Raw genomic sequence first — 57,024 nt, forward strand, 5'->3', positions numbered from 1 at the left:
TACAAGTTCGTCGTGGACTTGCATCGGGGGGCCGCCAATGCCGAAATCCGCTTGCCGTTTCAGAACAAGGTCCCAGACCATCCCGAGTGCGCCGACGTGCAATCGCAGGCTGACAGTCGGGAATTGAGTCTGAAACGCCTTTAGTACGCATGTCAGTACCGGCGATGGCAGCGAAACGTCAACAGCCACAGCCACTTCGGCCTCCAGTCCATGCTTGAGACCTTCTGCCCGGGATCTCATGCCCTGCAAGACGGAAACCATCCGCCGTGCATCTTCCAGCATCGCCTTTCCCGCTTCGGTCAGGCGCGGCTCGCGTGTCCCGCCGCGCTCGAAGAGCTGCAGCTCAAGCTGGGCTTCCAGATTGGCAATCGTGTAGCTGACAACTGATTGCGAACGGTTGAGACGTCGCGCCGCCGCCGAGAAGCTTCCCGTCTCCGCTACAGCAACAAAGACCTGAAGTTGGTCAAGAGTAGGGTTGGGTTGCATCGCCACACCTATCGATCGTTTAGATGGATTTGATCGATATTTTCCCAGTTTTCTAAATGGATGTCGAGAACCAAATTACAGCAATGAGATTGTTCTCACCGAGACAAATCAACTGAAGGAACTTAGGCTATGTCTTCCATACTTCTCGTTACATCCAGCCCACGTGGCGCTGCCTCCCATTCGACACGCGTCGCAACGGAACTCGCCAACAAGCTGCAGGCGAAAACGCCTGGTGCGAAGATCGTTACCCGCGACCTCGCGAACAACCCGCTTCCCCATATTGATGCTGACTACGCTTCGGGCATCTACACACCCGTCGAGTCCCGTTCTGTCCAACAACAAAATGTTGTCGGCGTATCCGACGCGGTTGTAGACGAACTCTTCGCTGCTGATGCCGTCGTCATCTCTACTGGCATGATCAACTTCAACATCTCGTCGACGCTCAAGGCCTGGATTGACCATATTGCCCGTGCCGGCAGGACGTTCAGCTATGGCGCCGAGGGCCCGAAAGGTCTTGTAACTGGTAAGAAAGTATATGTAGTGATCGCATCTGGTGGTGTTTATTCGGATGGTCCAGCCGCTGCCTTCGATCATGCGACCCCTTATCTGAAGACAGCACTCGGTTTTCTCGGCATGACCGATGTCGAGGTAATTCGCATCGAAGGTGTAGCAATGGGTCCAGAAGCCGAAGAGAAAGCTATTTCGTCGGCCCTCGATCACACCAATGATCTGGCGCTCGCCGCCTAAGGGTTTGCGCCGGACGTGAAAGAGGCGGGCTTCGGCCCGCCTCTTTTCGTTTGTCAACTTGGTGGCTGCGATTAACCGTGCCTGTTCCTTTCGGCTTCATCAAGCCGTCTGAGCTGATCAAGAAGGCTTTCAGGAACTGTCTCGTCGACCTTATATATCCCTGCAGCACGAATTGCCGATCTGTAGGACGACTGGGATATTTGTCGTCGCAAAATTCTTGAAAGTTCTTTTTCGTTGGGCCGGTTAATGCCGTCCATCGTTGCTTAAACTCCAACTTCCTTCGTAGACTAAACCCATTCACTACGAACAAGGTTCCCTTTTTCGGGCCTAGAGCCGTCTAAAGCAATGTGTCGCTGCGACGCAGTCTTTAGTCTTAGACAGTCTTCCGATCCGCACAGCCGCTGAAAGAAGAAATCAAGGAAAGTAGCGTTCAGCGCCTGGTATTGCGATGCTGAAGAGATTTTTCCCACCGAAGCGCAGATTCGACGATTTTGTCGAGATCATCAAGCTTGGGCTCCCAGCCAAGATTGGCCCGGGCCTTGCTGCTATCGGCGACAATGGAAGCCGCGTCGCCGGGCCGGCGACCGGTCAGACGTGCGTCAATGGGTGAACCATGCACGCGCTCCACGCTCTCGATCACTTCCTTCACCGAATATCCGCGACCGTACCCGCAATTGGCGACCATGCTGCTGCCACCTTCCCGCAACCGCTCAAGAGCCAGACGATGCGCCGCAACGAGGTCGCTGACGTGGATGTAATCGCGGACGCACGTGCCGTCAGGCGTCGGAAAATCATGACCGAAGATTTCCATGTAGCGCCTCTTTCCCAGGGCTGTCTCGCAGGCAACCTTGATCAGATGCGTTGCGCCTTTGGTCGATTGGCCGGTCCGGCCCTTTGGATCGGCGCCAGCAACGTTAAAATAACGTAGCGCAGTATAATGAAAATCATGCGCGGCTGCGGTGTCGCGGAGCATCCATTCGGACATTAGCTTCGACACACCATAAGGGGATTGCGGCTCAGTCGGAACATCCTCGGTGACCGGTGTCATCCCGCCATCGCCATAGACCGCTGCTGTCGACGAAAAGATGAAATTCTTCACGTCGGATTTTACGACTGATTCGATCAGTGACCGAGTTTTTGATGTATTGTTCTCATAATAGGCAAGCGGGTCGCGAACCGAATCCGGGACAACGACGGAACCCGCAAAATGAATGACCGCATCGACGTAGTTGCGTTCGATCGTCTCACGGACCAGGCTTTGGTCGCCAATATCACCGACAACGAGCTTTGCCTCGCTAGGTATCGCCCAATCGAATCCTGTGGAGAGCCGATCAAGAACGACCACAGACTCACCAGCATCCAGCAACTCCCAGACCATATGGCTGCCGATATATCCGGCGCCTCCGGTCACCAACACTGTCATAGCCAAAGCCCCTTAATCTCCATTTATGCCGCCTTGCGCTCATCTTGCCGCATTTAAGCAGGTGTGCAAAGCTCGTTACTCACGTAATCGAGATACAGTAGCTTTTTAGGACGAATTGCAACAATGGTGTCTTCCCACGAAATACTGCCCGAGTTTGCAACGAACCGTATAAATCTTGCCTCTGCCGGGCTAGGTGCCCAAGCCATTTTTGCCACAGACGATTTTTTCGCTCCAGTAGAACGGATGCTTTTCGATGCACCGGCTGTGTTCATTCCGGACAAATACGATGATCACGGCAAATGGATGGATGGTTGGGAGTCCCGTCGCAAGCGGGGGCCCGGCCATGATTTTGCTGTCATCAAGCTGGCTGCCCCCGGGATCATCCATGGTTTTGATGTCGATACCAGCCATTTTACCGGCAATTATCCGCCCTCGTGTTCAATCGAAGCCTGCACCTCCGAGAATGAGCCGACCGACGCTACCGTTTGGTCCGAACTCTTGCCGCAAAGCCCACTCGGACCATCGAGCAACCATTTTTTTGTGTGCACAAACACAGGCGTCTGGACACATCTCCGCCTGTGTATCTACCCCGATGGCGGCATTGCGCGCCTGCGGGTCTATGGCGAGCCATGGCGAGACTGGTCGCGAATTCCTGTTAGTGAGGAAGTAGACCTGGCCTCCGCTTTAAATGGCGGACGTGTCGTTGCTTATTCCGATGCGCATTACGGCGAGTTGCACCGGCTGTTATCTCCAGGCCGAGGCATCAACATGGGCGACGGATGGGAAACTCGCCGACGCCGCGAGCCTGGCAATGATTGGATCATCGTTCAACTCGGTCATCGCGGCCAGATAAGCCGTGTTGTCGTTGACACGGCGCACTATAAGGGGAATTATCCAGATCGCTGCTCTATCCATGGAGCCGATATTGGACCGGTAGCCGGCGGACTCTCCCAGTCGATCGTCACATCCTCCATGTTCTGGCAGGAAATCTTGCCCGAGCGGAAACTTTCCATGGACGCCGTTCATGACTTCAGCTCAAACGATCTAGTATCAGCAAGCCGTGTCAGCCACATACGTCTCAATATATTCCCTGATGGCGGCGTCAGCCGGTTGCGAATTTTCGGCACTATTTGACTGTTTGCCTGCGCTTTATACAATTGGTGAAGAGAGTTTCGCTTTAACCGTGGCAAATTGCCCATAATCTCATCATGGATTTTGGCTGGCAAAAACGCTAGTAAGTCCATGATACAGGAGCAATTCATGGACTATCGTCGGTTTTTCGAAGACGCGATTGACCAGTTGCACGCTGAAAAGCGCTACCGGGTCTTTGCTAATCTGGAACGGATCGTGGGGAGATTCCCGCGTGCACTTTGGCGTGACGCCGGCAAGACCCGTGAAATTACGGTCTGGTGCTCCAACGATTATCTCGGTATGGGCCAGCATCCTGAAGTCATCAAGGCAATGCATGATGCATCCAGCCGCATGGGCTCGGGTGCAGGCGGCACGCGCAACATCTCCGGCAACAACCACCCGCTGGTCGAACTCGAAATAGAGCTGGCTGATCTCCACCAAAAGGAAGCCGGTCTGGTTTTCACCTCCGGTTTCGTCTCCAATGAAGCCTCGATTTCGACGATTGCACGGCTTTTGCCAAATTGCCTCATTCTTTCCGACGAGCTGAACCACGCCTCGATGATCGAGGGTGTGCGACGTTCAGGTGCGGAAAAGAAGATTTTTCGCCACAATGACCTCGCCCATCTCGAAGAGCTTTTGAAGGCCGCAGGCAGGGAACGGGCGAAGTTGATTGTGTTCAGAATCGGTCTATTCGATGGACGGAGACATTGCTCCTATCGCTGCCATTGCCGATTTAGCGGAAGAATATAATGCCATGACCTACATCGACGAGGTTCATGCAGTGGGTATGTATGGCAATCGGGGCGGAGGCATCACCGATCGCGAAGGTTTGTCACATCGTATTGATATTATCGAAGGTACGCTGGCCAAGGCTTTCGGCACATTGGGCGGTTATATCGCCGGCCCCAAAAGCGTGATCGACGCCGTACGCTCCTACGCGCCTGGTTTCATCTTCACGACAGCACTTCCCCCGGTTATCGCAGCGGCAGCGACGCAATCCATCCGGCACCTTAAAGTATCTCAGGAAGAGCGTCGCAGACATCAATGTCAGGCACAACTTACCAAAGATGTGCTGGCGCAGGCCAATCTTCCGGTTATGAAATCTGAGACACACATCATCCCGATCCATGTCGGCGACCCTGAATTATGCAAGAAGGCCAGCGACCGGTTGCTGGACCTGCATGGCATTTACATACAGCCGATCAACTATCCGACTGTACCACGCGGCACCGAGCGGTTGCGCATCACGCCGACACCGTTCCACTCGAACGAACTCGTCGTTGAGTTGAAGGATGCACTGGTTGAGGTCTGGACGGCGCTGGGCATTCCTTTCTCAAAGGACAGCGCACCAGCTATAGAGACCAGTGACCGTGTGGTAACGCTCGCGATTTCCAAGGCCGGCGGTTAGCACCAGCTTCAGCGTTTCGATACCCATTCCGCAAGTCGGACGGCGGCCTCTTCGACCTGATCTATCCGTCTGGCAAAGCAGAGCCGCAGAAGCGCTGCACCTCCATTGCCAAACGCTGTTCCTGGCGCAAGCCCAACTTTTGCCTGGTCGACGATATCGAAGGCCGCACGGTAGGAATCCGTAATTCCGTCGATGCCGAACAGCAGATAGAACGCACCAGCCGGCGGCGCCAGGCGCACTCTGCCCGTTGCCGCAAGCTTCGCGCAAAGAATGTCCCGTGCCTGATGCGCTCGTTCCACCTGCATGCGGATAAAATCGTCGCCTTGTTCAAGCGCCACAACGCCGCCACGCTGCATAAATTGGGCGACGCCGGAGGTCGAATATTGAATGAGGTTTTCCATCGTTTTGCCCAGCGAGGGGTGTATCATTAGCCAACCCATGCGCCAGCCAGTCATTGCCCAGTTCTTCGAAAAGCTATTGACGAAGATGATGCGCTCATCCGGGTCCATCACATCAAGGAAAGATGGCGCACGACGCGCGCCATAGTAGAAATGTGCGTAGATTTCGTCTGCGATGATCCACAATCCATGGTGACGGGCAATAGCCAGGATTTCCTTTAGTGTTTCGATGTCGGCCGTCCAGCCCGTTGGATTGGACGGGGTGTTTATGAATAGAGCCTTGGTCCGCGGGGTGATCGCATCACGGATCTTCTGGGTATCGAGCGTCCAGCCATTGCTCGTGAAATCCTGTGTGACGGGGACTGGAGTAGCACCGGCAACGCCTGCGGCCGCGGCAAAATTCGGCCACGCCGGGGAAAGGTAGACAACTTCATCTCCCGCACCTGCCGTAGCCTGAATGGCGAGCTGTATTGATTGCATGCCTGAGCCGGTTACATAAAAATGCTCAGCAGGAAGCTCTGCACTGAAATGCCGTTTGTAGTAGTCGGAAAGAGCCCGGCGCAGTTCGGGAATGCCAGCCTGCCACGTATAGAATGTCTCACCATTGGCGAGACCATTACTGGCAGAGTTCCGGATAAAGTCGGGCGTTGGTAGATCGCCCTCCCCAGCCCACAGTGGAATGACACCTTCTTGACGACGGCCGTAATTCATTACAGCAACGATGCCGCTCGCGGGCGCCACCGCTGCCTCATGACGCAAATGTTCGACAAGACCCATTCGGCTGCTCCACTGATCCGGTGGCAGACGTAGCGCAATGGGGTGCTTTTGGCACGCGTATATTTGTGATGTTTCCATCAGTTCGAATGATGGGCCGGTGACGTATCCCGGCGTTACGACTTCAATCTGTCTTTGGCGAGCAGATCACGTATTTCCGTAAGGAGGATTGTCTCCTTCGCAGGAGCAGGATCAGCCGCCACTTCCTTTTTCTTGAAGCGGTTCATGGCCTTGACGACAATAAACAGAACCCAGGCAATGATCAGGAAGTTGATAAGGAGGGTGATGAAATTGCCATAAGCAATGGTGGCCCCAGCTTGTCGGGCAGCTGCCAACGTTGGAGCAGGTGCACCTGAAAGCTGGAGGTAGAGATTGGAAAAATCAATACCGCCGGTCATGAGACCAATAATCGGCATCATGAGATCAGCTACAATCGACTCGACCAGCCTGCCGAAAGCCCCGCCAATGATCACACCGATGGCGAGATCAACCATATTTCCCTTCAACGCAAATTCTTTGAATTCCTGCAGCATGATATACCACTCTCCAGTATTGTGTGTTAATGCAAACCATCAATGCCAGTGATGCTGTTTAAGCACTCGGACAGTAACAGAAGTTTTTAGATTATTAACAGGCCGTTTGGTCTTTCTACAAGTATTAAGGTCGCCGCAACTTAAGCGGGATAACTGACCGCGATTTATTTGGACGAAAGCCGTTGACGTTTGGGGGCGGAAGGTTGGAGCCATGATGGGCTTGACTGCATTGCTGGTCGTTATCGTTTATTTCTCGGTACAGTATTTTGTGATCAAACAGGTGAATAGCCATAGTGGTTCACAAGGTAAGGTACGCCGAGTGATCTACTCTTTGAGCGTGGCAGCAAGTGGTTGTTCGTGGGTATATTTTGGATCCGGGGGCTATGCCGCCAAGCATGGTATAGAATTTGTCGGGCTATACGTTGGTCTCCTTCTCGCCTTCACGCTCGGTTTTCCATTGCTCGAAAAGATCGTCGAACTATCCAAGGCAGAGGGAATCAAGTCAATTTCCGATTTTATCGGTGCGCGCTACGGGAAAAGTTTTTCGGTTGCCGCGGTCGTGACAATAATTACAACGATTGGCCTCATTCCATATATCTCGCTCCAAATGACGGCCATTCACTATTTGGTCGAAGTTTTTTGCGGTTCTTTTGGTTCTCATATATCTGACGAGGCGGTGAACGAACATTTCCTTATCGACTCGGTGGAAATAGGCATCGCGCTGTTCACGATCTTTTACAGCGCTTACGGCCCCCATTTTAAAGAACAGTATGATGGTTTGGTTCATACCTTGGCATTTGCTACCTTGGCGAAGTTTGCCGGATTCGTTGTCGTTGGCATCGCTGCAACAACGTTTCTATTTGGATCCCCAGCTGAGATATACACGCGCGTCATGGCTGAACGAGAGCACCTCGTCGCATTTCAGTCGCCAGTGTCCATAAGTAACAGCCTAGGGTTCGTTTTGATTGGGGCGGCATCGGTATTGTTACTTCCTAATCAGTTTTATATAACCATAGTACAGAATCGGGACCTTTCTGAACTTCGCACAGCGCGGTGGTTTGTTCCGCTGCTCCTTCTGGGCTTTTGCATATTCATTATGCCCTTAGCTTTGATCGGTTCTACTGTTCTCCCGCAGTCTGCATCCGCCGATTTTTACTTCCTGTCATTACCACTTGCTGCGGGACATAGCTGGCTCGCCACAATCGCGTTTGCTGGCGGTTTGGCGGCAGCAACGACAATGATCATCGCGCCGTCGATATTGTTGTCGATCATGATATCCAATGATTTGATCTTACCGGGGATTCTCAGAAGAACGAAACTATCGTCATCCGACGGCCCAAAAGACTTCACAAGGATCATTCCTAATATACGGCGCGCAGCGCTTATCGGGATTCTGGTTGCAGCTTTCGCCTATCAATTCGTTATATCCGTGCAGATTGATTTTGCTGCAATGGCGTTAGTATCGGCTGTCGCGGTCATTCAGCTCCTTCCACCGCTACTCGGCGGGCTGTTTTGGCGTCGAGCCACGGCAAGGGGCGCGCTTTGGGGGATGGCCGCTGGTTTCTGCGTCTGGACCTACACAATGGTGCTGCCAAGCGTGCTCGGCACCGCGTCGTCAATTTCCGTGGACGGCCTCTTCGGCCTGGCTGCACTCCGACCCCATGCCTTGTTCGGCCTAGAGGCCAGCAATTATATCAACGCCCTGTTCTGGAGCTTATCGGTCAACATCACGCTCTTTATCGCTGGCTCGCTTTCCAGGAGCGCCACTCCGCTCGAACGCATCCAAGCCTCGGTATTTATTACAGACGCCGCTTTGTCCACGAATGCTATCGGAAGTCTACAGCCCAGTGTAACCGTTAATCTGCTCAAGTTGACAATATCGAAATATATTGGCAACGAACAAACTGCCCTCGCTTTCAATTCCTTTCACAAGCAGGAAAATATCGACCTTGAGGGTAGTGATCCAGCAGATTTCAAGACCGTACACTTCGCCGAGCAGTTGCTATCGGGCATTGTCGGCTCACCTTCGGCGCGTATGATCCTTTCCTTGGCTATGGGCCCCACCGGCCCAGCCCAGCGTCGGGCTCAGATTTTGGTTGATCACGCGACCGACGCGCTAGCGCAGGACCGCCACCTTCTGCAAACAGCGCTGGACCAGATGGATCAGGGCATCAGTGTTTTCGATCGACAGTATCGGCTTAGTTGCTGGAATACGCAGTTCCGCCTCATCCTCGATCTTCCAAAGGAGCTGCAGCGGATGGGCACTCCTCTTAACCGCATACTCTCGTATCTATACGAGCGTGATGATCTCGCGGACTTTACTGATAAGACCTTCATTGAACAATTTACCGAGATTGCAATTCCTTGGCGCGTCAAGCTTAAAGGAACCGGTCAGACGATCGAAATCCGCTCCAACTCCATACCAGATGGCGGATTGGTGACAACGTTCACCAATGTGACAAATGCAGTTAACGCCGATAATCTGTTGCGCCAGACCAATGAGTCTCTCGAGTTGCGTGTACGCGATCGTACAGCAGAGCTTACGCTGGCAAATCAACAATTAGGAAAAGCTCAACGACGAGCCGAAGAAGCCAATCTTGGTAAGACACGGTTTCTTGCCGATGCTGGACATGACATTCTCCAACCATTGAATGCTGCCCGCCTCTACTCCTCTTCCTTGATGGAGCAGCTTGGAAATTCGCGCGAAAAGGAGCTCGCCAGCAACGTTGATTCGTCGCTTGAAGCGGTCGAGTCCATCATCAGCGCCCTGCTCGACATTTCAAGATTGGATACGGGTGGGCTAAAGCCCGTCATTTCTGTCTTTCGTCTCGATGCGTTATTGCAGCAAATTGCGCGGGATTTTGCACCCACGGCGCGAGAAAAAGGACTGGATCTCCGGGTAGTTGCCAGTTCGGCAGTCATTGCGACGGACCGCAACCTTTTGAGGAGGCTCATTCAAAACCTGGTGTCGAACGCCATCAAATATTGCCGGTCAGGAAAGATTTTGGTTGGGGTGCGGCGGCGTGGCAAATCCATAGAGTTACAAATTCTCGATACAGGTATTGGTATTCCCGCTGACAAACTTGATGATATCTTCCGCGAGTTTTCGAGGTTGCCGGAAGGGATGAGAGAATCAGATGGCCTCGGTCTCGGGCTCTCCATTGTCGAGCGCATCGCAAAGATCCTCGACCTAACGATCATGGTCACGTCAAGAGTGGGGAAAGGATCGGCTTTTTCAGTTACCATGTTGGCTTCAAACGTGCCGGTTCTGCCCACACTCGAATCAGGACAGGCAGTCAAACCTTTCAGCGTCTTGACCGGGCTCACAGTCTTGTGCGTCGACGATAATGAGCGATCACTTGCCGGCATGCAGGAACTACTGACGACTTGGGGCTGCCAGGTCTTGCCGTTCAAAAGCGGAAAGGCTCTGCTTAGCTATTGCGTCGAAAACCCTGCAGCAATTCCAGCGGTCATTTTGGCAGACTATAATCTGGACGAAGAAAACGGTCTCGACGTTATTCAAAATACACGCGAACACTTGCGGCGACACCTCAAAGCGGCACTGATCACCGCTGATCGCTCGGATCACGTTCGGGAACGCGCTTTGCTAAAGATATCTCGATTATCAACAAACCCGTGCGTCCCGCTATTCTGCGCGCGCTGCTCTCGCATTTCAGCCAGGAAATTGCAGCGGAATAATCCACGGCGGATCAGTGAAATCCGGTCGTCGCGGGTTCAACTGGGAGCACCTCCTCTTTGAAGCGCGCCAACCGGATAACGGCCTGAGTCCGACTTTCGACGCCGAGTTTATAAAGCACGGCCGACACATGCGCCTTGATAGTCGCCTCCGAGACGTTGAGTTCATGCGCAATCTGTTTGCTCAACATACCATCTGCCATCATCGCAAGCACCCGACCTTGCTGCGGCGTCAGCTTTCGCATGCACAATATGAGCTCAACGATTTCCGGGTCGAGTTCCCCAGCTTCGTCGCCCACCAGCGGCGACCAGATTTGTCCATCAAGTATAGTTTTTACGGCTTCGTTTATGGTCTCGGGACTGGACGATTTGGAAATGAAGCCTGCAGCGCCGAGTGCCAGGGCGGCACGAATTGTGACCGCGTCGTCGGTAGCAGAAACAATCGCCACGGGAACCATCGGTTGCAGCGCGCGCAGGCTGATAAGGCCAGTTAGCCCACCAATGCCATTCAAGGATAGATCTAGAAGCACGAGATCGATGTCTGAAGCTCCTTGGACGAAGGCTTTCGCGCTTTCCAAGTCGCCTATTTCGATTATCTCGACGTCAGTCGTTTTTGACGATAGTGCGAGCCTCAGGGCGCCCCGGAATAGAGGATGATCGTCAACGATGACAAATGTATATTTCATTGTTCAAAAGTCCTTAATGTTAAATAATTCAAATTTATTATCCAAAAGCCGTAATGCTAACGACTAAAGCCAATTCGACTGATATATCAAGAGCATTTCAACGCGTGTCAAAGTTTTGAATGGAGAAAACTCGAATGGCGATTAAGCCAGTTTATTCAAATGCCTTGGCAAAACCTTATTCCCGAGCGATTATTCGTTGTGGGGATTTATTCTTGAAGGCGGGATGAATGATTACAAATACTCTTTACCCTGAGAACCAACCGTATCTGGAACAGATGCTCCAAGTATCGGAATTGCATACCATTCATATTGAAGAATGCGGTAATCCTGATGGGAAACCGGTGATCATGGTTCACGGTGGCCCGGGAGGTGGCATCAATCCGACGATGCGACGCCTGCATGATCCCGAGCGTTACCGCATCATCCTTTTCGATCAACGCGGTTGCGGGAAGTCGACGCCGCATGCGGAACTGAAAGAAAACACGACTTGGGATCTGGTCTCCGATATGGAGCGCATTCGCGAGCATCTAGGCGTCGACAAGTGGCAGGTTTTTGGCGGATCTTGGGGCTCCACCCTTGGACTCGCATATGCTCAAACTCATCCCGATCGTGTGCTCGCATTGATCCTCCGTGGGATTTTCATGATCCGGCGCTTCGAGATCGAGTGGTTCTATTCGAACGGTGCAAGCATCATTTATCCAGATCGTTTTGAAGCATATCAGGAGCATATCCCTGAAGAAGAGCGCGGCGATATGATTGCCGCCTATTACAAGCGTTTGACCGACCCGGACCCTGCAATCCAACTGACTGCTGCAAAATTATGGGCACGCTGGGAAGGTTCGGCCTTGTCACTGTTGCCAGACCCGGCACGCGAAGAAGCGTTCGGAAACGACCATTTCGCCATCGCCTTCGCCCGCATTGAGTGCCATTACTTCCAAAACAAGGGATTCTTCGACACGGATGACCATATCTTGCGCAATGCGCATTTGATCCGCGAAATACCTGGTGTGATAGTGCACGGCCGCTACGATATGTGCACGCCGTTGCTCAATGCCTGGCATTTGAAGAAGGTCTGGCCGGAAGCCGATCTGCGCATCGTCGAAGATGCCGGTCATGCAGTGAGCGAACCCGGCATCGTGCATGAATTAATTGCTGCGACCAAACGCTTTGCTGTTTAATCCAGCTCTCCGCAACCGGCTCAGCGGTGGCCGGTTGCATTCATGCAGCGATGTGCTTTCGCCGTGATTTGACTACCCAGAGATGCCCGAACGGATCGGTAAGCACTCCGGCGCGATCGCCGCTATCCAGCGTTTCAATCTCATTGCGCAAGTTGCCCCCTTCTTCGATCGCGTGGTGCATAACGCGATCGACATCATCCACATGAATATCGAGCATGACCGGCGTTGCCCCAATCGCGTGAACAGATCTTGGGCCGCCAAGCGAAGCATCCGCATCGCGTTTGGGATTGGCTCCAACAATCATCACCACCGAAGCGCCCATGCGCAATTCAGCAGCGATCAATTCGCCATTGTGTAGATAGGGTCGTCCTACTACTTGGGCTCCGAAGACACTTTCGTAGAAATCCAAAGCCTTTTGCTGATCGCCATGGCGTACAAAAAGCCGTATCGATACCTCTCCAATCAGTCTTGGCACTGCAATCATCTCACCGCTCCCAGAGAAGAATTCCAAGCGGTTAAAGTCTATCAAATTGTCGAACAAATCAAGAACAAACGACTCTATGAGACCTTACCTCCTGCCAGTCTCCTGTCACTGCCAGGTCAGGTCTTTTGCGGTGATTGCGGATTCGCAGGCTTGCTCTTTTCCTCGAATTCCTTGGCAATTCCCATGAAGCGACGCATAAACCTCTCCATATAGCTCAACCCTTTTTCAAAGTCCTCATCGGAAGGAAGGGCGTCGCGAACGACTGGCGGCAGCTTGCCCATACCCGCGACAGTGTCCTCAAGTTTTGCGACTCTCGTCTTGAGGTCCGCAATATCATCCTCATATGCCGCCCGCTCTTCAGCTGCCAACTTGCAGATCAGCTGATCCGACTTCTCCTGGCAGATCGACATTTCGCCAGTTTTGTTGTTCATGCGAACATAGCCGTCATTGGTTCTCTCAAGCGTATAAGTCGCTGCTTCCTGTGCCATGGCGGCGAACGACCATAGAGAACCAGAGAGCGCGATGAGTAAAGTTCGTGCTACTAACATGGATGAATCTCCAACATTTACGTTTCAAGAACCTGAGGAAATAATACGCCGAAAATCTGGAACAAGGCGATATTTCTGTTACAGGCGTCAGGTCTACCCTTTGCGCATCGAGGTTTTGCGTCTAGTAAAGACGCTTATGACTCATCTGGTTTACAAGATTGCTCCGCGTGCTCTTTGGCAAGCTGCAGAAGCGACCGGCGTATTCGATGGCGCGCCGATCGATCAGGCGGATGGCTATATCCATTTTTCCACTGCAAGTCAGGCAGCCGAGACAGCCGCCAAGCATTTCACGGGTCGGAATGATCTCGTGCTGATCGCAGTCGAGGCAGACAAACTGGGTACCGCGCTCAGGTATGAGGTCTCGCGCGGAGGCGATCTCTTCCCGCACCTCTACGCGCCGTTACCTCTCGACGCTGTTTCATGGATCAAGCCGTTGCCGTTGGGTAGCGACGGCAAGCACAAATTTCCGGAGTTGAGGCATGAGTAGATTGTTCGGATCGATTGGCCGCAGAGTGCTGTTTAGGCTCGATCCGGAAGATGCGCACGGTCTCTCGATCAAGGCATTGAAGACCGGTCTCGTGCCTGCACGCCCACCCAACAACGATCCTGCGCTGCGTGTCGCTGTTGCCGGCCTCAGTTTTCCTAATCCGCTTGGCATGGCCGCTGGCTATGACAAAAATGCCGAAGTACCCGATGCATTGCTGGGACTCGGCTTCGGCTTTGCCGAAGTCGGAACGCTCACGCCGCGGGCACAATCTGGCAATCCGAAGCCGCGCATCTTTCGCCTTGTCGAAGACAACGCGGTAATCAACCGGCTTGGCTTCAATAATGAAGGTCATGACCCGGCATTCCGACGCCTGTCCGAGCGACGTTCGCATGCCGGCATCGTTGGAGTAAACATTGGCTCCAACAAGGACTCTACCGACCGTGTCGCGGACTATGTGGCAGGTATAAGGAAATTCCATTCTCTTGCGAGTTACTTTACGGTCAATATTTCCTCTCCAAACACGCCAGGTTTGCGCGATTTGCAGGCGCGAGAAAGCCTTAAAGAACTGCTCGGCAAGGTACTCGACGCGCGCGACGCACAACCAGGCGCCAGGCGCCCTGTTTTTCTCAAGATCGCACCCGATCTGACCGAAGCCAGTCTTGACGATATTGCCGCCGAAATCGGCTCGCACTCATTGGACGGGTTGATAATTTCCAACACGACGCTCTCTCGCGCAGGTCTGAAAAGCAGCAAGAGCACAGGCGAGACAGGCGGCCTCTCCGGAAAGCCGTTGTTCGAACGGTCGACGATTGTACTCGCCAAGATGCGCCAGCGCGTTGGTACCGATCTCCCGATCATCGGTGTTGGCGGCATCGCGAGTACAGCGACAGCCATTGCCAAGATTCGGGCTGGAGCTGATCTCGTCCAGCTTTATACCAGCATGATCTTTAGTGGTCCCGGCTTGGCAAGCGAGATCGTCAACGGCATGTCAACAAGCCTGAAGCGCGACAACGTTAGTACTATCGCCGCGCTACGCGATTGCGACGTCGACGATTGGGCCGCAAAAGCAATCCCGGCCTAGTTGGCAAACTGAATTCGTGCCCGGCTCGGCAAGATCGATAACAGGGAGATCCCGCGCAAACCGAGAAAAAGGTGCAGCGCTAGCCAAAGGCCATGGTTGCCGAAGAATTTCGGCAAAATGAAATAGGCAGCGAAATAGCCGATCAGCGACAGTATCATCATATTACGCATGTCACGCGACCATGTCGCGCCAATAAAGACCCCGTCCATATGGAAAGCCAGCAGACCTACGACCGGCGCCAGAGCTGCCCACGGCAAATAAAGCGACGCCATTTTCTGCACCTCGTCAGATTTGATCAAGAACGCGACAATCGCATCACCAAAGATCAAAAAGAAAACAGCCATCGCTGTCGCCAGCAACAAGCCCCATAGGAACGACAGTTTTATCCCCCGGTCGAATGCCGGACGATAGTGCGCCCCTACGGCACGGCCGGAAATCTGTTCTGCGGCAGTTGTCACTCCATCAATTAAATAGCCGGAAATCAGCAGGAAGTTCATCAAAACTGCATTTGTTGCCAACATCACCGCACCCGCTTGCGTTCCAGCGCGGGTGAAATAGGCATAGGCGATCAACAGGAAGAACGACCTCAGCATGATATCGCGGTTGACAGCAAACATGCGGCGAATCTCATGCGTATCCAATACCCGCGCCCGGGACGGATTTGGTACCGCACGGAATTGCCGGTAGATTATGAATAGGCCAACCGCCAGCGCTACAGTTTCACCGAGCAAAGTTCCCCAAGCAATACCCGCTACGCCCCAGCCCATAACCAGGCCGAACCAAATTGTCATAAGAACGTTGACACCGTTGAGCAGGAACTGAAGATAGAGCCCCAGCATGGCCTTCCCTTGCCCGAGTAACAGACCCAGAACCACGAAATTGCCAAGCGCCATGGGCGATGACAGCAGGCGGATCGAAACATAGGTCGACATGGCGTCCGAGACTGCCTTATCCGGGTTCATGAAACCGATCGTCGCTTGCAGAATTAGTGGCGTCGCCGCAATGAAGAGCACACCGGCCACGGCGGCAATACCGATGGCGCGCCAAAAGACCGCTTGCTGTTCCACATTGTCGTGTCTTCCCATTGCCTGCGCTACAAGCCCGGTCGTGCCCGCACGCAAGAAATTCATCGTAGAAAACAAAAAATCGAAAACCAGTGCACCGATGGCAAGGCCGCCCAGCAGATGCGGATCACCGAGCTGGCCAATCACCGCAGTATCGACCAGTCCGAGCAACGGCGTCGTCAGCGATGCCAGCATTACCGGAATCGTGATTGCCAGCATCAGCTTGTTGGTCACCTCGAACGGGCGAACAATTTTTGATTCTGACAGTGGGGACGTTTCGGTTGTCATGAAATACCGGAGATTGCAACCACACGGCTATTATTGCTCTATGCCATCGACTCGCCACGGTTTCCAGTGCAATCGCCGCAATCAGCGCTAACTTGCCAGAACCAGCGCCCAATAGCGCTCGGCACTGCCATTTGCGGACTCCGCATAGGCCAAGCCGAAACGTGTAAACTGCGGATCTAGCATGTTACGCCGATGTGGCGGTGATGCCATCCATCTAGCAAAAAGCTGGTCCACATCCATGTGCCCCATGGCGATATTCTCAGCGGCAAGGCCATGAATTTCATTGTCCCGCACACGGGAGGCAAAGCCCCGACCCCAGCGGGTCGTGTGAGCCATACGGCCAGTACTTGCCATGTAGCTTGCCTGTTGTGACGCAGCACGTTCCAGCGTGGGATCAGCATTCAGCCCGGTGAGACCATTTGCAGAGCGAATCGCTCGCACGTTTGAATTAGCCGCGGCCGAAGCTCCCGCAATCTTTCCTGGCGTTCGCATAGCGGTCTGGCAGGCCGATAGCGGTAGAACCGCAACCGTGGTGAGGCCTAGAAAATTGCGGCGTGATAGATAACAATGCTTTTCGGACATGGCCAATTCCTGAAGGAGACCGTCCGCCGGTATCCGGCAATTGTGGCTCCTTCAGGCCGAAAATGGGCTATAGCGGAATTTTAGCGCCGATAACTCAGCAGGCGCAGAATGATGAAGCAGGGAATGACGACCACCGCGCCGAGCAGAAAATAAGCGGCAAAACGTTCGATAGCACCAAAGCCAAGATTCCAAATGCGACGAAGAAAGTTCTCGAAACCATAAAGAATGTCTATAGGAGACCAGTCGAAAGCACTCATGACGACCCCAACCACCAGCGAAACCACGATCAGTTTCACAAGGACCCGGCCGGGCGAGTCTCCTAGGAAGCGGTTCATTCTTTCCGACATTTGTTCTCCGGTATTGGAAAAGATGGAGTGGGTAAAGTGATTATTTGACGCGGGCAGATCAGCGTCAGCCTTACTACTCGCGTAACGAATCCCTTCGCGTCACACCGAACAGGTTGATAGCCGCAACAATTTCCTTAGGACGTTGGAACGCAACAGCTGCTGACACCAGCACAATGTCACCTCTTTGTCGAGTATGCCGGGTCAGTCTGGCTTAAATTTGCGTTAGACGACGAACGGATTCTCGTGTTCGGGAAAGCGCTCGCGTTTCACGACACAGTTTTCGAAGCCGTGTCTGTCACATTGCACTCAGGGTGGATTGGTGCATAGAGGAGTCGGCGACGCGAGCACCTTGCCCTGACTGTTTCGCCATCGAGATGCGGGATTCGGCGGAGCAACACCAAGCCCATGCCATTCACATCATCTCTTTCGCGCCACGATATAGGGGCGGTTATCATTGCCCTTGGTTTGCGTGGCTTTCAGTGGCAATAATGTCGAAGCCTGCCGCACATATAAGCTGGTTGAGATCCACCTTCGCAAAGGCGCCTGCGTAGGGTGCCCTGCCAAGCGCACGCATTGCGGGCAACAAGGCAATCCGGATACGTGGGTTCATATCTCCGACGCATGGTGTTTTGGAAATGAAAAGCCCTCCGCTGCAAGCAAGGTATGGATACGGCGCAGCGTGCCAGGCAGATCGCGGACCAGGTGGAGATAGTTGAATCCTATAACTGAGTCGAACTGCGCCTCTTCGGACGTCAGCGCCTCTGCGGTGGCGGCGCGGAAGGTGAGCGTCGGAATAGGCTTGTCAACACACTTCCCTTTTGCAATCGCGATCATGCCACTGGAAATATCCGTTGCAAGATAGCTTTGCACATCGCCTGCAAGCTGGAGTGCCGTTGTTCCTGTCCCGCAACCCAGTTCCGATCGCGCTTCCGCCTTACTCGGCTGTGCGGCACCAAGCTTCTTCAGAAGAGGCCGCTAAAATCAATAGGTGATTTCGTTAGGGTGCTATAAAATCACCGTGGACGCTTTCTGATCTCCCGGTACGGAAAGTCGCATTTTGTGATCAATATATTGGCAAATCAATGGAACAGAGACTAGCCGCAGTCCTGGCAGCCGATATGGCAGGCTATAGCCGGCTAATGGAGGCGGACGAAGCAGGCACAATCGCCCGCCTCAAAACGCACCGGATAGAATTGATCGATCCCGCCATTGCAAAGAACAAGGGCCGGATTATTAAGACGACAGGCGACGGCATGCTCGTGGAGTTCCAGAGCGTTACTGACGCAGTAAAGTGTGCCGTCGAGATCCAGCACCGCATGCAGCGGCGCAATTCGGACGTGCCTCAGGATCGGCGGATCGAATTCAGGATCGGCATTAATCTTGGCGACATTATCTTCGAGGACGATGACATTTTCGGCGACGGTGTGAATATTGCTTCTCGTATTGAACAACTTGCCGACGTAGGCGGTATCTGTGTCACCGGCGCAGTGGCAACGCAAATCGCTGATCGTCTTGAAGTCTCCCTCGAGGATCTGGGCGAGAAGACACTAAAAAATATAAGCCGTCCCGTCCGTCTGTTTCGTATCGGACTTGAGCGCTCTACCTTGCCTGCTCAGCCGGGAGACTTCGATGCAAACCGATCTATCTCAAAACCCTCGATAGTCGTTCTGCCCTTCAACAACATGAGCGGCGACCCCGATCAGGAGTTTTTCGCCGACGGTCTTACCGAGGACATCCTTACGGAATTGTCTCGCCGCCACGAGCTGTTCGTCATCTCACGCAATTCCAGTTTCGTGTACAAGAATCGAGCTGTAAATGTGCGCGAAGTCGCCGAGAAACTCGGAGCTCAATACCTGGTGGAGGGAAGCGTCCGGAAGATTGGCGATAGGGTACGCGTAACGGTCCAGCTCATCGACGCAGCCAATGCCGCCCATATCTGGGCGGATAAATACGACCGCAGGCTGGACGACATATTTGCGATTCAGGATGAAATAACAGCGGCGATAGCCGCAACCTTACCGGGGCGTGTCGAGGCGGCCCAGCGCGACCAGCTTGGGCGGACGAAACCTGCAAACATGGCCGCATACGAGTGCGCGCTGGCCGCCAAGGTGCTGCATCACAGAGGCACAGTCGCCGACAACACGCAGGCTCAGTCCCTGATAGACCGGGCAGTTGCGCTTGACCCGGGTTATGCCCATGCCCATGCTTGGCGGGCGTGTATTCTTGGCCAGGCCTGGGTCCACGGCTGGTGCCAAGACAAGGATGCTGTCTGGAGCGAAATCGTTGCTGCCTTGGATCGGGCTTTGGCGCTGGATGACAACGATGCCGATGTGCATCGCATTTTGGCCGCGGTTAGTGTGAACAACAACGCGCTAACCACAGCGCGTTATCACCAGGAGCGTGCCCTCTCCCTTAATCCCAACTACGACCTTGTGGTGGTTCAGCAAGGGGAACTGTTGACGTGGCTGGGGCGGCCCGAAGAGGGAATCGAATGGATCCGCAAGGCAATGCGGCTGAATCCACATCACCCTGAAAGATTTTGGAGTCATCTTGGAAAAGCACATTTCGCTGCGCATCAGTATGGCGAAGCGATTGAAGCATTCATGCATCTGTCCGTCATGGATGAGGTCCAACACGCATTCGCCGCAGCATGTTACGGCTGGCTTGGCGATGAGATCGCTGCTGCAGCTCATATGAAGAAGGTTCGAACGCTTCTCCCCGAATTCGCCGTGGAATCCTTCCTCGCCACTTTGCACTACGCTGAGCAATCAGACGTGAATCACCTTCGCGAGGGGATTGTCAAAGCGGGAGGGGACGATCACTTTTCGCGAGCGAACGATTTCACGGCGCAGTAACAGACAGCGTGATCCGCAACATTTGGCGGCATAGGTTACGGATTACCGAGTAGCAACAGCCCGGGGCAGCTCTCCCCCTGTAAATCAATTAGGTTCCATGCAAAGACGATCGCTTTCGCCGGGCACCAATTCCATCGGCCAGACCAACTCAATCCTGTCCTGTGGATAGCTGCTCATGAAAGCCGGCATGGTTGAAAGCAATGCTTCAGCGAGCTTAATGCCAAGATCGCGGAGCGAAATCCGGAAACATGTGAGAGTGGGCGACAGGAAGCGGCTTTGCGTGCTTTCGCGAAAACCAATAACGGCAACATCGCGACCTGGATGGATACCCGCTTCGTAGAAGCGCCGGTAAAGACCGATCGCCATGTTCTCATTCACCAGAATGACCGCGGTCGGCGTCTGCTTCTGCGCCAGCATCGCGCTAGCAACCTGGTAACCGCCCTCTTCGTTGCCGTTTGCCGGAAAGACGAGATCGGGATCGAAGCCAATGCCATGGTCGCTCAAGGCGCGTTTGTAACCTTCCACAAAAATGTAGCTAAGATTGATGTCATTGGCCGGCATGCCGATTGCAATTCGCCGATGACCGAAATTGAGAAGGCGGGTTACCGCGGTTGCGGCCACGCCCTCGAAATCAAGGTCGATCCAGGGATATTGCCCACCGGTATTGCTTCGCCCGAGCGTCACAAAGGGAATTTTCCGTTCGAGCAGGAGTGTTATTCGCGGGTCATTGCGCATTGTCGCGGAAATGATCAATCCGTCGACGAATCGCCGTCCGACTATGCGGTTGAGATAAGCACCGGGGTCTTCATCGGTTCCGCACAACAGAGCCACGAGATCGAGTTGATGCCGCCTGAATACGGACTGCACTCCTTCGAACACCGGCATGAAGAAGCTGCCGCCATTGTCGGCCGTTTCAATAGATGATTCGATCATGAAACCGATTGTGTTGGTGGTACCCTGTCTGAGGCTGCGGCCCGACTGGTTCGGGACATAGCCGAGCTCTTTCGCCGCGAGAAGCACACGTTCGCGGGTCTCGGCATTGACATCGGACTTGCCATTCAGCGCCCGCGAAACCGTCCCAATGGAAATATTTAGGTGGCGGGCAAGGTCCCGTATACTCACACTTTTTTCCTCCCCGAGCCGCTCGTTTGAGGGCCGCCTCTCATAAAACACCTAAATGAGGGATTGACAAACTTTAGTCTTCAAGTTGAAATCGTAAACGTTTACGGACGCCATTTGCAATCGTTTTTGCAGGTTTTTGATGGTTTCCGTTGGGAGGAGTGGAATATGCAACGTGCCGTTTTAGTCGGCTGCGGAGCCATGAGCAAAGCATGGTTCGAGGCCGCCCGCACCATCACCGATGTGGAGATCGTCGGCATAGTCGATCTCGATATCGGGCGAGCTGAGAACCGCGCCAGGGAATTCGGTTGGGAGAGCGCGACCGTCGGCAGCAATCTCACTGAAGTTCTTGCCCAGACTTCTCCCGACATCCTTTTCGACATCGTCATACCAGCCGCCAGGCATGCAACAGTTGCCGCTGCTCTGGAGGCGGGCTGCCATGTTCTTTCCGAGAAGCCAATGGCAGAAACGCTGGAGGAAGCGCGCGATCTCGTCCAGCGTACAAGGAAGGCGGGCCGAATTCATGCCGTCGTTCAAAACCGCCGGTATCTGGCACAAATACGCCGCATCCGCAGGCTCATTCAATCGGGCGCCATCGGCGACGTGACGAGCCTCCATTGCGACTTTTTCCTTGCGCCGCATTTTGGCGGTTTCCGCGAAGAGATGCGCCACGTTCTGTTTCTCGACATGGCGATCCACACATTCGACGCCGCCCGTTATCTTGCTGGCGACGCCGCCAACGCCGTCTACGCCCACGAGTGGGAGCCTGGCAACTCCTGGTATGGCCAGGGGTCATCGGCAGCCGCCATTTTCGAGTTCACCAATGGCGCGGTTTTTACTTATCGCGGCAGCTGGTGCGCCGACGGTCTGCGCACAAGCTGGGAGAGCGCGTGGCGCATCGTCGGCAGCAGGGGTTCGATTGTCTGGGACGGACACGATGACATACAGGCCGAAGCCGTCACCTCCGGCAGGGAAGGCCTGTTTTCCGAGGTGACCGCCGTCGATATTCCTCCCCTCGACGCGTCTGATCGTATCGGCGGTCACCTCGGTGTCATGCAGGATTTTATTGCGGCCACGCGCGGCGGTCCGTCACCGGAGACCGTCGGCACGGAAAATATCAAAAGCCTCGCCATGGTGTTCGGAGCGATCGACAGCGCCGAATCGGGTCGGCGCGTCGAAATCACGATCTGAAGGAGTTGGAAGTGAGCAACCCGGCAAAAGCCATCCGTATCGGCACCATGATCAAGGGTAATGCGCCAGACCCTGCCGCCTATGTCAAAAGCATCTTGCCGCATGGCTTCGAAAGTGTTGAACCATTCTTCTGGCAGGTGATGAACAAGGATCTTCCAAGACTTGCGGCGGAATTGAAAGAAGCAATCGGCGATGCTGACGTCACCATGTCGACACTTGGCATGTTCGGCAATCCGCTCGAGGACACAGACATCGATCGTGAAACGTTGAAGGGTTGGCAAGCACTAATCGACAACGCGCACCATTTCGGTGCGACGACAATTGCCGGGTTTACGGGACGTGTTCGCGGTAAGCCAATCGAGGAAAGCCTGCCACAATACAGGAAAATCTGGACCGAACTGGCTAAGCGCGCTGCCGACAAAGGCCTGAAACTTGCCTTCGAAAACTGCGCGATGGATGGCAATTGGGCGAGCGGCGACTGGAACATCGCGCACAATCCCGATGCTTGGGAGATGATCTTCAACGAAGTTCCCGCCGATAATATCGGTCTCGAATGGGAACCTTGCCATCAGATGGTCTATCTGATCGACCCGCTGCCGCAAATTCGCAAGTGGGCACCGAAGATTTTCCATGTTCACGGCAAGGACGCGACGATCCGCTGGGAGGTCATCCGTGAACACGGGATCTTCGGCAAGGAGAAATTCGTATTCATGCGCTCGCCAGGTTTCGGCGACACCGACTGGGTGGATGTTATTTCCGAGCTGCGGCTCGCGGGCTGGTCAGGCTCGATCGACATCGAAGGCTGGCACGATCCCGTCTATCGCCATGAACTCGAAATGACCGGCCAAGTGCATTCGCTCAACTATCTCAAGCAGAGCCGCGGCGGCTCATACGTCCCTAACCCCTAAAACTCGACCCGGCCCATCTTGCCGCAAAGAAGCAAGCAGACCGGACCAGCAACAAGAGGAGGAAAGCATGAAACCACTTATGAAATGGATCGCAGCCGCATCGCTGTTTATGTCCGGTGCCGCTCAAGCCGAGCCGGTAACGCTGGATATCTGGACGATCGATCGCCCGGACCAGTACATGTACCTGTTGAAGGACGAGTTCGAGCAGTCTCATCCGGATATCAAGCTGAATGTCAAGACTGTTCAGTTCCGCGACATGGTCAACGATCTGGCGCGTGCCACCGCGACCGGTGAATCCCCTGACGTGACGTATATCGACAATCCTGAGGTCGCACTCTTCGCCTCGCGTGGTCTGCTGCTGGATCTGGGACCTATGCTGGCGGAATCGAAGGTAATCAAAAAGGAGGATATTTTCCCCGGACCGCTTTCCTCGGTCACATGGGACGGCAATATCTACGGCATACCACGGGGAGCTAACACTCTGGCGCTCTACTACAATGCGGACATGTTCAAGGCGAAAGGCCTCGACCCGGACAACCCGCCCAAGACATGGGCCGAACTATACGCCGCCGCCAAGAAGCTCAGCGATCCGGCCAAAAATATCTATGGTCTGGCGTTTTCGGCTGTCGCTACCGAAGAAGGTACCTTCCAGTTTCTGCCCTGGCTGCAGATGGCAGGTGGCGACTACAACAAGGTCGACACTGAAGGCGGCGTCAAGGTTCTCGATTTCTGGGGAAAGCTGCTGGACGAGAAGCTAGCCTCTCCGGACACTTTGATTCGTAGCCAGTTCGATTCGACTGGCACCTTTAATGCGGGCAATGCGGCAATGGCCATCTCCGGACCCTGGGAACTTCCCCGGATGAGCCGCGAAGCAAAGTTTGACTATCGCGCCGCGCTTTTGCCGGTTCCCCAGGAAGGTGCGACGCGCGCCTCGGCGCTCGGCGAAGGCGACAACGTCATCCTCGCCAAAAGCGAGCATCCCCAAGAGGCGTTCATTCTGCTGGAATTCCTCTATGGCAAAATGCCCGATGTCTGGAATCGCTTCGGTTTCGTGCCTGCAGCGAATGTGAAGTCAAACGATCCAAAGGCGCCAGCTATCTATGCCGTCTTTGAGGAAAGCATGAAGTACGCGCGGAATCGCGGTCCGCATCCCGAGTGGCCAAAGATTTCCAAGGCCATCTACACTGCGATCCAGTCGTCGCTGACCCACCAGAGTGACGCGAAGACCGCACTCGCAAACGCACAGAAACAAATCGACGCTGTATTGAACAAATAGATTTTTGCATCGCCCTTCGCGCATGCGAAGGGCGATGATCCCCAGATTTGAGGCGGCAAGCGGGAGGACGCGGTGTACGGCATTATCAGAACCATCCGGGACGGTAGTGGATTCGATATCCTTCTGCTTGGGCTTGCTCTGCTCTATCTCGTCACCTTTTCGGCTTTTCCGATCATCTATAACATCATCATGTCGCTTCAGACCGTCGACATGTTCACGATCACCTCGTTCAGCCGGCCCTTCGTGGGCCTGCAGAACTACTACGCCATCTTCTCACAGCCCATCGCCGGCATGGTTTTCTGGAACACGCTGAAATTCGTCGTGCTGTCGATCGTGTTCCAGCTCTCGATCGGCTTCGGCCTCGCGCTGTTCTTCCAGCAGGACTTTCCAGGCGCCAGCTACCTGCGTGGGTTGTTTTTGGCAGGTTGGATAATGCCGGCGCTCGTCGTCGGCGCGATATGGAAGTGGCTATTCGCTGGAGATTTCGGCGTCATCAACTTCGTCCTGACGTCGCTGGGCATCGCCGATGACCGCATCTTCTGGCTTTCCGACCCAGACGTAGCGCTTTATGCCGTCATTATTGCCAATATCTGGCTCGGCATCCCCTTCAACATGATCCTGCTTTCCGTCGGCCTTGCGAGCATTCCGCGTGATGTCTACGAGGCGGCGGAACTGGACGGCGCAGGTGCGTTCGAGCGCTTTCGGTCGATCACCCTGCCCTTGATGCGCGCACAGCTTGGTGCGGTCATTTCGCTCGGCGTCATTTTCACGCTCCAGCAATTCGACCTGATTGCTGCGCTAACGCAAGGTGGCCCTGCGGACAGTTCCAATGTTGCACAATACTGGTCATGGCAATTGTCGTTCCAGACCTATGAGATATCGCTCGGCAGCGCTGTCTCCGTCCTCATGATTCTCTTCGTCATCGTCGTCGCCGCAGTCTACGTCCGATCCACACGCCACGAACATAGCTACTGAGGAGAAGCACCGGTGAAACGCTACGTCCTTCTCGCCATTGGCCTGATCATGACGGCTATCTATCTGTTTCCGCTCTATTGGATGTACCTGACGGCCCTGAAGGGCAGTAGCGAAATCTTCCAGTACCCGCCGACGTTCTGGCCCACCGATCCACAATGGAATTTCCTGGAAATCTGGAAAAGCCGCGACATGGGCCGGTACATCTGGAATTCATTGCTCATCGCCAGCGGCGTCACAGTTCTTGTGACGATACTGGGGACTGGATGCGCCTATGCCTTGTCTCGTGTTCGCAACATGTGGATGGAGATTGCCCTTTTTGCGATCCTCATGATGCAGGTTCTGCCATCTTCCCTGATGGTGACGCCAATATTCGTGATGTTCAATCAACTCGGGCTTTTGGCCAGCCCGCGCGTCGCGGTGATCCTTGCCCAAACCGCCAAGGTGCTTCCCCTTTACATCGTGCTTTGCCGTGCGACTTTCGTGCAGGTACCGCGTGAGCTGGAAGAGGCGGCGCTGGTGGACGGCTCGTCGCGCATCGGGGCGTTCTTCCAGATCATGCTGCCCTTGGCGCGCAACGGCATTCTGGTCACATCCGTGCTGATTTTCCTGCAATCCTTCGGCGAGTATGTCTATGCGCGTTCGCTGATCGCCAAGAATGAACTGCAGACGGCGACGGTGGGTCTTCAGACCTTCATGGGGCCGAATGCCAATGACTGGAACGGCATCATGACTTACGCGGCCATCTATGTGACGCCCATCCTGATCGTATTCATGCTGTTGCAACGGCGTATCGTCAGCGGTCTTACCGCCGGCGCACTTAAATGAGGTGAATGATGCACCAGATCGAAATCGACCATCTGAACAAGCATTATGGCGGATTCCATGCGCTGAAGGATATCAATATCGCCATTGAACAGGGCTCGTTCGTAGCCTTGGTCGGACCTTCTGGATGCGGCAAATCCACATTGTTGCGCACGCTTGCCGGGCTGGAGAAAACCAGTTCCGGCGATGTCCGGATTGCCGGACAGAGCGTCATTGGCAAACCGCCGCGCGAACGCGATGTCGCCATGGTGTTTCAGTCATACGCGCTTTATCCGCACATGGATGTCGAGCACAACATGAACTATTCGATGCGCCTCAACCGCCGGCCAAAGGAAGAAATCGCGGAGCGCACGCGAACTGCTGCCGAAACTCTCGGCCTCGGCAGCCTTCTGGATCGCCTGCCCAAGGCGCTGTCGGGCGGTCAACGGCAACGTGTTGCCATGGGTCGCGCCATTGTGCGCAATCCGAAAGTATTTCTGTTCGATGAGCCTCTCTCCAATCTCGATGCCGCACTGCGGGTCCACATGCGCAGCGAGATCCGCAAGCTGCATGAGCGCCTGAACGCGACGTCTGTCTACGTAACGCACGATCAGGTCGAGGCGATGACCATGGCCGATCACGTCGTCGTTATGCGTGCCGGCGTTGTCGAGCAGCAAGGCAGTCCGCTTGATCTCTATGACCGGCCGGCGAACAGGTTTGTCGCCGGTTTCATCGGTTCACCGGCAATGAACTTCCTGCCGGCGGCCGCGGCTAGCAACGGCGCTCTTGTGCTCGATAACGATGGTACACAGCAAATTGGTTTGAACCGCGGCGTGGCTCCCGGTCGTCAACTCTGGATTGGCATGCGGCCTGAACATCTTTCCCTTAAGCCGGGCGCCAATGACATGGCCCTTGATGCGACCGTCACCGGCATCGAGTCGACGGGAAGCATGACCTTCGTTGTTCTCGAGGTCGCATCGCAGCCTGTTGTTCTCGCCCACAGCGGCAGGCCCGAAACTCGCAATGGTGACCAAGTCCGCTTGCATATCTCTATGGATAATCTGCATCTTTTCGATCGCGAAACACAGCTGGCAGTATAGTAGTCCAGCAGTTTTATAGATAGGCGCCCATTGTCCGTGATGCCCCAGCTCACGAAGCTACCGCCGTCAACGGCAAGCCCCTAAGCACGTCCTGGTCAGTGGTGGCAGCAGCATCATTACTTGTTCTGAACGCAGCAACCGGCGGCAGCGGGTTCAAATACCACTGGTATGCTGCGACCGTACTTTTTTGTTGCTTTCGTTCGACGAATTCGCAGGCATGAAAAGATTTCTGCCACTTTATCGGTAAGGATGAAGCAGACCGGCCGATTTATCTTGCCTGAGCAGCGCCAGCCGGTATCCTCAGCCTGATTAGTCTCGGCCGGGAGGAGCGACATGCATGTGCGTCTATTCATTCCTGCGTGATCGTTGGAGGCGGTTACCCGGCGCCGGACTTCCTCCCGGCCGGCTCACGGCTTCAGGAAATCAGCGCGATGCGGGGTGAAGCAATCGACGAGGCGGCCTTTTTCCAGCGCCTTTACCCCGTGTTGCAGGCCGGAAGGCACGATGAAGCTGTCGCCGACCCGCAAGGTCTCAGTGCGGCCGTCGATCGTCACTTCGAAGGAACCTTCGGCAACGTAGCTCGACTGCACGTGCGGGTGGGAATGCATCCAGCCCTCGCCGCCTTTTTCGAAGGCGAATTCCACCATCATCAATTCGTCAGTGTAGCAGGCGATGCGGCGCCGGTTGCCATCGGGGGTTGCGTCCCACTCCCCTTCGGATGCACGCACGAAAATGTTTCTTCCCTCTGTCATGATCACCTCGCAAGCCAGCCGCCGTCGACAGGAATGACGGCGCCGTGCATATAGTTGGACGCGCGCGCGAGCAGGAACACCGCGGCGTCACCGATGTCATCGGCCACGCCCCAGCGGCCTGCCGGAATGCGCTCGAGAATGGCCTTGCTCCGGTCCGGGTCGTTGCGCAAGGCCTCCGTATTGTTGGTCTCGATATAGCCCGGCGCGATCGCGTTGACGTTGATGCCCTTTGCCGCCCATTCGTTGGCAAGCAGTCGTGTGATACCGACGACGCCATGCTTCGAAGCTGTATAGGACGGCACGCGGATGCCGCCCTGGAAGGAGAGGAGCGAGGCTATGTTGACTATGCGCCCCGCTCGTTCTGCCGCGATGCAGGCGCGGCCATAAGCTTGCGAAAGGAAGAACAGCGACTTCAGGTTCACCTTCATCACGTCGTCCCAGTCCTCTTCGGTGAAGTCGACGCTGTTGGCGCGGCGAATGATGCCGGCATTGTTAACGAGTCCGTCGAGCGGGGCCGCCGCCATCAGGTCGTTCAGCATGGCGACCGAGGCCGTCGTGTCGGCAAGGTCAACCCTTACCGCGAGGAAGCTCGCGCCTTCACCCTCGACCAGCTTCGCCGTCTGGTCCATCGTCGACCGGCCGATGCCGACCACCGCGCCGCCGGCCCGCGCCACGGCGACGGCCAGCCCCTGCCCGATGCCCGTATTGGCGCCGGTGACGGCGACGCGCTTGCCCGCGAGGCTGAATGCGGAAAGATCTGTCACCGCATGTCCCCCATCGCGACGGGATCCACATCGGTATAGTCGACATTGTCACCGGCCATCGCCCAGATGAAGGCATAGTTGGATGTACCGCAACCCGAATGGATCGACCAGGCGGGCGAAAGCACCGCCTCCTCGTTGGCCATGATGATGTGGCGGGTCTCCGACGGTTCGCCCATGAAGTGGAAGACCCGCGCCGTCTCGGCGAGATCGAAGTAGAGATAGGCCTCCATGCGGCGGTCGTGGACATGGGCAGGCATGGTATTCCAGACCGAGCCCTTGGCGAGTTGCGTCATACCGACCACGAGTTGGCAGGTTTCGATCGAGGTGGTGAACTGATAGATGGAACGCTCGTTGGAGGTCTCCTGACCGCCGAGGTCGAGGCGCTTGGCCATGTCGAGCGTAATGAGCCGCGTCGGGTACTTGCGGTGCGCCGGCGAGCAGAGGAGGTAGAATTTCGCCGGTCTGTCTGCACTGGCCGAGGAAAAGGCCACCTCTTCACCGAGCCCGACATAGAGCATGTCGCGGGTACCGAGCCGGTGTTCCTCGCCGCTCACCAAGACCGTGCCTTCGCCGCCGACATTGACGACGACGAGTTCGCGGCGCTCCAGGAAGGAGGACGTGCCGATTGGCTTGATCGTCTCCAGCGTCAACGGATCGCGCGCGGGAACCGCGCCACCTACAATCATGCGGTCGTAGTGAGTGTAGGTGACGCTGATCCTGCCCGGCTCGAAGAGATTGCCGATGTGGAAGTGGTGTCGCAGCTCATCCGTGCCCATGGAGGCGGCGGACGAGGGATCTATCGCGAAACGGGAGGTATATTCGATACTCATTTCAGCTTTGCCTTCGGTTGGGAAATGTCGGAGCGCGTCGCTGCCAACGTGCCTTGATGGTAGCCTGCCTGTTGGCCGGAAAGGCGTTGACGGTAGCGATCCCGCGCGGCCTGGAGATGTGCGCGCATCGCGGCGCGCGCTGCGTCGGCATTACCGGCCGAAATTGCCTTGAGGACGCGCAGATGCTCGCGCTGCAGGCCGTGCAGATATTCGTACGAGAGGACTTCGACTGAATATAACGGGGAATTGCGGTCGCATGGAATGGTCCGATCCCCGAGTGCATCCAGGATTTCGACATAGAACGGATTGTTGGTCGCAGCGGCAATTTCTCTATGGAAAGCGAAGTCCGCCTTGCCGGTCGGCTCGTCGTTTTTCAGCAGCCGCTCAAACTCGAAGAACGCCTCTTGGATGCGCGCCTCCTGAGAGGGGCTGCGACGCTGGGCGGCTAGGCCGGCGCTCTCGATCTCGATGCCCATGCGCACTTCCAGCACGTTAACGGCCTGGCTGATCCGGTTGCCAACGTCAGCGGTGATGGCGCTGATCCTGCGGGTCGGATGATCGAGCACAAAGACGCCCGCGCCGTGCCGCGCCTCGATCAGGCCTTCGGCGGCAAGCACCGCCACTGCTTCCCGCACCACTGTGCGGCTCACACCGAAGATACCGGTCATGCGTGCCTCGGTCGGAAGCTTCTCGCCGACCTGGAAATCCCCGCCGAGAATCTGGCCGCGCAGCGTCTGCACAACCGTCTCGAAGAGCTTCGGCCTCCGCTCGACCCTTACATCCGTCAAATTTCCCGTCATGTCCATTCCCTACTTGAAGACGCCCGGTAGCCAAAGCGACAGGGCCGGTATATACGTGACCAGCATGAGCACGACGATGCCCGCGCCATAGAATGGCCAGATCGAACGCATGGCCTCCCACACCGATATCTTGCCAACGGCGCACGCAACGAACTGGACCCCTCCGACGGGCGGTGTATTGAGGCCCAAGCCGTAGTTCAGGATCATGATCACGCCGAAATGGATCGGGTCCACGCCATAGGCACTGGCGACAGGCAGAAAGATCGGCGTGGTGATAATGATGGTCGGCCCCATGTCCATGAACGTGCCGAGGACCAGCATAACCACATTTAGGAGCAGCAGGATCATGATCGGATTTTCGGAGAGCGTCTGCATCCAGGCAACGAGTGTCGCCGGAACCCGGAGGAACGCCATCAGCCAGGAGAAGGCCGCCGCGCAGCCGATGATGAGGAGCACCATGGCCGTGGTGCGCACGGCCCCCATGGTGGCGTGGACGAAGTCGTGCCATGTCAGTTGGCGGTAAACGAAGACCGTGATCGCGAGCGCGTAGATGACCGCGATGCAGGAGCTTTCGGTTGCCGTGAAGATGCCCGAGCGCACACCGCCGAAGATGATGGCGATCAAGAGCAGGCCCGGAACGGCGACGGCCAGCAAATGCAGGGCCACCATCACGCCGGGAAAGGGCTCGGTCGGGTAACCGCGGCTGCGGGCAACGATATAGGCGGTGACCATGAGAACTGCGGCGAACAGTAATCCCGGAATGATGCCGGCGGTGAAGAGATCAGCGATGGAGATCTTGCCGCCGGCCGATATCGAATAGATGATCATGTTGTGCGAGGGCGGCAGGAGCAGCGCGATCAGCGCCGCCATCGAGGTAACGTTGACCGCATAGTCGGCGCCGTAGCCGCGCGCCTTCATCTGCGGGATCATCAGACCGCCGACAGCGGCCGCTTCTGCGACCGCCGAACCGGAAATGCCGCCGAACAGCGTGGAAGTCAGGATATTGACTTGGCCGAGCCCGCCGCGCAGGTGACCGACGATCGCCGCCGCGAAGGCAACGATACGCCCTGCAATGCCGCCGCGCACCATCAGATCACCAGAATAGATGAAGAAGGGGATGGCGAGCATGGAGAAGACGCTCATCCCGGAATTCATGCGCTGGAAGACGACGAGTGGCGGCAGGCCCATGTAGAGGACCGTCGCGAAGCTCGACACGCCGAGGCAGAATGCGATGGGCGTGCCGATCAGCATCAGCAGCGTGAAGGTGCCAAACAATATCCAGAGTTCCATCGCGTCAGTCCTTCTTGCCGTGGCTGCGGGCATCCGCGCGGACAAGGTTGGCGGCATCCCGTCGAATGTCGGTGATATTCTCAAGCTCGACTGCGATCTCGGTCGGCGCCATTTCATCGAGCGCCTCGTCTATGGGCGCGCCGAGCGCTCTAATGGCAATGCGCTCGATCGAGAACAGCGCGATCAGGAAACCGCCGCCGATGAGCGGCACATAGTCCCACGCACCTGATATGCCGAGGGCCGGCAGCGTCGTGGCGAAAGTCAGCCCGACCAGGTTGCCGCCGTACCACATCATGCCCAGCCCAAAGGAGAAGATGACGATGTCGGAGATCATACGCAGCCACTTCTTGCCGGTTGGCGGCAGGAGATAGAGCAGCACGTCGAAACCCATATGGTTGTTCTCCCGCACGCCGACGGCGGCGCCGAGGAAGATGAACCAGCTCATCAGGATAACGGCACCGGGTTCGGTCCAACTCGGGGAGTCGTTGAGAACGTAGCGGCAGAAGACCTGCCAGGCGACGATGGTCGTCATGGCGACGAGCCCGGCGCCGGCGGTGTAAAGGACCGCCGTGCTGAGCCTCGACAGCAGGGGCAGGCCCGATCTGAGTTCCGTGGACATAGGATTTGGCGTCTCCTGGGCCTCCCGACTTCGCGGAAGTTCGGACCGGGGGTCCGCTAACGTTGCGAAGGACGGAGCCACCCCTGGTACCGGCGGACCGGACGCGGGGCGGCGATGTTTGCACTTACTGAACTGCCCGCACGTCATCGACTAGTTTCTTGAGTACTTCGTCGGGGATGTGCTTGTCGTAGACGGGCTTCATCGCGTCGATGAAGTCCTGTTTGTCCACCTCGTTGATTTCGGCACCGACCTTTTCCGCGGTCGCACGTGATTCTGCGGTCTTGGCGGTCCACAATTCGCGCTGCTTTGCAACGCTGTCCTTGGCCGCCTGCCGGAAGATTTCCTGATCCTCGGGCGTTAGCTTGTCGAAGGCTGCCTTATTCATCACGAACACTTCGGGAAGGATCGTATGCTCGTCCATCGAGTAATACTTGGCAACTTCATAGTGCTTGGCGGTGTCGTAGCTCGGAAAATTGTTCTCCGCGCCGTCGATGACTGTCGTCTCGATCGAGGAATAGACTTCGCCGTAGGGCATCGGTGTGGCGTTCGCGCCGAGCGCGGTCGCCATGTCGACGAAGATGTCGGACTGGATCACGCGAAACTTAAGTCCCTTCATGTCCTCGACCTTCTTGATCGGCCTCTTCGAATTATAGAAGGAGCGCGCGCCGGCATCATAGAAGGCGAGCGCCACGAGGCCGACCGGCTCGAAGGCCGCCTTGATCTGGTCGCCGATCGGACCGTCCATGACCTTGTGCATATGGTCTTCCGAGCGAAAGATATAGGGCAGCGCCGGCACGATGGTTTCTTTCACCGTGCCGTTAAATGGCGCCATGGAGACGCGGTTCAGCTCGATGACGCCGGAACGGACCTGCTCAATCGTGTCCTTTTCTTCTCCAAGCTGGGCCGAGTGGTAGACCTCGACGGAATAGCGTCCGCCCGTACGTTCCTTGACGAGTTCGCCGAAGTATTTGACGCCCTCGACTGTTGGATAGCCATCCGGATGCGTATCGGACGACTTCAAAACCGTTTGCGCCGACGCTGTACCCAGCATGAGCATCGAGGCGAGCGCGGCGCCCGTCCAGAGTTTGGTGAAATGCAACATTTTTCTCCTCCCAGTTGGCGGGCGGTGCGCCCGCTGTTGCGGTTACGAATTCACAATTTGTATGACCTCGTTGCGAGGTCGCAGGTCAGCGCATGAGCGAGTCCATGGGCCTCGCCCTCCCGCAATTGGCGTTCGGCGATGAAACACCCAGAAACGCCACGTGCTTCGGGACTGTCGAGCATGAAGAGGATTGTCGAGACGCGGATCGGTATGCCTGTGCGGGCTGATGGTCGGAATATCCTTCACGACTCGTGCCCCGCGGCACTTGACGCGGGGTCGACGGACAGCAGCAAATCCGGGGCAACAAGGATCATTTGTCAGCCGCTCCTCCTTCGGCTGGGACAAATGGGTAGGGCTATTCAGAGATCATGTCAACATACAAAAAAACATCAGTTGTATGATGTCTTTTGCCCTGCAAAGTTCCGAGGCAATCGTCGGCGTCAGAGTGAGGCAAAGGTTGCGTCGACGACGCTTGTCTGATTCATATCTCTTGCTCGGGATGAGCTGATTTGATCTCGTTTTCGGTATTCCATCCGGCAAACCCATCCCGTGCCAACTATGCCAGTTCGCTGCAGGCAAGGAAGGACAAAGTGATGTCGAGCAACCCCAAGCATCCGGAAATCACCGAGATGAAGCCGAATATTACTGTAATTGGTGTCGGCGGTGGCGGCGGCAATGCCGTCAATAACATGATCCGCGAGGGACTTCAGGGAACGGAATTCGTGGTCGCGAACACCGATGCCCAGGCACTGACTATGTCGAAGGCTGGCCGCTTGATACAGCTCGGTGTGAATGTAACGCAGGGCCTTGGAGCCGGGTCGCAAGCAGAAATCGGAAGAGCCGCGGCTGAGGAAAGCATCGACGAGATCATGGACCACCTCAACGGTACCCATATGTGTTTCGTAACCGCCGGTATGGGGGGTGGAACCGGGACAGGAGCTGCTCCCGTGATCGCACGGGCAGCACGCGACGCCGGCATATTGACGGTGGCTGTCGTGACGAAGCCATTCAACTTCGAAGGGACGCGCCGCATGAAGTTCGCAGAAGACGGGCTCAACCTGCTGCGGGACAGTGCTGATACGCTTATCGTAATACCAAACCAGAATCTTTTCCGTGTTGCTGATGCGTCGACCACGTTCGCTGACGCTTTCGCGACTGCGGACCGCGTCCTTTATTCCGGTGTTGCCTGCATAACAGATCTTATGATCCGCGAAGGACTAATCAATCTGGACTTTGCCGATGTTCGGGCGGTGATGCGCGACATGGGCCGCGCCATGATGGGTACCGGGCAGAGTTCAGGTAATGGCAGAGCGATAGCAGCGGCTGAAGCGGCCATTGCAAATCCACTACTCGATGTCGCTTCGATGAAAGGAGCCAAGGGGGTCCTGGTTTCCATTTCTGGCGGCAGGGATATGACCTTGTTCGAAGTTGACGAGGCGGCCACGCGGATCCGCGAGGAAGTGGACGACGAAGCCAACATCATTCTGGGAGCCACGTTCGACAATGCTCTCGAAGGAACGTTCCGGGTTTCAGTTGTTGCTACTGGCATCGACCATGTTGATGGCGCAGACACAGTAGGCGCGTCGGGCAGCGGCAATGGGAACGTTTCGTTCTTGCCACGGCGCGCGCTCTAGCACTGCTAGTGACCGCGTCCAGCCGGTTTCCAGACCAGATTTGTAGTACTCGAATATTCGACGCTGTCACGCTGATTATGCATCTACGTATTCGTATGCGGCGCCGAACTCAATGGTCGGCTCTTGCTGGTGGATCGACATATGAGCAACCTGTCCAGCACGCCCGCGAACAAGCTTCGTGCCGCCTCGGACAAAACGCACCGCCCTTGCACTCCGCCGGCATCGCATGAATGAAGGAAGATCGAGTTCGGGAAAATATTGGCTAAGCCCCTATCCAGCAACGCAACCGCGAAGGATCGGCGACGGCGGCTCCACAAGAAATCAGTAAATTCATTAAAGAATGGAGCGGGTGAAGGGAATCGAACCCTCGTATGCAGCTTGGGAAGCTGCCGTTCTACCATTGAACTACACCCGCATCTGCTTATCAATGTTCGTTGAAGCCCGTTCTTGTCAAGCGTTCGTCCCGCATCATTTAAAGTGCTTTGACAATTTCAGGCCCTGTGCCTGGTAGTTGGAACCGAGATCGGTTCCGTAAAGCGCGCGCGGGCGCTCCAGCATATGCTCATAAATCAGGCGTCCGACGATCTGACCATGTTCGAGAATGAACGGTACCTCATGGCTGCGTACCTCAAGTACCGCGCGACTGCCGGTTCCACCAGCGGCAGTATGGCCAAAACCTGGGTCGAAGAAACCGGCATAGTGGACGCGGAATTCTCCAACCAGCGGATCGAACGGTGTCATTTCTGCGGCATAGAGCGGAGGCACATGTACGGCCTCGCGCGAAACCAGAATATAGAACTCGTCGGGATCGAGCACCAGTTCGCGCGCCCCACGGTCATGGATCGGTTCCCAGAAATCAAAAAGGTCATGCACACCCCGTTTATCCACATCAACGACACCGGTATGATGTTTGCCGCGATAGCCGACAAGACCGTTTGCATCGCCAGTCAGATCGATCGACAGTGCAATACCCCCGCCGGAAATGTTGGGCGTTTCGGACGCGACCAAGATTTCCGCCGCATGCAATGCCCTAAGTTCCACCTCTTCCAACTGCGCGCGCCCGGTGCGAAAGCGGATTTGCGACAGGCGCGATCCGGTACGCGCCACGATCGGAAAGGTGCGCGGACTGACCTCAAGATAAAGCGGGCCGTTATAGCCTGCAGGCACTTTGTCAAACTCCTGCGCACCGTCGACGATGACGCGCGTGAAAATGTCCAGCCGACCGGTGGAGCTTTTCGGGTTGGCCGAAGCAGAGACCTCAGGCGGGAGATTCAGGCTTTCCAGCAAGGGAACGATGTAGACACAGCCTGTTTCAAGCACCGCGCCTTCGGTCAGATCGATTTCATGCAGCTTGAGACGCTCGAGCTTATCGATAACGGCGGTTCCAGGCCCCGGCATGAAACTGGCACGAACGCGATAAGCTTTCGTACCAAGCCGCAGGTCAAGGCTGGCTGGCTGGATCTGGTCACCGTCGAAATCCCGCTCTGTCCTGAGCGCGCCGGCCTGATGCAGAGCCCTGATGCCGCTATCCGCCAGAATGCCCGCTTGATGTCTACCCATGTCGATCGCCAAACCTCGCAAAAACGTACAAAAGCTTTAGCGTCTCCCCCGGTTGACGCAAGCGTTAGAGAGGATTAAAGCAGTTTTATCCCGTGGTGATTTGGCCGGCCGGCTTGCAGCCACGTTAAATAATTTGCTAAAAGAGGCCCGGTTTCGTCCGGCCTTTTTGCGATTCACGCAAGGCCGGTTTTTTATTGGCCAGATTCTGGCAGATTGAGAAGACGATGACCGCGAACATCACCCGCAAGCTACGCCCCGCAACCCAACTCGTCCATGCCGGAACGCTGCGTTCGGGCTTTGGTGAAACGTCCGAGGCATTGTTCCTGACGCAAGGATTTGTCTATCCCAGCGCCGAAGCCGCTGAAGCCCGCTTCAAAGGTGAGGAGCCGGGCTTCATCTATTCCCGCTATGCTAATCCGACAACGGACATGTTCGAAAAGCGCATGTGCGCACTGGAAGGTGCCGAAGATGCGCGCGCTACGGCGTCAGGCATGGCTGCTGTAGCGGCAGCCATTATCTGCCAGGTCAAGGCTGGCGATCACGTTCTGGCTGCAAGGGCGATGTTTGGTTCCTGTCGCTACATCATAGAAACGCTTCTGCCGCGCTATGGTGTTGACTTTACGTTGATAGATGGCTCGAAAATCGAGAACTGGCAAAACGCCATCCGCCCAAACACCAAGGTGCTATTCCTTGAAAGCCCGACCAATCCGACGCTGGAAGTCATCGATATCGCGGCTGTGGCACAGGTGGCCAATTCCGTCGGTGCCAAGCTCATCGTCGACAACGTCTTCGCGACGCCGCTCTTCCAGAAGCCGCTGGAACTCGGTGCCCATATCGTTGTCTATTCCACAACTAAACATATAGATGGACAAGGTCGTTGTCTTGGCGGCGTGATCCTTTCCGACAAGCAGTGGGTAGACGAAAATCTGCACGAATATTTCCGCCATACCGGTCCTGGTCTCAGCCCGTTCAACTCGTGGGTCATGCTGAAGGGTCTCGAAACATTGACCGTGCGTGTGCGCCAGCAGACGGAGAGCGCAGCAAAAATCGCCGATTTTCTTGCCGATCATCCGGCGATCTCCAAAGTAATTTATCCGGGACGTGCCGATCATCCGCAGGCTGATATCATCGCCAAGCAGATGTCGGGCGGTTCCACCCTGATCGCCTTCGAAGTCAAGGGAGCCAAGAAGGCGACTTTCAATGTCGAGAATGCCTTGGAAATCATCCAGATTTCCAACAATCTCGGCGATTCAAAGAGCCTGATCACCCATCCGACCACCACTACTCACAAGAATCTCACTGATGAGGCTCGCGCTGAGCTCGGTATTTCCGATGGTCTGTTGCGGCTGTCAGTCGGGCTTGAAGATGCGGACGATCTGATCGAGGATCTCGATATCGCGCTGAAAGAGGCGCTGTAGAAGATTAGAGGACGTGCCGCGCGGAGACTGATTTCGGCGCGGCTCTCTTCCAGGCGATCGCCATAGCGTGGCGTACTGCTTCGGGATCGGCCCTGTCCAGAACGACATAAGTCGAACCTTTCTCGCCCCATCTTCCCGGCACAGGCTCAAACATATCTTTCGACGTCTCACGTAAGAGGGATTGATCTTCGCGGGTGAGCAACAATACACCGCGCAGTTTCTCTGGGCGCAACGTGGCGAAGATTTTTCCATTCACCCTAAAATCGGTCGTGTTGAAATGACTTGCCTGAGTAGTTTCAGGAAATGAAAGGGCCAATTCTACGAATTCTTCGAGACTCATCAATAGAAGTGCTTAGCTCCACCGAACGGCTTCATCTCTATATTAGCGAGAAATGCGCTGATCACGAAGGATTTAAACCCAACTTTCTCTGGATGGTTGACGCGATGGCGCCGACCCGCGATATGAGGACAATAAACTGAGAGAAGGTATGTATAAAGCCATTACCCGCGATATAGAAGTAACCGTCGAACCGTTCTATCTGGAGGAGCAATCCAACCCGGAAGAGAACCGCTATGTTTGGGGATACCGCATTACCATCGCCAACGACTCGGATATTACTGTACAGCTGCGTGCTCGCTACTGGAAAATCACCGATGGTAATGGCCACATGGAGGAAGTACGCGGGCCGGGCGTCATCGGTGAACAACCTATTCTCAATCCCGGCGACTCCTTCCAGTACTCCTCTGGTTGTCCGCTAACCACAACATCTGGGGTCATGGTCGGCCGCTATACAATGCAGACCGACAGTGGAGTACGCTTTGATATCGAGATTCCAGCATTCTCACTTGACCTGCCCGACCAGTTACGCACATTGAACTGATGCAAGATACAAATCGTACTCAATCGCCCTACATCAAGGCCTTGGCCTGTTCCGCCGTCGCATTTGCTTTGGCCATAGTCGCACAGTTCTTGGGCTATACTCTGCCAAGTTTCACAACTAGAACGGAAGCTGTCAGCCAGCTGGTCGCGCTGGTGATGGTTCCCGGCCTCATCGTCGGCCTGCTGGCGAAGAAATCAACGAGAGAATGGCCGCTGTGGCTGATTATCAGCGCATTCATCGCACTTCTGGTCGTCGTGACAACGGTCCATGAAATGACGGCGCCCATGCGCGCCTGATCAGGCCTTTTTCAGAAATTCGGTCTTAAGAACAAGACCCTTGACCTGCTTTGTGTTGCACTCAATCTCACCCTCGCGACCGTTCAACCGAATATTCTTGACGAGCGTGCCGCGTTTTATCGTTTCCGATGTGCCCTTGACCTTGAGATCCTTGATCAAGGTAACGGCATCGCCATCGAAAAGCTCAATGCCATTGTTGTCTCTCACTTTCATGATAAGATTTCCACCTGTCAGTTCTTCGGCAAAAACTCTGCCGGATCGAACTCATATTCTGTCGAGCAAAATTCGCAGGTGACGTTAATCTTGCCGTCTTCGATGCTGTCGGTAATCTCTTCAGCAGTGAATCCAGACAGCACGCCGGCAATTTTCTCGCGTGAGCACGAGCAGTCATCGTTCACGGGCACCGCGTCGAAAACCCGGACGCCCCGCTCGTGGAACAGACGGTAGAGCAGTCGTTCGGCTCCAACTTGCGGATCGGTCAGTTCCGAGCTTTCGATCGTCGCAACGAGTGCCTTGATTTCAGCCCAGTCATCGTCTTCGACAAGGTCGATTTCATCATCGTCGTCGGATTCCGGCGCGTCACCCGCTGGTAGATCGCGCTGACGCATGCGCAGTTCCGATTCAGGCAGGAACTGCACAATGAGCCCACCGGCGCGCCATTGCTCGACCGGCTTGCCGTCTTCGCCACGTTCGATCAGTTTAGCGACCGAAAGACGAAGGTCCGTGGGAATCTGCTCAGACTGACGGAAGTAGGTCTTGGCGATCTCTTCGAGATTGGAACCATCGAGCGCAACGATGCCCTGATACCTCTGGGTGTATTCGCCCTGATCGACGGTGAGTGCGAGCGTGCCGCCGCCCATCAACTCTACGGGCGAGAGTCTGTTCTCAGCGATGGCTTCGGCCAAGCGCTCCTCGTCGTAGCGCGCGTAAGCGCGAACAGAATTCGGCGTGCGAAAGTCAACGACCAGCATGTCGACTGGGCCATCCGACTGTGACTGGAAGATGAATTTGCCATCGAATTTCAGCGATGTGCCCAGCAGTACGGTAAGGACGATCGCCTCCGCCAGAAGCTTCGCTACCGGCTCCGGATAGTCATGGCGGCTCAATATGTCGTCTAGTGTGGGTCCGAGCTGAACGGCACGCCCGCGCGCATCCAGTTCCTGGACCTGAAACGGAACCACGGCATCATCGCCAGCGAATACATATTCGTCAGTGCGAATGGAAGTATCAGGCATCAGGGCGACCTCCTTCGAGGCACCAGGCAAGAATTGCCTTTTGTGCATGCAGACGGTTTTCCGCTTCGTCGAAGACGACGGAGTGCGGTCCGTCGATGACGGAGTTGGTAACCTCCTCGCCGCGGTGTGCGGGAAGGCAATGCATGAACAAGGCATCAGGGCCGGCATGTTTGAGCAATGCGTCGTTGACTTGGTATGGCATGAACACGTTGTGACCGCGCGCACGGCCTTCCTGTCCCATCGATACCCAGGTATCGGTAACGATACAATCAACACCTTCGACGGCCGAAATTGGATCAGTCGTCAGTCTGATCCTGCCGCCAGCGCGCTTGGCCCAATCGAGATATTTGCTGTCCGGTTCGCTGCCTTCCGGCGTCGCGATGTTGAGATTGAAATCAAAACGCGCCGCTGCCTCGACGAGCGAGTGCAGCACATTGTTGCCGTCGCCTGTCCAGGCGAAAGTCCTGCCCTTCACCGCACCACGATGTTCTTCGAATGTCATGATATCGGCCATGATCTGGCACGGATGCGTGTCATCGGTCAGCGCATTGATCACCGGTACCGTGGCGTTTTCGGCCATCTCGGTCAGCCGTTCGTGCGTTGTTGTTCGCATCATGATGATGTCGACATAGCGCGACAACACCTTTGCCGTGTCGGCAATGGTTTCGCTGCGGCCAAGCTGCATTTCCGATCCCGTTAGCATGATCGTCTCGCCGCCGAGCTGACGCATGCCCACATCGAAGGACACGCGCGTGCGGGTCGAAGGCTTGTCGAATATCATCGCCAGCACCTTGCCGGCAAAAGGCTTGTCGACATTGCCGGCCTTGAGACGCGTTTTGCGGGCCCGCGCGTCGTTGAGAATGTGCCGCAAATCACCAGACGAAAGCGCCGATATATCCGTAAAATGACGGAGGTCCTGTTTGATCATCATGAGACTCGTCTCTACGCGCTTTTTAGTTTGGCTGTGACTGACAGACGCTCGGCTGCAGCTTCGATCCGGGCGAGGGCCTCGCGAGCATCCGCTTCGGTTGCAACCAGTGGCGGCAGAAGGCGGATGACGTTGTCGCCCGCACCGACGGTGAGCAAATGTTCGTCGCGCAAGGCTTGAACCATCGTGGTGTTTGGTACAGCACACTTCAGCCCAATCAGCAATCCGCGGCCGCGCACCTCGGAAATCGCTTCCGGATAGCGATCGGAAATTGAGGCCAGCCCCTGCTTCATGAACAGCGCAATCTGCTGCACATGTTCAAGGAAACCCTCTTCCAGAACGACATCGAGAACTGCGTTGCCTACAGCCATGGCTAGCGGATTACCGCCGTAGGTCGTTCCATGCACGCCGGCTGTCATCCCCTTGGCGGCCTCGGCGGTCGCAAGACATGCACCGAGTGGAAAGCCACCACCAATACCTTTGGCGACGGCTAGGATGTCCGGCGTTATACCAGACCATTCGTGTGCGAAGAGCTTGCCCGTGCGGCCCATGCCTGTCTGAACCTCGTCAAGGATCAATAGCAAGCCGCGCTCGTCGCAGAGTTTGCGCAGCGCGCGCAGTTCCTCGTCGGGAACCGGACGCACACCGCCCTCGCCCTGGATCGGTTCAATCAATATGGCTGCGGTTTCGGGTCCAATCGCTGCCTTCAACGCCTTTTCGTCGCCAAAAGCCACCTGATCAAAGCCTTCGACCTTTGGTCCAAAACCCTCAAGGTATTTCGGCTGACCACCAGCGGCAATCGTCGCCAGCGTACGGCCATGGAAGGCACCTTCAAACGTGATAATGCGGAACCGCTCAGGGTTACCGTTGACGTAGTGATAGCGCCGCGCCGTCTTGATTGCGCATTCGAGCGCCTCTGCGCCGGAATTGGTGAAGAACACCTTGTCGGCGAAGGTACCATCGACAAGTCGCTGGCCCAAGCGTTTCTGGCCTGGAATTTCATAGATGTTGGAGACATGCCATAGCTTCTCAGCCTGGCTTTTCAAAGCCTCGACGAGGTGTGGATGCGCGTGGCCAAGCGAATTGACAGCGATGCCGGCAGCGAAGTCGAGATATCGATCGCCGGCTTCGGTAATTAGCCACATGCCCTCGCCTCGCTCAAAGCGCAGATCCGCACGAGCAAAAGTGTCGTAAAGCGGTTGCGCGTTTGCGTCCGTCATATCGTCAAGGGCCTCCAAAACCCAGTTGCCAACCTGCTGATTGCAAAGAAGAAACCGGCAGCGATTAAATCAAAAAGCCGCCCCACAATGCCATTTTAGGGGGCGGCCATACAATGGTAATATCGTCATTCGAACCTCGGTTGTCAAATGAACACTTTACGAGTCCTCACGGTGACCCGAGCCATTTATGCATTTACGATTTCGTCCCTGCGACCTTAGCGAGCAAGCCCAAGCTGCTTAGCGGGGTGTTTTTGCAACAGTTAACCGCGCAAGTTGGGGAAAACCCCAAAAACCCTTACCCGTATGCTCGCCCGACTCTTGTCACAGAGTCATCCCATATTGTACGTTGGGAAACGAAATAGCTAGATTTCGTGCGGCGTCCTCGTCATCTGAATAGATATAGTATCAGGCCAATCTGGAGCAATCCAGATACGAGGAAGGATTCAGTCTAACGTCCGCACAAAACTGAGCCCCATATGGAGCTAGGAAACGATGAACTGGACAGATGAGCGCGTAGAGCAGCTAAAGAAACTTTGGGCCGAAGGTCTGAGTGCAAGCCAGATCGCAGCACAACTGGGTGGTGTCAGCCGCAATGCTGTCATCGGCAAGGTACATCGGTTGAAGCTGTCGGGACGTGGCAAGACCACATCAACCCAGACACGCAGCAAGAAGGTCAACACCAGTGCGTCCAGCGGTCATCGAAGCGCCGGCTCCCTCGGACATATGTCGAGCAGGGTCGTAAACCGGAGTGTCGGCGCAACCGCATTGCAGACAGAATACAGCACTGATCTCGTGACGCACACTGTCACGAAGACTGTGACGGATGTTGTGGTGCCGATTTCCCGGCGGCTCGAACTCGTGCAGTTGAGTGAACGGACTTGCAAATGGCCGGTTGGTGATCCTTTGCAGCCGGATTTCAATTTCTGCGGCAATGACGTCGGCGACTCCGGGCCCTACTGCACCTATCATTCGCGTTTGGCATATCAGCCAGCTTCGGATCGTCGCCGCATCCGGTAGCTTCCGGTGCAGACAACCCTTTGAGGCGCCCAGTGGCGCCTCTTTTTTGTAACGAGCCAATGGTCGTCCGAAGGTCAAAACGCGACGGTGAATGACGAGCCTTCGCCGACTTTGGACCGGACGATCAGCCGTGCGCGATGCCGTGTAAGGATATGTTTTACGATAGCAAGGCCAAGACCAGTTCCCTTTTGAGCCCGGCTCGTCTCCAGGCTGACACGGTAGAACCGTTCTGTAAGCCGCGGTATATGCTCGTCAGGAATGCCCGGACCAAAATCCTGTATCGTGGCCTTGATAGCCCCACCCTCCCGTTTCAACTCGATGATAATCTTTTTGCCGGATTGGCCATATTTGCAGGCATTTTCCAGGAGGTTTTGGAAAACCTGCGTCAGTTCATCACGATCGCCGAGAACGTTGATGGGCCCAGCATCGATGTTGCGCTCGAACTCGACGCCAAGTTCGGCGGCGAGCGGACTAAGTGAGTCCGCCACATGGTTGAGCACAACCGCCAGATCGACTTGGTCCTTGACCGCAATATGTGCCTTCATCTCGATGCGGGATAGCGACAGCAAGTCATCGATTAGCCGCGCCATGCGTTCGGCCTGTTTCTGCATGATCTGGAGGAAATTATCGCGCGCCGCCTCATCATTTCGTGCGGGGCCCCGCAAAGTCTCAATAAAACCGCTGAGCGAGGCGAGCGGTGTGCGTAGCTCATGACTGGCATTAGCGATGAAGTCGGACCGCATGCGCTCCAGACGATGCGCCTCGGTTTGATCGCGGAATGACAGCAGATACTGTCGATCTGCTCCACCCGCTTGATCGAGCAGGAGCACGGTGGCGCGGTACCAGCGTTCTACCGGAACGCGCTCAAAATAGTCGACAGATCGTGCCATCGCATCGGCCACTACGGATTGGACGAGTGTTTGCATTTCAGGCGCGCGGAAGTGCATTAAGAGCGCACCGCCACGCGCCAATGGTGGAAAAGCATTATTGGCCGCTGGATTGACGTAAAGGATCGTCCCCTCATGATCAAAAATGATCAGTGGATCCGGCAATTGCGCTGCAAGTTGCTGGCCTGACAGGCTGAATATTGCCGGATCGTGAATATTTGTATCGGTTTGCCGAGCCATTGTGCGCGGGAAAGCTGCCGAGAGCATGACCACGGCGAGAAGGACCAGCATCAGGATGCTAAAGCTCAACCACCAAGACGCGCCAGAATTCAGAACCAAGGCCGTAATGAACGCAGCAACTCCCAGCACAAACCGCGCCTGGATCAACCTTTCCACAGCTCTTCGCCACAAGGTCCGGCTTTTCAGCCTCCATATGCGCATGTGTTAAACTCCTGCACTACAGTCCTTTTTCGCCTCTGGACGAGCCAACGCTCTCCCAATAACATGGCTTTATGTCAATTGAGGATGAATGCGTTGGGTAAAGATTCAAAAAAGAAATCGGAACATCCGGGCAAAGGGGAATCCACACTCAAAGTGAAGATTGACGGCGAGAACCGCAGCTTCAATATTGACGATGCGAAATTACCGACGTGGATTGAGGATGGTGCGCTGGAATCAGGTGATTTTCCCTACGCGGAAAAGCTAGCAAAAGACGAATATGCAGAGACCCTCGAGAAGCTGCAAATCGAACTGGTGAAGCTGCAATACTGGCTGCAAGACACCGGCGGCCGGGTGATGGCCATTTTCGAGGGCCGAGACGCGGCGGGCAAGGGCGGCACGATCTTCAATTTGCGTCAATACATGAATCCGCGTTCCGCGCGCAATGTGGCCTTGCCCAAACCCAGCGAGACCGAGCGGGGCCAATGGTATTTCCAACGCTATGTCTCGCACTTTCCCACCACCGGCGAATTCGTCACCTTCGACCGCTCCTGGTATAATCGCGCAGGTGTCGAACCGGTACTAGGCTTTTGCACCCCCGAACAACATGAGACATTTCTTGAAGAAGCACCCGGTCTTGAGCGTATGATCGTTGCTGACGATATCCACTTTTTCAAATTCTGGCTCGATATCGGCCAAATCATGCAATTGAAGCGTTTCCACGATCGCAGGCACAGCCCGTTAAAAAATTGGAAATTTTCGCCGATTGATATCATGGGTGCCGAAAAATGGGACGAGTACACGAATGCCCGCGACCGGATGGTTGCGCGGACCCATACACCTTACGCCCCGTGGACGATCGTGCGTTCCAACGATAAGCGCCGCGCGCGTGTTGCAGTAATCCGTCGAATCCTTTTGAGCCTACCCTATAAGGGCCGAGATCTTGAATTGATCGGCAACGAGGACGCGTTGATTATCGGCTCGGGTCCGGGCTTTCTCTAGCCGCGGCAGGGCGATGAGGTGTCTTCTCCCATAAAAAGGGCTGTGTGTAGAGTTGCTTGACCGCACGCCAAGCCGCGACGGACACCAACATCCAATAGAACGGTACAACGCGCAGTATCGAACCTTTTATTTCTTTACCTGCTGAACTGCGTTTTCCGAGCGCGTGGAATGACAGGTAACCCATGGTAATGTTCATGCAATCATAGACTAGAATACCGCGATCGGCGGCAGCAGCGTTGTCCAGAATAAGATTGAGTCCCGAATACGCAATGAAAACAAGTATAAGCGGATACAGCAGCGAAGAGACAATTAAGCCTGCCATCAACGTGTGATAGACTAAAAACCGGCGAAAACCGAGGTCGCGCAAAAACTGCTTCGGGTGCCGCATCTCGAAGAGCCAAGTCTGCATCCAGCCTTTCAGCCAGCGTGTCCGCTGCGGCAACCACACGTCGGTAGTTGTCGGCGCATCTTCAATCGTTGGCAGCGATAGCATCTCGACATGAAATCCCCGACGAGCGAGCCGCGTACCAAGTTCAGCATCTTCGGTCACGTTGTATGGGTCCCAACCGCCAACTCCCTCCAGACAGCTCCGGCGAAAATGGTTGGAACTTCCGCCGAGCGGCAGCACGAGGCCGTTGCGGGCAAGCCAAGGCAAAAGGCCGGAGAAATGCACGGCATATTCGAATGCGAACAAACGGGCAAGCCAGCCTTCGTGAGCGTTCGCAATAACCAATGGAGCTTGCAGGCAACCTAGATTGCTCTCTCCCGCGCTGAAGCGCTGCCATGCCTCGAGAAGTTGATTGGGATGCGGTCTGTCTTCTGCGTCATAAACAACCACAAATTCCCCGCGCGACAATTGAAGTCCATAGTTAAGGGCTTTCGGCTTTGTACGAGGCCCGATGCCGGGCACCGGAATGACCTTGAAACCATAGGGCAGTTTTTGATCCTCGAACGCTGCAATGGTCGCGAAGTCGTCCGCTTCGCACACGAAGGTCACTTCCAGCTTCGAGCGCGGCCAGTTGAGCTTTGTCATCGCTCGGACCAATTGCGGAACTACATCGGCCTCTTTGTAAAGCGCAATCATGATGCTGTAGACAGGAAGCTTGTACGCCGGAACGGTTGGGAGGACTCGCGTTTCTCTTCGTACCATTGCCCTCATCGCCAATAGTCGCAAGAGAATGCATCCGGAAAAAAACACCGAGAAAAGCATGTGAACGATGAACCACAAGCAAGAAGGTGCGAGCACAAGTCCGAATAGAATTGACGCGGTCAAAAGCCCGAGAAGGATCCCTTGCCTGCCGGTCACAACGATCCTTGCCGAGAATCCCCGACTAGTGGTTTCGACAATGTTTACGGCATTGTCCGCTAGCGCTCGTTCGTAATACAGTCGCAGAAATTCCGAAAGGCGTGCGGGAGTCGTTATTCTCAATCGCGCCACGATATCCTGACTTTGGGGAAGATGAGTTTTGAGCACGGCAATATCTCGCAGCGTTGGTGCTATATAGATCAATGTCGTGTGATCGGATGTGACCACTACTGCGTGCCTTATATGGCTCAGAGCCACAAAATCCGGTAGCGTGGGGGCGACGACATGTACGTCCCTAGCTATTTCATCAAACAACAAGCCTGCTTCATTGGCGGTACACGCTGCGATCAGTGCGTCATCGGCATCCTCGGATGTGTAAAGTTCGTCGAGGAACGAAGTCGAATTGTAAAAAGATCGCCTGAACGCAGCAATGATCGGCGGCTTCGCCATTCCACCTGCGCAGAGACGAGAGGCGAGCGAAACAGCTATTTCCCTCGTCATTGGAGGTACCTCTAATGACGGATGGAGGCAACTAAACGACTTGGTGACATCTGGAGATAGCAAATGTAGTCGCGCAACAATACCATTTTTAAACTTTCAATCAAAAGTTGAAATATGAAAACATCCGTGTACCAGCAGTAGTAATTACCAAAATATCTATGTATAATACACAATGTTTGACAAAATTAAAAATAATATTGAGATTTCGTGATAGTTGTTAGTTTGTCTGAACGGACTGCACCAACCTGTCAAGGCTGACGAGATCGTGTTACCTTCACCGCAAATCACACTGTCACGTTGAGACCGAATGCATTTCCACACACTCGTTAGAACCATTCTATCCATCGTTTTGATAGCGCTGCCGCCAGCCCACGCAGCATCGAATTTTCCGCACTATTGGGACGGACGGGAACATGTTTCAAAGCCGAATCTTTCCACAATTGAGCGTATTCGCTTCGTGACTACGGTCGATTATCCGCCCTTCAATTTTATCGATAGCACAGGACGCATTTCCGGCTTCAATATCGATCTAGTGCGGGCGATCTGCGATGAGCTCGCTCTTACTGCAATCTGTCAGATTGAAGCGCGCCCCTGGAATGAATTGCAGCCAACACTTGAAAATGGCGAGGCGGAAGCAATTATCGCTGGCCTGAGACCGACAGCAGCCTTGCGCCAGAAACTCGCCTTTACGACGCCTTATATGAGGCTGCCTGCGCGATTTGTGACGCTGAAGGAAACGCCACTTACTGAACCTCTTGCCGACACGCTCGCAAAAAAGGCAGTTGGCGTTGTAGCCGGGTCTGTGCATCAAGTGATTTTTGCTGATTATTTTCCAAAGGGCCATTGGGTCGGCTATCCCTCGCGCGATCTCATGCTCAAAGATCTGCAAGCAAAGAAAATAGACGCCGTGTTCGGCGATGGGTCTGATCTATCCTTCTGGATCGGCAGCATTGAGTCGGTCAATTGCTGCGCCTTCAGCGGTGGACCCTATATCGCGCCGCAGTTTCTGGGTGATGGAATGACCATCGCGACCACCCGCAAGAATAGCGAACTTATCGATGCCTTTAATTTTGCGTTGAAGGCGATGGAAGAAAAAGGCACCACATCAGAACTTTACTTGCGTTATTTTCCGGTCGATTTTTATTGAGCTGGTTGAACCGTTGAAAATCAGCGCAGGCCGTCTTCGAATGGACACATGCAATTGACGGGAGCCACCTCGCGCCATAGTGTCCGCGCGCCTTACCGAACGGCAGGAACACAGGAAAAACGAATGACTTTGCGCCGTGATAATCAAATCGAACTGAGCCCCGAACTGATCGAGGCTGCAGCAGAGGCCAAAGCATGGCCTTTCGACGAGGCGCGAAAGATCATTAGACGCTATGAAAAGACTGGCTATCCCGAGACGATATTGTTCGAAACGGGGTATGGCCCGTCCGGTCTGCCGCATATCGGCACGTTCGGCGAAGTGGCGCGCACGTCCATGGTACGCCATGCCTTTCGTGTGCTGACCAAAGACCAGGTCAACACCAAGCTGCTTTGCTTTTCTGATGATATGGACGGCATGCGTAAGATTCCGGACAACGTGCCGGAGCCGTCTTCTCTAGTGCCGCACCTTCATAAGCCATTGTCGTCCGTCCCAAATCCCTTTGGTGGCGATTACAGCAGTTTTGCTGACCACAACAATGTCATGCTGTGCCGCTTTCTTGACACGTTCGGCTTCGACTACGAATTTGCCAGTGCGACGGAATACTACAAATCAGGCCGCTTCGATGAAGTATTGCTGCGGGCGGTCAAGCGCTACGACGACATCATGAAGGTGATGTTGCCGACGCTCGGGGAGGAGCGCCAGGCGACCTACAGTCCCTTTTTACCCATTTCGCCCACGAGCGGCAGGGTTCTCTACGTGCCGATGAAGAAGGTCGACTCCAAAAATGGCACGATAACTTTTGACGACGAAAACGGCACGGAGACTACCGTCCCCGTGACGGGTGGCAATGTCAAACTGCAATGGAAGCCTGACTTCGGCATGCGCTGGGCGGCTCTTGGCGTGGATTTCGAGATGTTCGGCAAGGATCATCAGACAAATGCAATCGTGTACGACCGCATTTGCGAGATTTTGGGAGGCCGCGCGCCCGAGCATTTCGTCTATGAACTGTTTCTCGATGATGTTGGCCAGAAGATATCCAAGTCGAAGGGCAATGGCATCAGTATCGACGAATGGCTGACCTATGCGCCCACGGAAAGTCTCGGTCTTTACATGTTCCAGAAGCCGAGAACGGCAAAGCGTCTCTATTTCGATGTCATTCCCAAGGCAGTGGATGAATATTTCACGTATCTGTCCGCCTACGAACGCCAATCCTGGAAAGACCGGCTGAACAATCCCGTCTGGCACCTGCACAATGGCAGTCCGCCGATTGTGGAGATGCCAGTACCGTTCGCGCTTCTGTTGAATCTCGTCAGCGCTTCCAACGCCGAAAACCGTAGCGTTCTCTGGGGATTCATTTCTCGCTACGCACCCGGTGTGACCCCGCAGAACAGTCCAGAACTTGATGCACTCGTCGGCTATGCTATTCGTTATTTCAATGATTTCGTAAAGCCGACAAAGAAATTCCGGGCACCCGACGACGTGGAACGTCTGGCACTCGAGGGAATGGACAAAATGCTCGCGACCTTGCCCGACGATGCCGACGGTAACATGATTCAAAATGCCATGTTGGACGTGGCCCGCGGCATCGAACGCTATCAGGATTATACTAAAAAAAGCCCGGAGGGGGGTCCTGGCGTGTCCGTATCGTTCTTTCAGATGCTCTATGAGGTGCTTATTGGCCAGGAACGCGGGCCACGTTTCGGGTCGTTCGTGGCGCTCTATGGGATCGCCGAGACGCGCGTATTGATTGCGAGCGCACTCGTGGGGCAATCAACTTGAGCTGATGTGGCTAAACTTTCTCGGAGGGAAGAATGATCGATCACACGGGCATCATTGTAAGTGACTTCGAGCGAAGCAAGAAATTCTATCGGGAAGCGCTCGCTCCACTTGGATACGAATTGCTCCACGAAGTTCCAGCTGCGGTAACGGGAAGCGCGGATGTGGCGGGCTTTGGCGAGGGCGGCAAGCCCGACTTCTGGGTAACCAATGGCGAGCCGAACAAACCGCCGCTTCACATAGCTTTTCGCGTCAAAGGCCGCGATATCGTCGATGCTTTTCACGCGGCTGCCATAGCAGCTGGCGGTATTGACAACGGACAACCCGGACTGCGCCCGCACTACCATCCCAAGTATTACGGCGCATTTGTGCGCGATCTTGATGGCCATAACATCGAGGCTGTTTGCCACGAAGCATAGCTATTCCGGGCGTGGCGGGAATGGGGCGTTTGGTACAGCCAATGGCGACGGAGCCGGTAACGGCTCGGCAGAAGGTTCCCGCGTATCACTCACCGGTGGTATGGGCAAGTTGGTTGAGGCTGGCAATGCTGCGGGCGGCCTACCGAAGATACCAAGCCTGGCTTCCTCGGCTTTCTTCATTCTGTCCGCCATTTGCGTTCCATCCTTCGCGCGGGCCCAGCCATTCTGCACCAGCCACTCGGCAATATCCGCATTGCCGAGCCTGCATTGTGTTGCGATGACATCGTCAGGCGGTTGTCCCGGTACGTTGCATTCGACAGCGCGAGAGCGTAGCCAATTGCGGAATGCGGTACGCGCAGCCATGCCACACGGCCATGCGCTACCGCCGTCGACGTTGCAGGTTTCCTCTGGTTGAACTATCTCGATTCCATCCAGTGCGATTCGGTAACCGGCTGCTTCAATTGTGCCAGCTGCGGTCGCGATAGGGCGATAGAGAAGTACTGGCTTGGCAGTATTGTCGACAGGCGTTGGAGGTGGCGCCGGTGCAGGCGCTGTCGGCGGCGCGGGAAGCAGTTCCTGCCTCGTACTCAAGGGCGGGCGAGGCTCCACACGTTCGAGTGGTGCATTGTCAGTACCTGAGGGCGCCACCGCATCCGGATCGACCTGACGCGCTTGCGATGTAACCCTTCCCTGCGGCTGTGCAGTTTCAGATGTATCTTTCGGCGCGGCGTCGGTCATCTCATCGGGCAGTTCGAAATTCTCTAGGGTGACATCGACACCTTGGCTTTGACTTGGCGTATCGACGGCACCGTTAAAGGGTGCGACGAAAGCGTAGATCAGCCCCAAAACCACCAGAACAGTCAGGACATAAAGCGGTAGCTGGCGCATGTAAAATGCGTTCCTATTGGCTTGCCCACAGGATCCGTGCGATCCAATCGATGTGGACTGCATCGAAGGTGCGATTGGGGTGCTCGGGGTTCATCGATTGCAACTCGATCGTCCGCGGCGTCTGCCGTGCAAGTATCTTGGCCATGACTTCCCCGTCCTTTGTACGCACCACCACACGGTCACCCCGTCGCACTGCCCCACCGGGGGCAACGATGATCGTATCGCCATCGCGATAGAGCGGCAGCATGGAATCGCCCGACACTTCAAGCGCATAAACCGAGTCGGCAGGCCCTACCGGAAACTCGACGACATCCCAGCCTTGACCCACAGGAAAGCCGCCATCGTCGAAAAAGCCTCCCGCGCCTGCCTGTGCGAAGCCCAACAGCGGTACAGAACGTGTCTCACCACTATTTCCGTGGCTGGCCCTGCCCAGAACGAGCGTCATGAATTCGTCCAGAGAAGCGCCGGTAGCTTCCATGATCTTGGCGAGCGATTCTGTTGACGGCCACCGCGCGCGCCCGTCAACAGCGTAGCGCTTGGATTTGTTGAAGGTTGTTGGATCAAGCCCCGCACGCTTCGCCAATCCCGATACGGAAAGCGAGTGGCGTTCTGCCAGCGCATCTATGGCCGCCCATATGCGGTCATGTGAAAACATGATGATATCCAAATAAAGGAAAAAATACCTTCAATGTGCCTTTATAGAGAACGCTGACAAAAGTCGAGTGGAATTACGGAAAATTTTCTTATTTTTCACAGTTTTTTGATGCGTGGGTTAGCACTTATGAATAGATAATCGCCGGTTGCCGGCATCATCGCGACGCCGGCAATTGTCGTTGCAATGCAAAGCTTGCTTCACATGATATCCGTTGCACCACGCGCAAAGCGGAGCGTTGTTTCTGCCCAATCAAGCAGCCTTCTTCTTCTCCTCGACCGGATAAGGATTGAACCGCTCGTAGAAGGTCTCCCCCTTTTCGGCCATATCGAGCAGCAGCTTCGGTGCCTTGAACTGCGCACCGTATTTCCGCTGCAGCCCCTTGGCGATTTCGACGAATTTCGCTGCGCCCATGCCATCAATGTAGGACAGTGTTCCGCCAGTATAGGGTGCAAACCCGAAGGCAAGGATCGACCCCACATCCGCTTCACGCGGATCAGTGACAATGCGTTCCTCCATGACGCGGGCTGCCTCAAGGGCAATGGTGAAAAGGAACCGCTGCTTCAGGACATGGATATCGATCTTGTCCGGATCCTGTTGTGGGTAAAGTGTCTTCAACTCGGGCCACAAATGCTTTTTGGCGGGCTTCGCCGGATAATCGTAGAAGCCCTTGCCGTTCTTGCGACCGCGGCGGTCATATTTGTCCACCAGCGTGTTCACAAGCTCAACATGCCGCGGATCGACGGCCTTTGGTCCAAGATCCGCCAATGTGGCCTTCAGTATCTTCTGCGACAGATCAATAGCAGTCTCGTCGTTGAGCGCCAGCGGGCCGACCGGCATGCCCGCCATGCGTGCGACATTCTCGATCATCGCGGGCGGAACACCTTCGATGAGCATGTTGTAAGCTTCCGACATGTAGCGCAGAACACAGCGATTGACATAAAAGCCCCGCGTGTCATTGACCACAATGGGCGTCTTCTTGATCGCACGCACGAAGTCGAGCGCAACGGCGAGCGCCTTGTCGGCTGTCTTTTTGCCGAGGATAACCTCGACAAGCATCATTTTGTCGACCGGCGAAAAGAAGTGGATGCCGATGAAGTTCTTCGGGCGTTGTGAAACTTTCGCCAGTCCGGTGATCGGCAGCGTTGATGTATTGGATGCGAAGATGGCTGCGGGTTTCAATACCGCTTCGGCCTTTTCCGTAACCGCGCGCTTGACTTCACGATCTTCGAACACCGCCTCGATTACGAGGTCAGCTCCCTCAAGATCGGCGTAATCCGATGATGCGGTAATCTGGCCAAGCAGCCTTTCCTTCTCCTCGGCGGTCGCCTTGCCTTTCTGGATCTCCTTGGTGATAAGATCGGCAGAATGTGCTTTGCCTTTTTCGGCTGCCTCCACACTCTGGTCTATGAGCACGACCGGAATGCCTGCCTTCGCGGTGACATACGCGATGCTCGCGCCCATGAAGCCTGCGCCGACGACGCCGACCTTCTTGAATTTGGTGGGTTTGATATCGGCTGGACGGCGAGCGCCCTTGTTCAGTTCCTGCAACGAGACGAACAGTGAACGGATCATCATTCCGGCTTCTGTCGTCTGCAGTATCTTTGTGAAATAGCGCTGCTCGATCTTGAGCGCCGTGTCAAAAGGTACGAGTAGGCCCTCATAGACGGATTTCAGGATCGAGGCTGCGCCCGGATAATTGCCATAGGTCTCACGACGGAGAATTGCCGTAGCGGCTGGCCAGAGATTGGCTCCCGCCGGTGAATAAATCGCACCGCCGGGCAATTTGAAGCCCTTCTCGTCCCATGGCTGGACTGGCTTGAGACCAGCCTTGATCATCTTCTTGGCCGACTCAACTAGCTTTTTCGCCGGCACGATTTCATGCACTAGTCCCATCGCTTTCGCGCGCGACGCCGTGAGGCTCGAGCCTGTCGTCATCATCTGCAGGGCGTCCTGCTGGTTGGTGAGGCGCGGAACGCGTTGTGTGCCGCCGGCGCCCGGAAAGATGCCGACTTTGACTTCCGGCAGAGCCATCTTCACCGACGGGTCGTCGGAAACGACGCGGCCATGGCAGGCCAACGACATTTCGAATGCACCGCCCATGCAGGTACCGTTGATCGCGGAAACCCAGGGCTTGCCACATGTTTCCAGCTTGCGGAAAAGGCCACCCATCTTGCCGGTATTTTCGAACAGGAGTTCAACGGCCTTCTTGGGGTCCTTCGCCTTCTCTTCCTGGAACAGCTGGAACATGCGCTTGAGCATGGTCAAGTCGGCACCGCCGGAGAACGTGTCCTTGCCGGAGGTGATCACGGCACCCTTGATTGCTTCGTCCTTCGTGACCCGATCGACGATCGCGTCGAGTTCCTTCATCACCTCTTCGGTGAAGACATTCATCGACTTATCCGGCATATCCCAGGTTACGAGTGCAATGCCGTCCGCGTCGACGTCGAATTTGAAGTTCGTGTAGCTCATCTTCCTTATCTCCTCAGACGCGTTCGATGATGGTTGCGGTGCCCATGCCCGCACCGATGCACAGTGTAACGAGCGCAACATTGAGATCACGGCGCTCCAGTTCATCAAGAACAGTGCCGAGGATCATTGCACCTGTGGCGCCAAGCGGATGCCCCATGGCGATGGCACCACCATTGACATTGATCTTGTCGCGGGGAATGTCGAAGGCCTGCATGTAGCGCAGCACCACAGCAGCAAATGCCTCGTTCAGTTCGAAGAGATCTATGTCCGAAATCTTCATCTTGGCGCGCTTCAAGAGCTTTTCCGTTACGTCGACTGGGCCGGTCAGCATCAGCGCCGGGTCCGAACCGATATTGGCGAATGCGCGGATGCGGGCACGTGGCTTTGAGCCGATCGCCTTGCCTGCGCTTTTCGACCCAAGCAATACGCCTGCGGCGCCATCAACGATACCGGACGAATTGCCGGCATGATGGACGTGATTGATGATCTCGACTTCGGGATGTGCCTGGATGCCGACAGCGTTGAAGCCGCCCATTTCACCGGGCATCACGAAGGATGGATTGAGCGAAGCCAGCGCCTGCATGTCCGTGGTCGGCCGCATGTGCTCGTCATGATCGAGAATGGTCAGGCCGTTCTGGTCCTTGATCTCGAGAACCGAATTCTTGAAGTAGCCTTTCTTCCAGGCTTCACCGGCTCGCTTCTGGCTCTCAACTGCGTAAGCGTCAACATCATCGCGGCTGAAGCCATACTTCGTGGCAATCAGGTCGGCGGAAACGCCTTGAGGCATGAAATAGCCTGGCAGTCCAACCGACGGATCCATATACCAGGCCCCCCCCGACATGCCCATCCCGACACGCGACATGGATTCAACACCGCCGGCAATGACAATGTCGTCCGCCCCTTGCACGATCTTGGCAGCGGCAAAATTCACTGCGTCAAGGCCAGACGCGCAGAACCGCGAGATTTGCATACCGGGCGCCTTGAAATCATAGCCCGCTTCGAAGGCGGAGGATCGCGGAATGACAGCGCCAGCTTCACCTACCGGATCGACGCAGCCGTAGATGATGTCGTCGACGAGGCCCGTGTCGAGGCCATTGCGATCGCGCAGCGCCTCAAGCACGTGGGCGCCAAGACGAACGGCAGGCACTTCGTGCAGGCTGCCGTCCTTCTTGCCCCTGCCACGCGGGGTACGGACGTGGTCATAAATATATGCCTCAGTCATTTCATTCTCCCTGTTCGAACCGGCAGCTCAAAGGCTGCGGGCGATCAAAAGCTTCATGATTTCGTTGGTGCCGCCATAAATCCGCTGGACGCGCGCGTCGCGGAACATGCGAGCAATCGGATATTCGTTCATATAGCCGTACCCGCCGTGCAACTGCAGGCATTCATCGACAACCTTGTTCTGCAGGTCGCTGAGCCAGTACTTTGCCATCGAGGCAGTAACTGGATCGAGCCCGCCATTCACATGGCGTTCGACGCAATGATTGTAGAAAACGCGGCCAATCGTGGCCTCTGTCTTGAGCTCGGCAAGCTTGAACTGTGTGTTCTGGAAATCTATGACGGCCTTGCCGAAAGCCTTGCGCTCCTTGACATAGTCCGACGTAATAGCGATGGCACGCTCTGC

General features: G+C 55.4%; 52 protein-coding genes, 1 tRNA gene, 3 pseudogenes and 1 riboswitch (2 of these 57 running past the window's edge). Of the genes and pseudogenes, 23 read left to right on the top strand and 33 right to left on the bottom strand.

The window, feature by feature from the left end; genetic code table 11:
• Positions 1–486: the 5' portion of a LysR family transcriptional regulator gene (locus tag N8E88_RS14070; RefSeq protein ID WP_262294208.1), read on the bottom strand. 417 nt of this gene lie to the left of the window's left edge; the window shows 486 of its 903 coding nt (coding positions 1–486); its start codon is at positions 484–486; the stop codon falls past the left edge of the window.
• A 129-nt stretch (positions 487–615) separates the two neighbouring features.
• Here N8E88_RS14070 and N8E88_RS14075 point away from each other — a divergent pair, with 129 nt between their 5' ends.
• Positions 616–1,233: an FMN-dependent NADH-azoreductase gene (locus N8E88_RS14075; protein ID WP_262294209.1), complete on the top strand. Its 618-nt coding sequence runs from the start codon at positions 616–618 to the stop codon at positions 1,231–1,233.
• Positions 1,234–1,663: 430 nt separating this feature from the next.
• On the opposite strand, the gene galE is transcribed toward N8E88_RS14075, so the two are convergent.
• The gene (gene galE / locus N8E88_RS14080; protein WP_262294210.1) at positions 1,664–2,656 is read right to left on the bottom strand and encodes a UDP-glucose 4-epimerase GalE; all 993 of its coding nucleotides are present in this window, start codon (positions 2,654–2,656) and stop codon (positions 1,664–1,666) included.
• Between the two features lie 123 nt (positions 2,657–2,779).
• Here galE and alc point away from each other — a divergent pair, with 123 nt between their 5' ends.
• Both alc and hemA read left to right on the top strand, forming a co-directional pair.
• Positions 2,780–3,790, top strand: a complete 1,011-nt coding sequence (gene alc / locus N8E88_RS14085) for an allantoicase (RefSeq protein ID WP_262294211.1) — start codon at positions 2,780–2,782, stop codon at positions 3,788–3,790.
• 126 nt (positions 3,791–3,916) lie between these two features.
• Positions 3,917–5,195: pseudogene (gene hemA / locus N8E88_RS14090) on the top strand (5-aminolevulinate synthase).
• Between the two features lie 8 nt (positions 5,196–5,203).
• Here hemA and N8E88_RS14095 read toward each other — a convergent pair.
• Both N8E88_RS14095 and mscL read right to left on the bottom strand, forming a co-directional pair.
• A complete protein-coding gene (locus tag N8E88_RS14095; protein ID WP_262294212.1) occupies positions 5,204–6,370 on the bottom strand; it encodes a pyridoxal phosphate-dependent aminotransferase in 1,167 nt (388 codons plus the stop codon).
• A gap of 113 nt (positions 6,371–6,483) precedes the next feature.
• The gene (gene mscL, locus N8E88_RS14100) at positions 6,484–6,900 is read right to left on the bottom strand and encodes a large conductance mechanosensitive channel protein MscL (RefSeq protein WP_262294213.1); all 417 of its coding nucleotides are present in this window, start codon (positions 6,898–6,900) and stop codon (positions 6,484–6,486) included.
• A gap of 211 nt (positions 6,901–7,111) precedes the next feature.
• Between mscL and N8E88_RS14105 the strand changes: the two genes are divergently transcribed.
• Positions 7,112–10,660 carry a hybrid sensor histidine kinase/response regulator gene (locus N8E88_RS14105; protein ID WP_262294214.1) on the top strand — a complete coding sequence of 1,183 codons (3,549 nt, stop codon included), beginning with the start codon at positions 7,112–7,114 and terminating at the stop codon, positions 10,658–10,660.
• On the opposite strand, the gene N8E88_RS14110 is transcribed toward N8E88_RS14105, so the two are convergent.
• Positions 10,611–11,282, bottom strand: coding sequence for a response regulator transcription factor (locus N8E88_RS14110; protein ID WP_262294215.1), 672 nt, complete (start codon positions 11,280–11,282; stop codon positions 10,611–10,613). The genes N8E88_RS14105 and N8E88_RS14110 overlap by 50 nt on opposite strands.
• 227 nt (positions 11,283–11,509) lie before the next feature.
• Here N8E88_RS14110 and pip point away from each other — a divergent pair, with 227 nt between their 5' ends.
• Complete coding sequence (gene pip, locus N8E88_RS14115; RefSeq protein ID WP_262294216.1) at positions 11,510–12,460, top strand: prolyl aminopeptidase; 951 nt, start codon at positions 11,510–11,512, stop codon at positions 12,458–12,460.
• Between the two features lie 40 nt (positions 12,461–12,500).
• Here pip and N8E88_RS14120 read toward each other — a convergent pair whose 3' ends face one another.
• Positions 12,501–12,944 (bottom strand): VOC family protein, encoded by a 444-nt coding sequence (locus N8E88_RS14120; protein WP_112526297.1) that lies wholly within the window; start codon positions 12,942–12,944, stop codon positions 12,501–12,503.
• A 116-nt stretch (positions 12,945–13,060) separates the two neighbouring features.
• Positions 13,061–13,492 carry a hypothetical protein gene (locus tag N8E88_RS14125; RefSeq protein WP_262294217.1) on the bottom strand — a complete coding sequence of 144 codons (432 nt, stop codon included), beginning with the start codon at positions 13,490–13,492 and terminating at the stop codon, positions 13,061–13,063.
• Positions 13,493–13,628: 136 nt separating this feature from the next.
• On the opposite strand from N8E88_RS14125, the gene N8E88_RS14130 reads away from it, so the two are divergent.
• Both N8E88_RS14130 and N8E88_RS14135 read left to right on the top strand, forming a co-directional pair.
• Entirely contained in the window at positions 13,629–13,979 is a 351-nt protein-coding gene (locus N8E88_RS14130; RefSeq protein ID WP_262294218.1) for a DUF952 domain-containing protein, read from the top strand.
• A complete protein-coding gene (locus N8E88_RS14135; protein ID WP_262294219.1) occupies positions 13,972–15,060 on the top strand; it encodes a quinone-dependent dihydroorotate dehydrogenase in 1,089 nt (362 codons plus the stop codon). Before N8E88_RS14130 ends, N8E88_RS14135 begins: the two co-directional genes overlap by 8 nt.
• Here N8E88_RS14135 and N8E88_RS14140 read toward each other — a convergent pair.
• The 4 genes and pseudogenes from N8E88_RS14140 to N8E88_RS14155 all read right to left on the bottom strand — a co-directional run.
• Positions 15,057–16,412: an MATE family efflux transporter gene (locus tag N8E88_RS14140; protein ID WP_262294220.1), complete on the bottom strand. Its 1,356-nt coding sequence runs from the start codon at positions 16,410–16,412 to the stop codon at positions 15,057–15,059. The two genes, N8E88_RS14135 and N8E88_RS14140, sit on opposite strands and share 4 nt — an antisense overlap.
• An 87-nt stretch (positions 16,413–16,499) precedes the next feature.
• The gene (locus N8E88_RS14145) at positions 16,500–16,994 is read right to left on the bottom strand and encodes a CAP domain-containing protein (RefSeq protein WP_262294221.1); all 495 of its coding nucleotides are present in this window, start codon (positions 16,992–16,994) and stop codon (positions 16,500–16,502) included.
• Between the two features lie 80 nt (positions 16,995–17,074).
• On the bottom strand, positions 17,075–17,341 hold the full coding sequence (locus tag N8E88_RS14150; protein WP_262294222.1) for a DUF6460 domain-containing protein: 267 nt from the start codon (positions 17,339–17,341) through the stop codon (positions 17,075–17,077).
• A gap of 417 nt (positions 17,342–17,758) precedes the next feature.
• Positions 17,759–18,259: pseudogene (locus tag N8E88_RS14155) on the bottom strand (class I SAM-dependent methyltransferase); the annotation flags it as partial.
• Between the two features lie 164 nt (positions 18,260–18,423).
• Between N8E88_RS14155 and N8E88_RS14160 the strand changes: the two are divergent.
• Complete coding sequence (locus N8E88_RS14160) at positions 18,424–20,196, top strand: adenylate/guanylate cyclase domain-containing protein (RefSeq protein ID WP_262294223.1); 1,773 nt, start codon at positions 18,424–18,426, stop codon at positions 20,194–20,196.
• An 84-nt stretch (positions 20,197–20,280) separates the two neighbouring features.
• On the opposite strand, the gene N8E88_RS14165 is transcribed toward N8E88_RS14160, so the two are convergent.
• Positions 20,281–21,318, bottom strand: coding sequence for a LacI family DNA-binding transcriptional regulator (locus N8E88_RS14165; RefSeq protein ID WP_262294224.1), 1,038 nt, complete (start codon positions 21,316–21,318; stop codon positions 20,281–20,283).
• A 165-nt stretch (positions 21,319–21,483) separates the two neighbouring features.
• Between N8E88_RS14165 and N8E88_RS14170 the strand changes: the two genes are divergently transcribed.
• The 6 genes from N8E88_RS14170 to N8E88_RS14195 all read left to right on the top strand — a co-directional run bounded on the left by N8E88_RS14170 (position 21,484) and on the right by N8E88_RS14195 (position 27,566).
• Positions 21,484–22,506: a Gfo/Idh/MocA family protein gene (locus N8E88_RS14170; protein ID WP_262294225.1), complete on the top strand. Its 1,023-nt coding sequence runs from the start codon at positions 21,484–21,486 to the stop codon at positions 22,504–22,506.
• Between the two features lie 11 nt (positions 22,507–22,517).
• Entirely contained in the window at positions 22,518–23,414 is an 897-nt protein-coding gene (locus N8E88_RS14175; RefSeq protein WP_262294226.1) for a sugar phosphate isomerase/epimerase family protein, read from the top strand.
• A 67-nt stretch (positions 23,415–23,481) separates the two neighbouring features.
• Positions 23,482–24,690, top strand: a complete 1,209-nt coding sequence (locus tag N8E88_RS14180) for an ABC transporter substrate-binding protein (protein WP_262294227.1) — start codon at positions 23,482–23,484, stop codon at positions 24,688–24,690.
• A 72-nt stretch (positions 24,691–24,762) separates the two neighbouring features.
• Complete coding sequence (locus tag N8E88_RS14185; RefSeq protein WP_262294228.1) at positions 24,763–25,665, top strand: carbohydrate ABC transporter permease; 903 nt, start codon at positions 24,763–24,765, stop codon at positions 25,663–25,665.
• Positions 25,666–25,713: 48 nt separating this feature from the next.
• A complete protein-coding gene (locus tag N8E88_RS14190) occupies positions 25,714–26,490 on the top strand; it encodes a carbohydrate ABC transporter permease (protein WP_262295723.1) in 777 nt (258 codons plus the stop codon).
• Positions 26,491–26,495: 5 nt separating this feature from the next.
• Positions 26,496–27,566, top strand: coding sequence for an ABC transporter ATP-binding protein (locus N8E88_RS14195; protein ID WP_315975287.1), 1,071 nt, complete (start codon positions 26,496–26,498; stop codon positions 27,564–27,566).
• A 407-nt stretch (positions 27,567–27,973) separates the two neighbouring features.
• Here N8E88_RS14195 and N8E88_RS14200 read toward each other — a convergent pair whose 3' ends face one another.
• The 7 genes from N8E88_RS14200 to N8E88_RS14230 all read right to left on the bottom strand — a co-directional run bounded on the left by N8E88_RS14200 (position 27,974) and on the right by N8E88_RS14230 (position 33,723).
• Positions 27,974–28,318 carry a cupin domain-containing protein gene (locus N8E88_RS14200; RefSeq protein ID WP_262294229.1) on the bottom strand — a complete coding sequence of 115 codons (345 nt, stop codon included), beginning with the start codon at positions 28,316–28,318 and terminating at the stop codon, positions 27,974–27,976.
• A gap of 2 nt (positions 28,319–28,320) precedes the next feature.
• Positions 28,321–29,082 (bottom strand): 2-dehydro-3-deoxy-D-gluconate 5-dehydrogenase KduD, encoded by a 762-nt coding sequence (gene kduD, locus N8E88_RS14205; RefSeq protein WP_262294230.1) that lies wholly within the window; start codon positions 29,080–29,082, stop codon positions 28,321–28,323.
• Positions 29,079–29,912 (bottom strand): 5-dehydro-4-deoxy-D-glucuronate isomerase, encoded by an 834-nt coding sequence (gene kduI, locus N8E88_RS14210; protein ID WP_262294231.1) that lies wholly within the window; start codon positions 29,910–29,912, stop codon positions 29,079–29,081. Before kduI ends, kduD begins: the two co-directional genes overlap by 4 nt.
• The gene (locus N8E88_RS14215; RefSeq protein WP_262294232.1) at positions 29,909–30,712 is read right to left on the bottom strand and encodes a FadR/GntR family transcriptional regulator; all 804 of its coding nucleotides are present in this window, start codon (positions 30,710–30,712) and stop codon (positions 29,909–29,911) included. The genes kduI and N8E88_RS14215 overlap by 4 nt, the downstream gene beginning before the upstream one ends.
• 9 nt (positions 30,713–30,721) lie before the next feature.
• Entirely contained in the window at positions 30,722–32,002 is a 1,281-nt protein-coding gene (locus tag N8E88_RS14220; protein WP_262294233.1) for a TRAP transporter large permease, read from the bottom strand.
• 4 nt (positions 32,003–32,006) lie between these two features.
• Entirely contained in the window at positions 32,007–32,621 is a 615-nt protein-coding gene (locus N8E88_RS14225) for a TRAP transporter small permease (protein ID WP_262294234.1), read from the bottom strand.
• 124 nt (positions 32,622–32,745) lie between these two features.
• A complete protein-coding gene (locus N8E88_RS14230; protein WP_410010648.1) occupies positions 32,746–33,723 on the bottom strand; it encodes a TRAP transporter substrate-binding protein in 978 nt (325 codons plus the stop codon).
• A 593-nt stretch (positions 33,724–34,316) separates the two neighbouring features.
• On the opposite strand from N8E88_RS14230, the pseudogene ftsZ reads away from it, so the two are divergent.
• Positions 34,317–35,288: pseudogene (gene ftsZ, locus N8E88_RS14235) on the top strand (cell division protein FtsZ); the annotation flags it as partial.
• A gap of 410 nt (positions 35,289–35,698) precedes the next feature.
• Here ftsZ and N8E88_RS14240 read toward each other — a convergent pair.
• Together N8E88_RS14240 and N8E88_RS14245 are read right to left on the bottom strand one after the other, a co-directional pair.
• Positions 35,699–35,772, bottom strand: a tRNA-Gly gene (locus N8E88_RS14240).
• 53 nt (positions 35,773–35,825) lie between these two features.
• Positions 35,826–36,917 carry a 2'-deoxycytidine 5'-triphosphate deaminase gene (locus N8E88_RS14245; protein ID WP_262294236.1) on the bottom strand — a complete coding sequence of 364 codons (1,092 nt, stop codon included), beginning with the start codon at positions 36,915–36,917 and terminating at the stop codon, positions 35,826–35,828.
• A gap of 82 nt (positions 36,918–36,999) precedes the next feature.
• A riboswitch (SAM riboswitch) is annotated at positions 37,000–37,079 on the top strand.
• 62 nt (positions 37,080–37,141) lie between these two features.
• Here N8E88_RS14245 and N8E88_RS14250 point away from each other — a divergent pair.
• Positions 37,142–38,335, top strand: a complete 1,194-nt coding sequence (locus N8E88_RS14250) for an O-succinylhomoserine sulfhydrylase (RefSeq protein WP_262294237.1) — start codon at positions 37,142–37,144, stop codon at positions 38,333–38,335.
• Positions 38,336–38,339: 4 nt separating this feature from the next.
• Here the strand turns inward: N8E88_RS14250 and N8E88_RS14255 are convergent, their stop codons facing one another.
• The gene (locus N8E88_RS14255; RefSeq protein ID WP_262294238.1) at positions 38,340–38,675 is read right to left on the bottom strand and encodes an MmcQ/YjbR family DNA-binding protein; all 336 of its coding nucleotides are present in this window, start codon (positions 38,673–38,675) and stop codon (positions 38,340–38,342) included.
• Between the two features lie 148 nt (positions 38,676–38,823).
• Between N8E88_RS14255 and apaG the strand changes: the two genes are divergently transcribed.
• On the top strand, positions 38,824–39,216 hold the full coding sequence (gene apaG / locus N8E88_RS14260) for a Co2+/Mg2+ efflux facilitator ApaG/CorD (RefSeq protein ID WP_262294239.1): 393 nt from the start codon (positions 38,824–38,826) through the stop codon (positions 39,214–39,216).
• Positions 39,216–39,512: a hypothetical protein gene (locus N8E88_RS14265; RefSeq protein ID WP_262294240.1), complete on the top strand. Its 297-nt coding sequence runs from the start codon at positions 39,216–39,218 to the stop codon at positions 39,510–39,512. The genes apaG and N8E88_RS14265 overlap by 1 nt, the downstream gene beginning before the upstream one ends.
• Here N8E88_RS14265 and N8E88_RS14270 read toward each other — a convergent pair whose 3' ends face one another.
• Genes N8E88_RS14270 through N8E88_RS14285 form a run of 4 tightly spaced genes read right to left on the bottom strand, consistent with a single transcriptional unit; the run spans position 39,513 to position 42,895 of the window.
• Positions 39,513–39,725, bottom strand: a complete 213-nt coding sequence (locus N8E88_RS14270; protein ID WP_262294241.1) for an alkylphosphonate utilization protein — start codon at positions 39,723–39,725, stop codon at positions 39,513–39,515. It lies immediately after the preceding gene.
• Between the two features lie 17 nt (positions 39,726–39,742).
• Positions 39,743–40,747 (bottom strand): Hsp33 family molecular chaperone, encoded by a 1,005-nt coding sequence (locus tag N8E88_RS14275; protein ID WP_262294242.1) that lies wholly within the window; start codon positions 40,745–40,747, stop codon positions 39,743–39,745.
• Positions 40,740–41,678, bottom strand: coding sequence for an ornithine carbamoyltransferase (gene argF / locus N8E88_RS14280; RefSeq protein WP_262294243.1), 939 nt, complete (start codon positions 41,676–41,678; stop codon positions 40,740–40,742). The genes N8E88_RS14275 and argF overlap by 8 nt, the downstream gene beginning before the upstream one ends.
• An 11-nt stretch (positions 41,679–41,689) precedes the next feature.
• On the bottom strand, positions 41,690–42,895 hold the full coding sequence (locus N8E88_RS14285; protein WP_262294244.1) for an aspartate aminotransferase family protein: 1,206 nt from the start codon (positions 42,893–42,895) through the stop codon (positions 41,690–41,692).
• 492 nt (positions 42,896–43,387) lie between these two features.
• On the opposite strand from N8E88_RS14285, the gene N8E88_RS14290 reads away from it, so the two are divergent.
• The gene (locus N8E88_RS14290) at positions 43,388–43,912 is read left to right on the top strand and encodes a GcrA family cell cycle regulator (RefSeq protein WP_262294245.1); all 525 of its coding nucleotides are present in this window, start codon (positions 43,388–43,390) and stop codon (positions 43,910–43,912) included.
• A 74-nt stretch (positions 43,913–43,986) separates the two neighbouring features.
• Here N8E88_RS14290 and N8E88_RS14295 read toward each other — a convergent pair whose 3' ends face one another.
• Positions 43,987–45,240 carry an ATP-binding protein gene (locus N8E88_RS14295; protein ID WP_262294246.1) on the bottom strand — a complete coding sequence of 418 codons (1,254 nt, stop codon included), beginning with the start codon at positions 45,238–45,240 and terminating at the stop codon, positions 43,987–43,989.
• An 84-nt stretch (positions 45,241–45,324) separates the two neighbouring features.
• Here N8E88_RS14295 and ppk2 point away from each other — a divergent pair, with 84 nt between their 5' ends.
• Positions 45,325–46,239 (top strand): polyphosphate kinase 2, encoded by a 915-nt coding sequence (gene ppk2, locus N8E88_RS14300; RefSeq protein ID WP_262294247.1) that lies wholly within the window; start codon positions 45,325–45,327, stop codon positions 46,237–46,239.
• On the opposite strand, the gene N8E88_RS14305 is transcribed toward ppk2, so the two are convergent.
• On the bottom strand, positions 46,211–48,046 hold the full coding sequence (locus tag N8E88_RS14305; RefSeq protein WP_262294248.1) for a glycosyltransferase: 1,836 nt from the start codon (positions 48,044–48,046) through the stop codon (positions 46,211–46,213). The two genes, ppk2 and N8E88_RS14305, sit on opposite strands and share 29 nt — an antisense overlap.
• A gap of 307 nt (positions 48,047–48,353) precedes the next feature.
• On the opposite strand from N8E88_RS14305, the gene N8E88_RS14310 reads away from it, so the two are divergent.
• From N8E88_RS14310 to N8E88_RS14320, 3 genes are all read left to right on the top strand, one after another.
• On the top strand, positions 48,354–49,193 hold the full coding sequence (locus tag N8E88_RS14310) for a transporter substrate-binding domain-containing protein (RefSeq protein WP_262294249.1): 840 nt from the start codon (positions 48,354–48,356) through the stop codon (positions 49,191–49,193).
• 123 nt (positions 49,194–49,316) lie between these two features.
• Entirely contained in the window at positions 49,317–50,972 is a 1,656-nt protein-coding gene (locus N8E88_RS14315) for a lysine--tRNA ligase (RefSeq protein ID WP_262294250.1), read from the top strand.
• Positions 50,973–51,004: 32 nt separating this feature from the next.
• On the top strand, positions 51,005–51,388 hold the full coding sequence (locus tag N8E88_RS14320) for a VOC family protein (protein ID WP_262294251.1): 384 nt from the start codon (positions 51,005–51,007) through the stop codon (positions 51,386–51,388).
• Here the strand turns inward: N8E88_RS14320 and N8E88_RS14325 are convergent, their stop codons facing one another.
• From N8E88_RS14325 to N8E88_RS14345, 5 genes are all read right to left on the bottom strand, one after another.
• On the bottom strand, positions 51,389–52,276 hold the full coding sequence (locus N8E88_RS14325) for a thermonuclease family protein (protein ID WP_262294252.1): 888 nt from the start codon (positions 52,274–52,276) through the stop codon (positions 51,389–51,391). It abuts the gene before it with no gap.
• Positions 52,277–52,289: 13 nt separating this feature from the next.
• A complete protein-coding gene (locus tag N8E88_RS14330; protein ID WP_114428529.1) occupies positions 52,290–52,931 on the bottom strand; it encodes a S24 family peptidase in 642 nt (213 codons plus the stop codon).
• 249 nt (positions 52,932–53,180) lie between these two features.
• Positions 53,181–55,400 carry a 3-hydroxyacyl-CoA dehydrogenase NAD-binding domain-containing protein gene (locus tag N8E88_RS14335; RefSeq protein WP_262294253.1) on the bottom strand — a complete coding sequence of 740 codons (2,220 nt, stop codon included), beginning with the start codon at positions 55,398–55,400 and terminating at the stop codon, positions 53,181–53,183.
• A 13-nt stretch (positions 55,401–55,413) separates the two neighbouring features.
• Positions 55,414–56,622: an acetyl-CoA C-acetyltransferase gene (locus N8E88_RS14340; protein WP_262294254.1), complete on the bottom strand. Its 1,209-nt coding sequence runs from the start codon at positions 56,620–56,622 to the stop codon at positions 55,414–55,416.
• Positions 56,623–56,649: 27 nt separating this feature from the next.
• Positions 56,650–57,024: the final stretch of an acyl-CoA dehydrogenase family protein gene (locus N8E88_RS14345; protein ID WP_262294255.1), read on the bottom strand. It continues 798 nt past the right edge of the window; only the last 375 of its 1,173 coding nucleotides appear in the window; the start codon falls outside the window, past its right edge; the stop codon is at positions 56,650–56,652.

Source organism: Phyllobacterium zundukense, assembly GCF_025452195.1.
GTDB classification, from domain to species: Bacteria; Pseudomonadota; Alphaproteobacteria; order Rhizobiales; family Rhizobiaceae; genus Phyllobacterium; species Phyllobacterium zundukense_A.

What these genes read in the sequence shown, in the direction of transcription:
- N8E88_RS14075 (WP_262294209.1), top strand. Translation starts at nt 616, where the DNA reads ATGTCTTCCATACTTCTCGTTACATCCAGCCCACGTGGCGCTGCCTCC.
- galE (WP_262294210.1), bottom strand. Translation starts at nt 2,656, where the DNA reads ATGACAGTGTTGGTGACCGGAGGCGCCGGATATATCGGCAGCCATATG.
- alc (WP_262294211.1), top strand. Translation starts at nt 2,780, where the DNA reads ATGGTGTCTTCCCACGAAATACTGCCCGAGTTTGCAACGAACCGTATA.
- N8E88_RS14095 (WP_262294212.1), bottom strand. Translation starts at nt 6,370, where the DNA reads ATGGGTCTTGTCGAACATTTGCGTCATGAGGCAGCGGTGGCGCCCGCG.
- mscL (WP_262294213.1), bottom strand. Translation starts at nt 6,900, where the DNA reads ATGCTGCAGGAATTCAAAGAATTTGCGTTGAAGGGAAATATGGTTGAT.
- N8E88_RS14105 (WP_262294214.1), top strand. Translation starts at nt 7,112, where the DNA reads ATGATGGGCTTGACTGCATTGCTGGTCGTTATCGTTTATTTCTCGGTA.
- N8E88_RS14110 (WP_262294215.1), bottom strand. Translation starts at nt 11,282, where the DNA reads ATGAAATATACATTTGTCATCGTTGACGATCATCCTCTATTCCGGGGC.
- pip (WP_262294216.1), top strand. Translation starts at nt 11,510, where the DNA reads ATGATTACAAATACTCTTTACCCTGAGAACCAACCGTATCTGGAACAG.
- N8E88_RS14120 (WP_112526297.1), bottom strand. Translation starts at nt 12,944, where the DNA reads ATGATTGCAGTGCCAAGACTGATTGGAGAGGTATCGATACGGCTTTTT.
- N8E88_RS14125 (WP_262294217.1), bottom strand. Translation starts at nt 13,492, where the DNA reads ATGTTAGTAGCACGAACTTTACTCATCGCGCTCTCTGGTTCTCTATGG.
- N8E88_RS14130 (WP_262294218.1), top strand. Translation starts at nt 13,629, where the DNA reads ATGACTCATCTGGTTTACAAGATTGCTCCGCGTGCTCTTTGGCAAGCT.
- N8E88_RS14135 (WP_262294219.1), top strand. Translation starts at nt 13,972, where the DNA reads ATGAGTAGATTGTTCGGATCGATTGGCCGCAGAGTGCTGTTTAGGCTC.
- N8E88_RS14140 (WP_262294220.1), bottom strand. Translation starts at nt 16,412, where the DNA reads ATGACAACCGAAACGTCCCCACTGTCAGAATCAAAAATTGTTCGCCCG.
- N8E88_RS14145 (WP_262294221.1), bottom strand. Translation starts at nt 16,994, where the DNA reads ATGTCCGAAAAGCATTGTTATCTATCACGCCGCAATTTTCTAGGCCTC.
- N8E88_RS14150 (WP_262294222.1), bottom strand. Translation starts at nt 17,341, where the DNA reads ATGTCGGAAAGAATGAACCGCTTCCTAGGAGACTCGCCCGGCCGGGTC.
- N8E88_RS14160 (WP_262294223.1), top strand. Translation starts at nt 18,424, where the DNA reads ATGGAACAGAGACTAGCCGCAGTCCTGGCAGCCGATATGGCAGGCTAT.
- N8E88_RS14170 (WP_262294225.1), top strand. Translation starts at nt 21,484, where the DNA reads ATGCAACGTGCCGTTTTAGTCGGCTGCGGAGCCATGAGCAAAGCATGG.
- N8E88_RS14180 (WP_262294227.1), top strand. Translation starts at nt 23,482, where the DNA reads ATGAAACCACTTATGAAATGGATCGCAGCCGCATCGCTGTTTATGTCC.
- N8E88_RS14190 (WP_262295723.1), top strand. Translation starts at nt 25,714, where the DNA reads ATGACGGCTATCTATCTGTTTCCGCTCTATTGGATGTACCTGACGGCC.
- N8E88_RS14195 (WP_315975287.1), top strand. Translation starts at nt 26,496, where the DNA reads ATGATGCACCAGATCGAAATCGACCATCTGAACAAGCATTATGGCGGA.
- N8E88_RS14200 (WP_262294229.1), bottom strand. Translation starts at nt 28,318, where the DNA reads ATGACAGAGGGAAGAAACATTTTCGTGCGTGCATCCGAAGGGGAGTGG.
- kduI (WP_262294231.1), bottom strand. Translation starts at nt 29,912, where the DNA reads ATGAGTATCGAATATACCTCCCGTTTCGCGATAGATCCCTCGTCCGCC.
- N8E88_RS14215 (WP_262294232.1), bottom strand. Translation starts at nt 30,712, where the DNA reads ATGACGGGAAATTTGACGGATGTAAGGGTCGAGCGGAGGCCGAAGCTC.
- N8E88_RS14220 (WP_262294233.1), bottom strand. Translation starts at nt 32,002, where the DNA reads ATGGAACTCTGGATATTGTTTGGCACCTTCACGCTGCTGATGCTGATC.
- N8E88_RS14225 (WP_262294234.1), bottom strand. Translation starts at nt 32,621, where the DNA reads ATGTCCACGGAACTCAGATCGGGCCTGCCCCTGCTGTCGAGGCTCAGC.
- N8E88_RS14230 (WP_410010648.1), bottom strand. Translation starts at nt 33,723, where the DNA reads ATGTTGCATTTCACCAAACTCTGGACGGGCGCCGCGCTCGCCTCGATG.
- N8E88_RS14245 (WP_262294236.1), bottom strand. Translation starts at nt 36,917, where the DNA reads ATGGGTAGACATCAAGCGGGCATTCTGGCGGATAGCGGCATCAGGGCT.
- N8E88_RS14250 (WP_262294237.1), top strand. Translation starts at nt 37,142, where the DNA reads ATGACCGCGAACATCACCCGCAAGCTACGCCCCGCAACCCAACTCGTC.
- N8E88_RS14255 (WP_262294238.1), bottom strand. Translation starts at nt 38,675, where the DNA reads ATGAGTCTCGAAGAATTCGTAGAATTGGCCCTTTCATTTCCTGAAACT.
- apaG (WP_262294239.1), top strand. Translation starts at nt 38,824, where the DNA reads ATGTATAAAGCCATTACCCGCGATATAGAAGTAACCGTCGAACCGTTC.
- N8E88_RS14265 (WP_262294240.1), top strand. Translation starts at nt 39,216, where the DNA reads ATGCAAGATACAAATCGTACTCAATCGCCCTACATCAAGGCCTTGGCC.
- N8E88_RS14270 (WP_262294241.1), bottom strand. Translation starts at nt 39,725, where the DNA reads ATGAAAGTGAGAGACAACAATGGCATTGAGCTTTTCGATGGCGATGCC.
- N8E88_RS14275 (WP_262294242.1), bottom strand. Translation starts at nt 40,747, where the DNA reads ATGCCTGATACTTCCATTCGCACTGACGAATATGTATTCGCTGGCGAT.
- argF (WP_262294243.1), bottom strand. Translation starts at nt 41,678, where the DNA reads ATGATGATCAAACAGGACCTCCGTCATTTTACGGATATATCGGCGCTT.
- N8E88_RS14285 (WP_262294244.1), bottom strand. Translation starts at nt 42,895, where the DNA reads ATGACGGACGCAAACGCGCAACCGCTTTACGACACTTTTGCTCGTGCG.
- N8E88_RS14290 (WP_262294245.1), top strand. Translation starts at nt 43,388, where the DNA reads ATGAACTGGACAGATGAGCGCGTAGAGCAGCTAAAGAAACTTTGGGCC.
- N8E88_RS14295 (WP_262294246.1), bottom strand. Translation starts at nt 45,240, where the DNA reads ATGCGCATATGGAGGCTGAAAAGCCGGACCTTGTGGCGAAGAGCTGTG.
- ppk2 (WP_262294247.1), top strand. Translation starts at nt 45,325, where the DNA reads ATGAATGCGTTGGGTAAAGATTCAAAAAAGAAATCGGAACATCCGGGC.
- N8E88_RS14305 (WP_262294248.1), bottom strand. Translation starts at nt 48,046, where the DNA reads ATGACGAGGGAAATAGCTGTTTCGCTCGCCTCTCGTCTCTGCGCAGGT.
- N8E88_RS14310 (WP_262294249.1), top strand. Translation starts at nt 48,354, where the DNA reads ATGCATTTCCACACACTCGTTAGAACCATTCTATCCATCGTTTTGATA.
- N8E88_RS14315 (WP_262294250.1), top strand. Translation starts at nt 49,317, where the DNA reads ATGACTTTGCGCCGTGATAATCAAATCGAACTGAGCCCCGAACTGATC.
- N8E88_RS14320 (WP_262294251.1), top strand. Translation starts at nt 51,005, where the DNA reads ATGATCGATCACACGGGCATCATTGTAAGTGACTTCGAGCGAAGCAAG.
- N8E88_RS14325 (WP_262294252.1), bottom strand. Translation starts at nt 52,276, where the DNA reads ATGCGCCAGCTACCGCTTTATGTCCTGACTGTTCTGGTGGTTTTGGGG.
- N8E88_RS14330 (WP_114428529.1), bottom strand. Translation starts at nt 52,931, where the DNA reads ATGTTTTCACATGACCGCATATGGGCGGCCATAGATGCGCTGGCAGAA.
- N8E88_RS14335 (WP_262294253.1), bottom strand. Translation starts at nt 55,400, where the DNA reads ATGAGCTACACGAACTTCAAATTCGACGTCGACGCGGACGGCATTGCA.
- N8E88_RS14340 (WP_262294254.1), bottom strand. Translation starts at nt 56,622, where the DNA reads ATGACTGAGGCATATATTTATGACCACGTCCGTACCCCGCGTGGCAGG.